The 57,671-nt window shown below is 51.6% G+C and carries 52 protein-coding genes (1 of these 52 running past the window's edge); 34 read left to right on the forward strand and 18 right to left on the reverse strand.

Annotated elements, in window-relative coordinates; all coding sequences use genetic code 11:
• The coding region (locus A3849_RS22925) for a transposase (RefSeq protein WP_178382585.1) at positions 1-291 on the forward strand (291 nt) is incomplete at its 5' end.
• A 180-nt stretch (positions 292-471) separates the two neighbouring features.
• Here the strand turns inward: A3849_RS22925 and A3849_RS22930 are convergent.
• The 6 genes from A3849_RS22930 to A3849_RS22955 form a co-directional block, all read right to left on the reverse strand.
• Positions 472-1,335, reverse strand: a complete 864-nt coding sequence (locus A3849_RS22930; protein WP_074113470.1) for a metallophosphoesterase family protein — start codon at positions 1,333-1,335, stop codon at positions 472-474.
• A 91-nt stretch (positions 1,336-1,426) separates the two neighbouring features.
• Positions 1,427-1,768 carry a DMT family transporter gene (locus A3849_RS22935; protein ID WP_074113471.1) on the reverse strand — a complete coding sequence of 114 codons (342 nt, stop codon included), beginning with the start codon at positions 1,766-1,768 and terminating at the stop codon, positions 1,427-1,429.
• Entirely contained in the window at positions 1,765-2,589 is an 825-nt protein-coding gene (locus tag A3849_RS22940; RefSeq protein ID WP_074113472.1) for an HAD family hydrolase, read from the reverse strand. Before A3849_RS22940 ends, A3849_RS22935 begins: the two co-directional genes overlap by 4 nt.
• Before the next feature lie 54 nt (positions 2,590-2,643).
• Positions 2,644-3,990: an ABC transporter substrate-binding protein gene (locus tag A3849_RS22945; RefSeq protein WP_074113473.1), complete on the reverse strand. Its 1,347-nt coding sequence runs from the start codon at positions 3,988-3,990 to the stop codon at positions 2,644-2,646.
• A 34-nt stretch (positions 3,991-4,024) separates the two neighbouring features.
• Positions 4,025-4,861: a carbohydrate ABC transporter permease gene (locus tag A3849_RS22950; RefSeq protein ID WP_083613635.1), complete on the reverse strand. Its 837-nt coding sequence runs from the start codon at positions 4,859-4,861 to the stop codon at positions 4,025-4,027.
• 37 nt (positions 4,862-4,898) lie between these two features.
• Positions 4,899-5,780 carry a carbohydrate ABC transporter permease gene (locus tag A3849_RS22955; RefSeq protein ID WP_074113511.1) on the reverse strand — a complete coding sequence of 294 codons (882 nt, stop codon included), beginning with the start codon at positions 5,778-5,780 and terminating at the stop codon, positions 4,899-4,901.
• Between the two features lie 221 nt (positions 5,781-6,001).
• On the opposite strand from A3849_RS22955, the gene A3849_RS22960 reads away from it, so the two are divergent.
• The 4 genes from A3849_RS22960 (at position 6,002) to A3849_RS22975 (ending at position 8,892) form a co-directional block, all read left to right on the forward strand.
• On the forward strand, positions 6,002-6,562 hold the full coding sequence (locus tag A3849_RS22960) for a GbsR/MarR family transcriptional regulator (protein ID WP_074113475.1): 561 nt from the start codon (positions 6,002-6,004) through the stop codon (positions 6,560-6,562).
• Between the two features lie 297 nt (positions 6,563-6,859).
• Entirely contained in the window at positions 6,860-7,312 is a 453-nt protein-coding gene (locus tag A3849_RS22965; protein WP_074113476.1) for an Lrp/AsnC family transcriptional regulator, read from the forward strand.
• 52 nt (positions 7,313-7,364) lie between these two features.
• On the forward strand, positions 7,365-8,336 hold the full coding sequence (locus A3849_RS22970; protein ID WP_256700889.1) for an EamA family transporter: 972 nt from the start codon (positions 7,365-7,367) through the stop codon (positions 8,334-8,336).
• 37 nt (positions 8,337-8,373) lie between these two features.
• Positions 8,374-8,892: a helix-turn-helix domain-containing protein gene (locus tag A3849_RS22975; RefSeq protein WP_143191885.1), complete on the forward strand. Its 519-nt coding sequence runs from the start codon at positions 8,374-8,376 to the stop codon at positions 8,890-8,892.
• A gap of 148 nt (positions 8,893-9,040) precedes the next feature.
• On the opposite strand, the gene A3849_RS22980 is transcribed toward A3849_RS22975, so the two are convergent.
• The 5 genes from A3849_RS22980 to A3849_RS23000 all read right to left on the reverse strand — a co-directional run bounded on the left by A3849_RS22980 (position 9,041) and on the right by A3849_RS23000 (position 16,553).
• Entirely contained in the window at positions 9,041-11,233 is a 2,193-nt protein-coding gene (locus A3849_RS22980; RefSeq protein WP_074113478.1) for an alpha-galactosidase, read from the reverse strand.
• A 282-nt stretch (positions 11,234-11,515) separates the two neighbouring features.
• A complete protein-coding gene (locus A3849_RS22985; protein WP_074113479.1) occupies positions 11,516-14,044 on the reverse strand; it encodes an FtsX-like permease family protein in 2,529 nt (842 codons plus the stop codon).
• Positions 14,041-14,742: an ABC transporter ATP-binding protein gene (locus A3849_RS22990; protein ID WP_074113480.1), complete on the reverse strand. Its 702-nt coding sequence runs from the start codon at positions 14,740-14,742 to the stop codon at positions 14,041-14,043. The genes A3849_RS22985 and A3849_RS22990 overlap by 4 nt, the downstream gene beginning before the upstream one ends.
• A gap of 93 nt (positions 14,743-14,835) precedes the next feature.
• Positions 14,836-15,870 carry a sensor histidine kinase gene (locus A3849_RS22995; protein ID WP_074113481.1) on the reverse strand — a complete coding sequence of 345 codons (1,035 nt, stop codon included), beginning with the start codon at positions 15,868-15,870 and terminating at the stop codon, positions 14,836-14,838.
• Positions 15,867-16,553 carry a response regulator transcription factor gene (locus tag A3849_RS23000; RefSeq protein WP_074113482.1) on the reverse strand — a complete coding sequence of 229 codons (687 nt, stop codon included), beginning with the start codon at positions 16,551-16,553 and terminating at the stop codon, positions 15,867-15,869. Before A3849_RS23000 ends, A3849_RS22995 begins: the two co-directional genes overlap by 4 nt.
• Positions 16,554-16,837: 284 nt before the next feature.
• Between A3849_RS23000 and A3849_RS23005 the strand changes: the two genes are divergently transcribed.
• From A3849_RS23005 to A3849_RS23050, 10 genes are all read left to right on the forward strand, one after another.
• Positions 16,838-17,140: a hypothetical protein gene (locus A3849_RS23005; RefSeq protein WP_074113483.1), complete on the forward strand. Its 303-nt coding sequence runs from the start codon at positions 16,838-16,840 to the stop codon at positions 17,138-17,140.
• Between the two features lie 46 nt (positions 17,141-17,186).
• Positions 17,187-17,864 carry a PspA/IM30 family protein gene (locus A3849_RS23010; RefSeq protein WP_074113484.1) on the forward strand — a complete coding sequence of 226 codons (678 nt, stop codon included), beginning with the start codon at positions 17,187-17,189 and terminating at the stop codon, positions 17,862-17,864.
• A gap of 4 nt (positions 17,865-17,868) precedes the next feature.
• Positions 17,869-18,354 carry a PspC domain-containing protein gene (locus A3849_RS23015; protein WP_074113485.1) on the forward strand — a complete coding sequence of 162 codons (486 nt, stop codon included), beginning with the start codon at positions 17,869-17,871 and terminating at the stop codon, positions 18,352-18,354.
• A 3-nt stretch (positions 18,355-18,357) separates the two neighbouring features.
• Positions 18,358-19,065, forward strand: a complete 708-nt coding sequence (locus tag A3849_RS23020; protein ID WP_074106958.1) for a PspA/IM30 family protein — start codon at positions 18,358-18,360, stop codon at positions 19,063-19,065.
• Positions 19,066-19,265: 200 nt separating this feature from the next.
• Positions 19,266-19,913: a cell wall-active antibiotics response protein LiaF gene (gene liaF / locus A3849_RS23025; protein ID WP_074113486.1), complete on the forward strand. Its 648-nt coding sequence runs from the start codon at positions 19,266-19,268 to the stop codon at positions 19,911-19,913.
• Positions 19,914-19,951: 38 nt separating this feature from the next.
• The gene (locus A3849_RS23030) at positions 19,952-20,986 is read left to right on the forward strand and encodes a sensor histidine kinase (RefSeq protein WP_074113487.1); all 1,035 of its coding nucleotides are present in this window, start codon (positions 19,952-19,954) and stop codon (positions 20,984-20,986) included.
• Positions 20,987-21,006: 20 nt separating this feature from the next.
• Complete coding sequence (locus tag A3849_RS23035) at positions 21,007-21,663, forward strand: response regulator (RefSeq protein WP_074083863.1); 657 nt, start codon at positions 21,007-21,009, stop codon at positions 21,661-21,663.
• A gap of 75 nt (positions 21,664-21,738) precedes the next feature.
• Entirely contained in the window at positions 21,739-22,671 is a 933-nt protein-coding gene (locus A3849_RS23040) for a YwmB family TATA-box binding protein (RefSeq protein ID WP_074113488.1), read from the forward strand.
• A gap of 386 nt (positions 22,672-23,057) precedes the next feature.
• Positions 23,058-24,608: a glucose-6-phosphate dehydrogenase gene (gene zwf, locus A3849_RS23045; protein ID WP_074113489.1), complete on the forward strand. Its 1,551-nt coding sequence runs from the start codon at positions 23,058-23,060 to the stop codon at positions 24,606-24,608.
• A 347-nt stretch (positions 24,609-24,955) separates the two neighbouring features.
• Positions 24,956-26,536, forward strand: a complete 1,581-nt coding sequence (locus tag A3849_RS23050) for a peptide chain release factor 3 (RefSeq protein ID WP_074083864.1) — start codon at positions 24,956-24,958, stop codon at positions 26,534-26,536.
• Positions 26,537-26,654: 118 nt separating this feature from the next.
• Here the strand turns inward: A3849_RS23050 and A3849_RS23055 are convergent, their stop codons facing one another.
• Positions 26,655-26,897, reverse strand: coding sequence for a small acid-soluble spore protein SspI (locus A3849_RS23055; RefSeq protein WP_074113490.1), 243 nt, complete (start codon positions 26,895-26,897; stop codon positions 26,655-26,657).
• Between the two features lie 124 nt (positions 26,898-27,021).
• Here A3849_RS23055 and A3849_RS23060 point away from each other — a divergent pair, with 124 nt between their 5' ends.
• Both A3849_RS23060 and A3849_RS23065 read left to right on the forward strand, forming a co-directional pair.
• Entirely contained in the window at positions 27,022-27,711 is a 690-nt protein-coding gene (locus tag A3849_RS23060) for a potassium channel family protein (protein WP_074083759.1), read from the forward strand.
• A 30-nt stretch (positions 27,712-27,741) separates the two neighbouring features.
• Positions 27,742-28,536: a TrmH family RNA methyltransferase gene (locus tag A3849_RS23065; RefSeq protein WP_074113491.1), complete on the forward strand. Its 795-nt coding sequence runs from the start codon at positions 27,742-27,744 to the stop codon at positions 28,534-28,536.
• 440 nt (positions 28,537-28,976) lie between these two features.
• On the opposite strand, the gene A3849_RS23070 is transcribed toward A3849_RS23065, so the two are convergent.
• Positions 28,977-29,987: a GDP-mannose 4,6-dehydratase gene (locus tag A3849_RS23070; protein ID WP_074113492.1), complete on the reverse strand. Its 1,011-nt coding sequence runs from the start codon at positions 29,985-29,987 to the stop codon at positions 28,977-28,979.
• A 464-nt stretch (positions 29,988-30,451) separates the two neighbouring features.
• Here A3849_RS23070 and A3849_RS23075 point away from each other — a divergent pair, with 464 nt between their 5' ends.
• Both A3849_RS23075 and A3849_RS23080 read left to right on the forward strand, forming a co-directional pair.
• Positions 30,452-31,489, forward strand: coding sequence for an ABC transporter substrate-binding protein (locus A3849_RS23075; RefSeq protein ID WP_074113493.1), 1,038 nt, complete (start codon positions 30,452-30,454; stop codon positions 31,487-31,489).
• 8 nt (positions 31,490-31,497) lie between these two features.
• Positions 31,498-33,552 carry an iron ABC transporter permease gene (locus A3849_RS23080; protein WP_074113494.1) on the forward strand — a complete coding sequence of 685 codons (2,055 nt, stop codon included), beginning with the start codon at positions 31,498-31,500 and terminating at the stop codon, positions 33,550-33,552.
• Positions 33,553-33,579: 27 nt separating this feature from the next.
• On the opposite strand, the gene A3849_RS23085 is transcribed toward A3849_RS23080, so the two are convergent.
• The 4 genes from A3849_RS23085 to A3849_RS34025 all read right to left on the reverse strand — a co-directional run bounded on the left by A3849_RS23085 (position 33,580) and on the right by A3849_RS34025 (position 37,378).
• A complete protein-coding gene (locus tag A3849_RS23085; protein ID WP_372237789.1) occupies positions 33,580-34,977 on the reverse strand; it encodes a sensor histidine kinase in 1,398 nt (465 codons plus the stop codon).
• Positions 34,971-35,666, reverse strand: coding sequence for a response regulator transcription factor (locus A3849_RS23090; RefSeq protein ID WP_074113495.1), 696 nt, complete (start codon positions 35,664-35,666; stop codon positions 34,971-34,973). The genes A3849_RS23085 and A3849_RS23090 overlap by 7 nt, the downstream gene beginning before the upstream one ends.
• Positions 35,667-35,680: 14 nt before the next feature.
• On the reverse strand, positions 35,681-37,150 hold the full coding sequence (locus A3849_RS23095; protein WP_074113496.1) for an FG-GAP repeat domain-containing protein: 1,470 nt from the start codon (positions 37,148-37,150) through the stop codon (positions 35,681-35,683).
• A gap of 81 nt (positions 37,151-37,231) precedes the next feature.
• Positions 37,232-37,378, reverse strand: coding sequence for an AraC family transcriptional regulator (locus tag A3849_RS34025; protein ID WP_083613632.1), 147 nt, complete (start codon positions 37,376-37,378; stop codon positions 37,232-37,234).
• Positions 37,379-37,432: 54 nt separating this feature from the next.
• On the opposite strand from A3849_RS34025, the gene A3849_RS23105 reads away from it, so the two are divergent.
• The 15 genes from A3849_RS23105 to A3849_RS23175 all read left to right on the forward strand — a co-directional run bounded on the left by A3849_RS23105 (position 37,433) and on the right by A3849_RS23175 (position 55,976).
• The gene (locus tag A3849_RS23105) at positions 37,433-37,885 is read left to right on the forward strand and encodes a hypothetical protein (protein ID WP_074113497.1); all 453 of its coding nucleotides are present in this window, start codon (positions 37,433-37,435) and stop codon (positions 37,883-37,885) included.
• A 230-nt stretch (positions 37,886-38,115) separates the two neighbouring features.
• A complete protein-coding gene (locus tag A3849_RS23110) occupies positions 38,116-38,319 on the forward strand; it encodes a sporulation protein Cse60 (protein ID WP_074113498.1) in 204 nt (67 codons plus the stop codon).
• 188 nt (positions 38,320-38,507) lie between these two features.
• Complete coding sequence (locus tag A3849_RS23115) at positions 38,508-38,936, forward strand: MarR family winged helix-turn-helix transcriptional regulator (protein ID WP_074113499.1); 429 nt, start codon at positions 38,508-38,510, stop codon at positions 38,934-38,936.
• 102 nt (positions 38,937-39,038) lie between these two features.
• Complete coding sequence (locus A3849_RS23120; protein WP_372237790.1) at positions 39,039-40,529, forward strand: MDR family MFS transporter; 1,491 nt, start codon at positions 39,039-39,041, stop codon at positions 40,527-40,529.
• 225 nt (positions 40,530-40,754) lie between these two features.
• Positions 40,755-42,584 carry an APC family permease gene (locus A3849_RS23125; RefSeq protein ID WP_074113501.1) on the forward strand — a complete coding sequence of 610 codons (1,830 nt, stop codon included), beginning with the start codon at positions 40,755-40,757 and terminating at the stop codon, positions 42,582-42,584.
• A 228-nt stretch (positions 42,585-42,812) separates the two neighbouring features.
• The gene (locus A3849_RS23130) at positions 42,813-44,141 is read left to right on the forward strand and encodes an ABC transporter substrate-binding protein (RefSeq protein WP_074113502.1); all 1,329 of its coding nucleotides are present in this window, start codon (positions 42,813-42,815) and stop codon (positions 44,139-44,141) included.
• 158 nt (positions 44,142-44,299) lie between these two features.
• Positions 44,300-46,081, forward strand: a complete 1,782-nt coding sequence (locus tag A3849_RS23135) for a cache domain-containing sensor histidine kinase (protein ID WP_256700890.1) — start codon at positions 44,300-44,302, stop codon at positions 46,079-46,081.
• Positions 46,082-46,086: 5 nt separating this feature from the next.
• On the forward strand, positions 46,087-47,712 hold the full coding sequence (locus A3849_RS23140) for a response regulator (protein WP_074113503.1): 1,626 nt from the start codon (positions 46,087-46,089) through the stop codon (positions 47,710-47,712).
• 560 nt (positions 47,713-48,272) lie between these two features.
• Positions 48,273-48,404 (forward strand): hypothetical protein, encoded by a 132-nt coding sequence (locus tag A3849_RS33675; protein WP_256700891.1) that lies wholly within the window; start codon positions 48,273-48,275, stop codon positions 48,402-48,404.
• Between the two features lie 124 nt (positions 48,405-48,528).
• Positions 48,529-50,031 (forward strand): glycoside hydrolase family 32 protein, encoded by a 1,503-nt coding sequence (locus tag A3849_RS23150; protein WP_074113505.1) that lies wholly within the window; start codon positions 48,529-48,531, stop codon positions 50,029-50,031.
• A 12-nt stretch (positions 50,032-50,043) separates the two neighbouring features.
• On the forward strand, positions 50,044-51,924 hold the full coding sequence (locus tag A3849_RS23155; RefSeq protein WP_074113506.1) for a GH32 C-terminal domain-containing protein: 1,881 nt from the start codon (positions 50,044-50,046) through the stop codon (positions 51,922-51,924).
• Positions 51,925-51,941: 17 nt separating this feature from the next.
• Complete coding sequence (locus tag A3849_RS23160; RefSeq protein WP_083613633.1) at positions 51,942-52,877, forward strand: carbohydrate ABC transporter permease; 936 nt, start codon at positions 51,942-51,944, stop codon at positions 52,875-52,877.
• 82 nt (positions 52,878-52,959) lie between these two features.
• Complete coding sequence (locus A3849_RS23165) at positions 52,960-53,799, forward strand: carbohydrate ABC transporter permease (protein WP_074113507.1); 840 nt, start codon at positions 52,960-52,962, stop codon at positions 53,797-53,799.
• A 50-nt stretch (positions 53,800-53,849) separates the two neighbouring features.
• Positions 53,850-54,833, forward strand: coding sequence for a carbohydrate kinase family protein (locus A3849_RS23170; protein ID WP_074113508.1), 984 nt, complete (start codon positions 53,850-53,852; stop codon positions 54,831-54,833).
• Positions 54,834-55,376: 543 nt separating this feature from the next.
• Positions 55,377-55,976, forward strand: a complete 600-nt coding sequence (locus A3849_RS23175) for a hypothetical protein (RefSeq protein WP_143191884.1) — start codon at positions 55,377-55,379, stop codon at positions 55,974-55,976.
• Positions 55,977-56,087: 111 nt separating this feature from the next.
• Here A3849_RS23175 and A3849_RS23180 read toward each other — a convergent pair whose 3' ends face one another.
• Positions 56,088-57,671, reverse strand: the 3' portion of a protein-coding gene (locus tag A3849_RS23180; RefSeq protein ID WP_074113516.1) for an AraC family transcriptional regulator. Its footprint extends 756 nt past the window's final position; only the last 1,584 of its 2,340 coding nucleotides appear in the window; the start codon falls outside the window, past its right edge; its stop codon occupies positions 56,088-56,090.

The following is a 57,671-nucleotide window of genomic DNA, read 5'->3' on the forward strand; positions in this document are numbered from 1 at the left end:
TGCACGAAGGCAGCCGGAGATCGGGAAGTGGTTGTTAGTTTGGAACGACTGCGTTACCAAAAGCAGGCTCGGGAGATCTTGCGAAGTGAGGAAGGTTACGGCCTGGCCGTACGCCGAATGACGGAACCGGAAAGTGAATTTGGACAACTGAAAAATAACCGGGGCTTCCGGCGCTTTCTGCTTCGCGGCATGGAAAAAGTGACGCTTGAGGTCGGTTGGCTTTGCCTTGCCCACAATCTCTTGAAGCAAGCTGCAAATGACCAAAAACAAAGAGCAACATTTCTCCAGTGACGGGAGAATCGTTGCTCTTTTGACCTTTTTACGGTTTTGAAAATGAGAAGGGTTTATCTCTACTCGTAGAAAACTACTTTTGGGACAGCCCCTTTTGTTATAGCGGTTTGAGAATGCAGCAGGCTGTTCCAGGACATGAACATAGATGTCTGAATAAGCAAGCCTAGATCAACAAAGATGTCAGCCTAATACTTTACCGGATGTAACAACCTCATACTGCGCCGATTCGATCCAGCTGCCCGTGGTGAAATCCCGTCCCTTTACAAGTACTTTGTCAGGGTAGACTTCCACATAGAAACCTTGACTGCCGTTCTTGTGCTCATCCGCATTCGTCCAGAGGTAGGCCACAGAAGCGTTATTGAACATGGTAGCCGTCTCCCCGTTGCCGGGATACATGGTATTGTCTACTTCCAGCTCCCAGTGGGTATGTCCTGTAAAGAGCAGGGTCTGCGGATATTTGGACAGGATGGAGCGCAGCTCCTTGTCCTGTGTGACGCCATACCATTCCTGAGACTCCAAAGACCCGGCCACAGTATCCTTGAGCGGCTGATGCAGGAAGAGAAAAACAGGCTGATCCAGCTTTTCCCCGAGCTTCCGGTCCAGCCAGCGGAGCTGTTCGTCCGATAGATTGCAGAACGTTGGGAGGCCTTCCTCCGTCCCCATGAAAATAAAATGATAACCGCCGATCCAGTGGTCGTGGTAGGGGCCGGGCATTCCCATACGGGAGGTGTACATCGCCAGGCGCGATTCCCAGTGGCCGAGGCCGACGTCATGGTTCCCCAATGTGTAGCGGATCTCCGGGAGTGCTGCCTGGTGCAGCTTCAGGATACGGTGCACTTCATCGTACTCTTCCCCGAAGCCGTGATCTGTAATGTCCCCGATATGCATAATCCCGCTGCTGCCCTGAGCATGGTCCGCCAGATCTTGCAGCGCGCGCCCGAAATTCTGATTGTACTCATGGGAGGGATCGGCAGTAACATGGGTATCCGTGATGATCTGGAAAGTAAGCAGTGGCTGTTGCCCGCCCGGCAGGTTTGTACTCATATACAAGAGCGCCTCCTTGGATGTTGTATGGCTGCAAGCTGATTCTGATGTTAAGAATGGCATACCTTCAATTCTATCGCGGGCGGCCTCCCTAGTGCCCTTTAGTGCTGATGTTCAAGCCCACAATTCCGGCTACAATAACGGTCACCCACAACAGGGAGGACAGGGTCAGCCGCTCTTCAAAATACACCGCCCCCACCACGGAAATCAGGATAATTCCTGCACCTGACCACACCGCATAAGCAACTCCGACCTTAATAGAGGTGAGCGCCACATTGAGCGAGGTGAAGCTGATCCCGTAGAAAAGGAACATCAGCACAGAGGGCCAGGGCCGGGTGAAGCCATGGGATATCTTCATGGAGATGGTTCCGGAGAGCTCGAACAGAATCGCCATCGTGAGAAAAAACCATGCCCACGCCCCTTCGGCCCTCACCTTGCGTTCCTTCTAATACTGAGTTCTGCATAGGACTGCACTATGATATCGGCATCCGGCAAAATAACGCCCACGTCTGCACCGCCATCCATGTCTGCATCGCTATCCACGCCTGCTGCGTCCGCCTCGCGGGTAATCCCGATGGCTACGGCCGCGCCTGCTGCCTTGGCCATTCTCATATCTCCATTCGTATCGCCTATGACGGCGGCTGAGGCAGGCTGAACCCCAAGCCGTGTGCAGGCGAGCTGCACCATATCAGGGAACGGCTTGCCCCGTTCGGCCTGATCGGTACCGATCACAACGGAGAAATAATCGCGGATACCGAGCCAGCGGAGGTGGTTCTCCGCCGCTGCTGTTTCATCGGCGGTCACTACGGCCAGAAGAAGGCCGCTGGCTGCGCAATCATCAAGGAACCGCAGCAGGCCGGGGAGCGGGAGCACGGGGCGGCTGCGCTCCAGCATGGCATCTGCTTCCCTGCGGCAGTAATCCACAAGTTCCATGGATTCAGCCCAAGACAAGCCAAGCAGATAGCCTTGCCAGCACAGTATGGCATACAGGTCGCTCATCGTTCCCATAGCCAGGGGGCCATTGCGGTCATAATCAGTAATTTTGCCTTCTGCATCGTGAATTGTCCCCAGCAGGGACGGCAGGTGCTGTGCCGGGAATTCAAGATCGCGTTGTTGCAACTGAAGGGTGAACTGTCCCAGGAAACATTCGCCCCAGCTTCCCCAGAGAGAGACAAACTGCAGAAGGGTGCCATCCTTGTCGAACAGGATCGCCGATATGGATTGATTCCCTTGCGGAGTGATGAGCTCAGGCATGCTGCCGCCCCCTTAGATTAAATAATTCATGTTTTTGAATACGATAGTTGCCGCTTATTTTACTTTATCCAGCGCTGCCTGGGCGGTTTGCTGTGCCTCTTTGAGAGCCTCTGCCGCCGGAATATTCTCAATCTGCACCTTGTCCGCAGCGATGGTCAGCGCATCGTTGATTTTGCCGCCGGTAGGGTCCTGGAAGGGAGCGGAGGCGTGCGAGGCCTGCATCAATGGAATTTTGATCTGCGGATGGGTCTTGCTGAACGAGATGAATGCCGGATCTTTGAGCGCAGACTGGCGGACAGAAATATATCCGGTGTTAATCGACCAGAAGGCAGTATTCTCGGAGTTCGTGAAGTAGCTCAGCCATTTCATCGCTGCTTGTTTTTCGGCAGCTCCGGCCTTGGCGGGGATTCCGGCCATAATCGCCTGTGCCACCGGCTTGCCTTCGCCAGTTCCTGCCCAGCCCGGCTGCTCCATGGCCGAGACGATGCTGAAATCGAGATCGCCCTGGTCGCCGCTGGAGCCAATGTATCCGGCTGCTTGGCCTTTCATTACATCGTCAATGGTCTTGTACCAGTACTCCCAGCCTTGGCCGCCAGAGTGAATACGCATGGTCTTGTCCTCATGAATCCATTTGCGGAACAGATCCCAGGTTTCGATCCACTCAGGCGAGTCGATGGTTACTTTAGTGCCGTCTCCGCTAAGGATGCTGCCGCCTTTACTGAGTGCGGCATCGATCATATTGCCCGAGCCCCACATCGGCTCCCAGCCGAAGAAGGTGGTTTTACCGCCTTCTTTGACGGTCATTTTCTCAGCGGCTGCGGCCAGATCTTCCCAGGTTTTCAGCTGGCTGGCGTCGATGCCGCTTTTCTCGAAGGCATCCTTGCGGTAGTACATAATCTGGGTCGTTCCATACATGGGGAGGAAATATTGCTTGCCGTCAACCTGGCCCTGGTTCAGGAAGGTCTGGACAAAATCCTCTTTATTGAAATCTGGCTCCTGGGCGATCAGCTCATCCATTGGTGCGAAGTAACCTTTGCGGGCCCAATCTATATTGGAGGAGAGCACAGCCGCAGGGACCTGACCGGTGGCAATAGCCGCCTGGAGCTTCTGCTCGGTTTCAGTGTAGTCTGCCTGCACAATACCTTTGACAATGACCTCCTGCTGCGAGGCGTTGAATTTCTGAATGAGCGATTCCATATTTTCACCGAGCTTGCCGCCGAGTCCATACCAGAATTCAATGGTTACCGGTTTGCTTTGGGCTGGAGGGGCTTCTACGGCAGGGGCTGCGGATGCTCCGCTTGCCTCCGTAACCTTATCTGAAGCAGTATTTCCGCTGCAAGCCGTGAGTAATGAGAAACCGGCAATCATGGATATCCAAGGCAACCTTTTTAATACGTTCATCATCATTCTCCTCTTTGTTTGGAAATGTAAGATTTCAGCCTTTACTTGCGCCTGCGGTCATATTGACACTTTGCATAATCGTTTTTTGCGCCAGCAGGAAGACAAGCAGCAGCGGGGCGATGGTGAAGGCGCTGGCGGCCATGATTAGCGGCCATTGTAATCCGTATGCACCCCCTTCCACGAAAAAGCTGCGCAGACCGGCCGAGACCAACTGGAGGTCAGGGTCTTTGGTAATCAGCATCGGCCAGAAATAATTGTTATATTGTTCAATGAAGGTAATCAGTGCCAGCACGGCAAAGGAAGATCTCGTAACCGGCACAAGCACCGTCCACAGAATCCGCATATGCGAGGCGCCATCCACTTCACCAGCCTCCACCAGCTCATGGGATACCTGAAGGAAAGCCTGTCTAATCAGAAAGATCGAGAAGATACTTACACAATTGGAGAGAATCAGACCGGCATACGAATTCAGCAGATGCAGCTCGGACAGCACCAGGTAGCCGGGCAGGTATACTGCTGTAGCCGGCACCATATATCCGAACAGAATTATGCCGGCAAAAAGCCCCTTTAAGCGGAATTTCATATGCGTCAGCGCGTAAGCCATCATACCGGAATTAATGATCTGCAGAATGACGATGGAAGTGGCGACAACGATGCTGTTGCCCATGTACCTTGCAAACGGCGCTTCATTCCATGCTGCGGCAAAATTGCCCCAGAGCGGCACTTCGGGCCAGAGCGTAGGCGGGGTGCGCCAGATTTCATCATTTGTTTTCAGCGCGCTGGTAGCCATCCAGTAGAACGGGAACGCCATCAGCAAGGCAAGCGCGGCAAAAAAAAGATGGCGGGCCGTTCCGCTCAGCCGTGTGAGCATACGCAAGGGTGTGGCCTCCTTTTCGGGTACATTTGGATTATTGATAATGCGTAGTCCGCTTACTGATGCCAAAAGAAAATACGGACAGCAGCATGCAGATGACGACAAGAACGACAGCTACAGAGGAAGCCTCTCCGATCTGGAAGGATTCGAAGGCGGACTGATAATACAGATACAGCAGCGTGCGGGTGGAGCCGGAAGGGCCGCCCTGGGTGAGGACATTGATCTGATCGTAGGCCTGAAGCGCCTGGATCAGCTGCACCACGAATAGAAACAGGGTAGTTGGGGAGATCAGCGGCAGCGTGATGCGGAAGAACTTTTGCGCCGCGCTTGCGCCATCAAGCTCCCCGGCTTCGAGCAGGTCTGAAGGCACATTTCTTAGCGCCACCAGATAAAAAATCATTGCCCAGCCTACCGATTTCCAGATGGTTACAAGCAGCACGCCGATCAGCGCCCATTTGGGGTCCTGCAGCCAGCCTATTCGTTCTAGTCCGAGGAAATCCAGCACCGTATTGGCAAGTCCGACCTCAGGTTCATAGATCCACGACCACACAATAGATACAGCAACAGTCGGCGTGACCCATGGGGAGAACAGCAGCACTTGATAGAGCGAGGAGCCCTTCAGCTTGCGGTTCATCAGCAGCGCAAGACCAAGCCCCAGGAGGATGATCGGCAACACACTGCCAGCACAGAACAGCACGGTAACTCTCAGCGCTTTGTAAAAGGCCGGGTTGCTAAAGAGATCAAGGTAATTTTGCAGTCCGACGAAGGTTTTCTCCGGGCTCATAAAGTCCCATTCCGTGAAGCTGAGATACAGCACATACAACAGCGGCGCGAGCCAGAATAGAACGAAGGGTACCATCGCCGGCAGCGTGAACAGTACGGGCTTCAACCCGTTAATAACCTTTGAACGTGTCATTTTCGTTCCAATACCCCATTCCATCACTTATGTTTTGCGGTATAATGCAGAGGAAAGCTCCTCTGTTCAAAAAAAATTGTACACTCAGAAGCGAAGCTTGTGGTCAAGCGAAAGTAAAGATCGTTCTGAAATTGTGTAAAATTTGCAGAAAGCCTGCCGTGAAGCTTCAGTTTTGTGTAATGTAGAGAGAACAATTCTAATAAGAGTGAAGGTGCAGCGAGATGAAACAGGCCGCATTTGGCGAGGATAACCCGCATTTATCCCCACGGGAGCAATTGTTGCGCGGGGTGATTGATGCGATCGCACAAACGATGGATTTGTATGGAGCGAATTATTCTTTCGGACAGCTCTACGGGATTATGTTCTTTGAGGACAAGCCGATGACGCTGGAGGAAATGAAGCAGGTCATGAATATGAGCAAAAGCAATATGAGCTACGGCGTCCGCTCCCTGATCGCTTCACGGATGGTGACTAAGCTGGACGAGAAACGCGAGCGGAAGGATCTCTATGCCGCCGAGACAGATTTCTTTCAGGCTTTCAAAAACTTCTTCACCCTGAAGCTTCAACGGGAGATCGATGTGATGCAGCAGGCGATGGAGACAGCGATGCCTGAGCTCCAGGCGCTGATTGATGCAGCGGACACTCCTGAAGAAGAGCGGGAGGCCTGTCTGCGGGATCTCGACAAGCTACGTCATGCAGTAGAGTATTATGTCTGGCTGCAGCGGTTTGTAAATGGTCTGGAGGAAGGAACGGTGTTCGGCGGGCTTCCCGGCAAGGAATAGGGGGGACAGTGGCACCTGAGTTACCCATATAGCCATCTTCTACGGTGCGTCACAGCAGCATGGATGGCTTATTAGGGTTATTTGCCCCTAAACAGGGTACCCTGCTTTAGGGGATTTTGCGTACCCCGAAACAGCCTTACGATTCGTTATTTTCAAGGGGGATTTTAGTTGTGTTTATTACGATTGGGAAATGAATTATCCCTTCAAGATATGTTTCGTTTGAATTTACATCAGAACTTTAACGATTAGTTATAACCGGAACAAAACATGCTATAATTTTGCCCAGGAGGCGGTCTAATGGATGAATTGGATATCAAAATTCTGAAGCTGCTGGAAGAGAGCGGGAGAATGTCCCATGAGGAAATCAGCAAGCTGCTGCATATCTCGCGGCCCTCGGTGCATCAAAGGGTAGGCAAACTGGAAAAGAGCGGTGTGATCAAAGGGTACAGGGGAATTGTGGATTGGAGCAAGCTGGATCAGAAGATTAAGGTCATGATCTCAGTGAAGGTAGTCAGTCAAAGCTTTCGGGAAGCGGCCGGCCAAATCATCAGCATTCAAATCCCGGGAGTGAGCATTATAGAATGCCAGCGGATGGCGGGAGAGTGGTGCATGCTGCTGAAAGTAAGAGTGACTTCACCGGAGCAGCTTACCCTGTTGCTTGATGAAATCCTTCGAATCCCCGACATTAAGGAAACTTCGACAACTTTTATTCTATCTACTATATATGAGGACGGAATCAAGGGCGTCTAGCAGACGTTGGAGTTTAGCTGCTGTACATATTTTGAAGAGAGGATGGTGGAGTGTGAAGCAGAAACCTGGTGTGAATTCGGGGTATATGATCGGCGTTGCGTTGTTGTCTGTTTATTTATTTTGGGGAGGCACTTATGTCGGGATGAAGGTTGCGATTGAGACAATGCCACCCTTTCTGATGGCGGGAATACGTTTCTTTACAGCTGGAGCTGTGCTATATGTAATCTCCAGATTAAGCGGTGTCAAACGTCCGGTGGGACGCGAGTGGAGGTCTTCGGCAATCGTTGGCGCACTGCTGCTGCTTGGAGGCAATGGACTAGTGGCGTGGTCGGAGCAAAGAGTCTCTTCATCCATTGCTTCACTGATCATTGCGGCTGTTCCTGTCTGGATGATGCTTTTCGGGTGGTTTGGCCGCAGCGGCAAACGTCCGAACACCGGCGTCATTGCCGGGATTGTGCTCGGACTGCTGGGCATCGCGGTGCTGGTATTCCAGCCGGGGCAGGGGGATACGGGCACCGCTACTGATCTGACGGGTATCATTACTTTGCTCATAGCTTCCCTGAGCTGGGCGGCAGGCTCCATGTACTCACGGAGCGCCCGGATACCCGATTCCCCGCTGATGTCGACAGCGGCGCAGATGCTGACAGGGGGCGTGCTCCTGATCGCATTTTCCTATGTTACCGGCGACTGGTCCAAGCTGGAAGTCTCGACGATCTCCCTTCGTTCTTATGCCGCCTTTGGTTATCTGGTTGCATTTGGCTCAATTATCGGCTACACGGCCTATATCTGGCTGCTAAAGAATGCCGACGCGTCCCTGGCATCCACCTACGCCTTTGTCAATCCGGTAGTCGCTGTCATCTTGGGCTGGGCTATGGTGGGTGAACAGCTTACCGCGAACACGTTGGCTGCTGCTGTTATCATTATCGCTGCCGTAGTTTTGGTGACTCTATTCCGCAGCAGGCCGCAAAAGACAGGAACTCAAGCAGCGCTTGATATACAAAATCAGCAGCAGTCGATACACTGAGGACATTATAGCCGAAGAGGTGGTAGCATTGTTCGATATGCTAAAGGCAGGCAGGAATATCGTTAGATTAAGAGGGGCCGCAGGGCTTACGCAAATGGGGCTCGCGGATAAGCTGGGGATCAGCTATCAGGCGGTCAGCAATTGGGAGAGAGGTACAAGCAGGCCTGATATCTCCAAGCTCCCGGAGCTGGCGGAAATCTTCAATGTCGGCATCGACGAGATTCTGGGTAAAGGGAAGGGAACCCGGTTCATCGGGAGTGTGCTGGACAACACAACGGAGGATTATTTCCAGCAGAATGCCATATCCGCCGAAGAGCTTTCGGAGATTGCGCCGTTACTTCAATTAGCGCAGATCAGTGAGGCTTTTGAGCATGTAAAAGAGAGTGCGGCTGTCAGCGATCTCCTCGCACTCGCTCCTTTTCTCAGTGAGGAATTACTAGATGAATGTGCGAAGCAGGCTTTTGAAAAAGAAGGCGCAGGAGTGCTGCCGCCGCTCGCTCCGTTTATCAGCGAGGGGATACTCAGCGAATGGGGCGCCCGGGCATATGCCAAATGACCGTTGTCTGCTGCTGTGCTGGGGGTGCCCGATATCGCCTCCGCATCGTCAAACAGCCCCAAGCCAAAACCGGCTATGCTGTCCCGATAAGGACGGCATAGCCGGTTTTGGCTTGGGTTTCACCCCATAATATACTTTTCTATACCTGCTATTCTTCCACAGCCACAAAGTGGAACAGCTTACTCTGGAAGTCGCCGTGCAGCTCCGGCAGGAGCAGTCCGGCATACATCAGCCGGTCGCCGCCATATACCGTTCCGGTTTCCTTGAGGACATAGTCCTTCTCAGGGTCTAGCCCCTGAAGACGGAGACGCGGGCGGTTTGTGTTCGGACTGGCCAGTACGCGGAAGTAGCCCGCCAGTGCCTCGGTCCGGCCTTCATTTACGAACATCCAGGCCGTTTCATTGCCTTCAAACGGCGATAGGAGCCGGTACATGTCGCCCTGCTGGACAAGGGAACGGATTTCCTTATAAAAGGCCACCTGGGCAGCTGCTTCCGCCTGTTCCTCTGGTGTGAATCGGGTCAGGTCCAGTTCATAGCCGAAGTTGCCGGACATGGCTACATCGCCGCGCATCGCAAGCGAGGTGTTACGGTGCACCTGATGGTTCGGTACGGCCGAGATATGCGAGCCCATGCTGCTTGCAGGGTAGACGATGCTGGTACCGTACTGGATTTTGAGGCGTTCCACGGCATCGGTGTCATCGCTGGTCCAGGTCTGCGGCATGTAGTGAAGAATGCCGGGATCAAATCTGCCACCGCCGCCGGAGCAGCTCTCGAACAATACATGCGGGAATTTGGAGGTGATCTCCTCCATTACCCGGTACAGCCCCAGCATATAGCGGTGGGCCGTTTCTCCCTGGCGCTCAGGCGGCAGGGAAGCGGAGCCGATCTCGGTCATATGCCGGTTCATATCCCATTTGACATAGGTGATCGGGGCTGATGCCAGCACAGTGCTGACCGAATCGACAATATAATCGCATACCTCCTGGCGCGACAGATCCAGGATCAGCTGATTTCGGGCCTGACTGCGTCTGCGGTCTTGCACATGCAGGCACCAGTCCGGGTGAGCACGGTACAGATCGCTGTCCGGCGATACCATCTCCGGCTCGAACCAGAGGCCGAACTGCATCCCGAGCCGGCGGACCCGTTCTACCAGATCGGGCAGACCCTGCGGAAGCTTATGGGTATCCACGAACCAGTCGCCCAGTGATGTAGTGTCGTCATTGCGGCGGCCGAACCAGCCGTCATCCAGCACGAACAGCTCAATGCCCAGCGCCTTGCCGGCACGGGCGATATCTTCGATTTTGTCGGCATCGAAGTCAAAATAAGTAGCTTCCCAGTTGTTAATCAGCACTGGACGGGGCTCGTCGCGGTACAGTCCCCGCGCCAGGCGGGTCCGGTACAACCGATGGTAGGTCCGGGACATGCCGCCGATGCCCTGATCGGAATAGACCAGCACCGCTTCCGGTGACTGGAAGCTCTCGCCGGGCGCAAGCAGCCAGTTGAAACCGAACGGGTTGATGCCCATCGTTACGCGTGTAGTTCCGTATTGATCCACATCGGCATTCGCGCTGAAGCTGCCGCTGTAGACCAGGCTGAAGCCGTAAGCCTCTCCGCTGTCCTCCACAGTCTGCGGGGACAGCAGGGCCAGGAACGGATTCTGCTGATGACTGCTGGCGCCGCGTTTGCTGTCAATGCCTTGCCGTCCATTGTGCAGAGGAGTGCGAACGAGATGGCGTTCGCGGGCCCAGGACCCGGACAGCTGGATCAGCTCGTAATTGTCATGCGGGAAATCGAGCGCTACCGATAAGGCGCGGTTCAGCTTCAGCGGTCCGCTGCCGGTATTTGTGAGCTGTGCAGAGCGGATGATGGTGTCGAAGCCCTTCAGTATGCTATAGGACAGCACCGCACGCACGCCTGCTGCAGTATCCTCCAGCACAAGCTGCAGCGTTTCGGCTTCATCGCCGTTTTCGGCATATACGGCTGGCAACCCCTCCAGTGCAGGTTTACCCTTGAGAATGCTATGGGATACATAGGTAAGTTCCGTTACAGTCGTGCCGTTCAGCAGCTCTGCCTGATATGCAGGCTCCCGGAAGTCCCCCGAGCCATACCCGGGATATTCCTGGGGGAGCGTGTCCAGTGAGAAAGCTGGCTCCTTGGGATCAACTGTACTGCTGAAGCCCATGGCTCCGGGACCGTACAAATCGGATAGGGCAGCGCCACGGATTTTTCGGCCCCAGTGCAGATGCACGGGATAGGCGCCGCGGACAAGGCCGAATACATAGCTGGTATTTGCAGTTTGCAGATGAAAGACTTGATGCTCGGCATCGTAAATGATGGACAAGGTAACAACCTCCTGGGATGTCTGCAGATTTAGAGTGGCGGATGCAGGGACGCATGATATACGGATCATAATACAGATCATAATGTAAGCATGCCCACTGTCCGTCATAAGCCGCCATTGCTGCACGCGGACAGTGGAGAGTCAGCCTCAGTATAAGTCTGTTCTGCACCTAAATCTATGGAGAAAAGCAGAGTCCATATGGACGAATGTCGTTTGTTTATAAAAGAATACTACCTCGTCTTGAGAGCACTGAGGCCGTGTTTACTCAAAAGAAGCTGCCTGCTAGGCCGTTTGCCGCAGTCGTTCCACAACCGTAGCCTTGCTCAGCATTCTGTAGGAGGATAAGGTAACGGTATACGCAATCGCAGCCAGGACCGGAACAACCAGAACAAAAGGCAGCCAGCCCATATGGAAGACAGTGAACGCCATGTTATCCGTTATGTTTTTGGAAATACGGTAAGTCAGAAATACGCCTAAGGTCGAGGTGACCGACACGGTTAATAGGACATTGAACAGCCCTTCATACAACAGAACTTTTTTCAGTTGCCGCTTGGTCATGCCGATGCTCTCCAGTAGTGCGAATTCATTCTTTCGTGCAATGACTCCGGTAATCACCGTGTTGATATAATTAAGTACGCCAATCAGGGCAATGACGAAGCTGAGGCCGTAGCCGACCGTCTGGAAAATACGGATAAACCCGCCAAGCTCTTGCCGATAATCCTCTCTTGATTTGTAGGCCAGTTCATCGCTTGATGCTGCAAGAGATTTGGCGGTCTGCATAGCACTTTCGAGCTTGGCCGGGTCGATGTGGAGCGTTGCCGACAGAGCCATAGGCGGATCGCTTCCCGCAGGCAGCTCCCTGGTCAATTCTGAGGAAGGAAAAAAAGCATTATAGCCACAGGCTGTGAAGGATTGGGTAGTTGCGGCATAAAGAGCATCATTATGTAGAACGGCCATGACCTCATAGCTTTTGCCCAGACCCTCATACTTCACTAAGTCACCGGGATGGTAATACGACTTGTAAGTATCCTCACCCATGATGGCTTCGGTCACCAGCACATAGTTTCCGGAGGCGAATTTCTGCGGATCAAAGCTGCCTTCAATGACATCCTTCTGCACAAGATCATACCAGCCGGCATCCATGCCGTAGAGATTGAGCTGAATGAAGTTATTCTTAAGAACCGCTGCAAGAGCTGGGTCTGATGGAGCAGTCTCTGCCAAAGGCTTCAGCGCTCTAAGTATAGTGTCATCCATAGTATAGTTCTCAACTTTGAAATAGACACTGTCCACATGTTCAACTCCGTCAATTTTCCCTAATGCGTCAATGAACGGCTCCGAAAGCTTATAGGGATCACCGGGCCGCTCGCCCGCGCTCTGCACGATAGCTCTGTTGCGGATAACGGCGTCCCCGTTAATAAATGTGCTGAGGTACTTATTGACATCCAGCGATGAGATGACGGTAAAAATAATGCTGAACAAGATCATGCTTAAGGAGAGCGAGGTCAGCATGAGGAACAGCTTCTTTTTGTTGCGGAACAGGTTGGCGAAAGCCATGGCGTACAGCTGTGCCCCGCGTTTCGAACGTTTATGCATCTTGCGCTTGGCGTTTACGCCAGCGAACCGTACAGCTTCTACAGGGGCAATCCGCGCGGCCATCCGGCCAGGCTTGCTTGCCGCGATCCATACCGTCAGGTAGGCGAATACGGCAGCCCCGACAAAGATCCACGGACTGGACGAATAAGCCGTTTCGGTGGGTTCGTCTGAAAAGGTGCCCAGCAGCGGAGACAACAACCGGCCAATCCCGTATCCAGAAGCGAGCCCGAAGGGCAGGCCGATCAGATACAGCACTTGGGACTGGATCGTAATGATTCTCTTGAGCTGTCGCGGCGTAGTTCCGATCGCCTTCAGCAGGCCGTAAAACTTGACATCCCGTACAACCGATATGTAAAAGATATTATAAATCAGCAAATATCCGCTCAGCATGATGATCAGGATGACCGCCAGATAAGGGACCAGATTGATGATATTTTCCGAGAGTGATGAAGCAGTGTAAGCCCAATTGATCCCGATCGGCACATCCAGACCGGTATCCGCGAGCACTTTGTTCAGGTTTTTTTCGATATCTACGGCATTGCTGAACATAACGCTCAGCTCTTCGGTGTTCACATAGGAACCGCTTGCCTTTGATTTTACTGGATCAATAAAGGCCAGATTCTTCTGGACCCAAGCATCAGAGACGAATGCCAGTCCTGCGATCGACAAATTTTTGTCCGCCCCGTAATATCCCGATACGATAAAATCCTGATGAATCACGCGCTCCCCGATATTAATATCCAGAGTCACCTGCTGGCCCAGCGCATGCTTGATGCCGAGCTTATCCATCACCCAGGTATTCAGTACAACTTCATTCTCAGCGGCAGGCAGGCCGCCTTCGATAAAGTTAATAAATCCGTGCCTGGCGTAAGCCTCGTCGATCCGCTTAACCTCAACCGGGCTATCCTTGAAAACCCCATCCTCCAGATCCCCTGCATTCAGGGAAACACCGTATTCCCGTATAGAGGGATGCTTCTTCAGGATCTCCACCTGGGCCGGGGTAAGATATTTGAAGCCACCGTGAAAATCAGAGCCAACGGTCTTCATCTGGGTCAATTCCATGGATTTGTTAATGCTCAGGACCATGGTGAAAATGGAGGTGATAAGCAATGTCGTCAGGAGGACAGCGAGGATCACAGCCAGATTGCGCATCGGACTGGCTTTAAGGCTCTTCAGGGAGAGGCGGGTTACAATTTTACGGTTGTTTGTGCTGATCATAGCAAACCTGCTCCGCTGGAGGCAGTATGGCCTGAAACGATACGTCCGTCTTCAATGCGGATAATGCGGTCTGCGGTCTGGGCGATAGATTCGTTATGGGTAATCATGACAATGGTCTGATTGAATTTTTCACTCATCTGCTTCAGCAGAATCAGCACCTCCTGGCTGGTTTTGCTGTCGAGATTGCCTGTAGGCTCGTCCGCCAGTATGATCGAAGGCTTGGTAGCCAGAGCTCTGGCAATAGCCACCCGCTGCTGCTGGCCGCCGGAAAGATTGGAGGGCAGATTGTGGATTTTCTCCTGCAGGCCCAAAGCCCGGATCACTTCGTCCAGATAGGTCTGATCGATGCTGCCGCCGTCGAGTTCTATAGGAAGTAAAATATTTTCGAGTACATTCAGGATCGGTACCAGGTTGTAGCTCTGAAAGACGAATCCGACCGACCGGCGTCTAAAAATCGTCAATTTCTCGTCGCTCATCGCAAAAATATCGTTCCCGTCCACAAAAACCTTGCCTGCCGTAGCCCGGTCGAGGCCGCCCAGCATATGCAGCAGCGTGCTTTTCCCGCTCCCGCTGGTGCCGACAATCGCCAGAAACTCACCTTTCTCCACGGACAATGACACATCATCCAGCGCTTTTACAGTGGTCTGCGGATCTTTTCCATAATATTTCTTCAGATGTTCGATTCTCAAAATAGGCATGAGTAGGTCATTCCTCCATCATCTTAGGTTATTCCTTAAGATATCAGACCAATCTAACCGGGCAGTGTCTGAAATCTGTCAGGATTGACACCATTAGACCTGGGGGAGGAAGATCGAGAGCTTCGTACCTGTGCCGACCCCGGATGCCGCTGTAATAAAACCTCCCTGGAGGCTTATAATTTTCTGCGTTAAATAGAGCCCGATTCCGATGCCTTCGTATTCCCTGGCGCTGTGTCCCCGGTAGAACCGTTTGAAGATATGCTCAAGCTCATTCCCCGGAATCCCCATGCCTGTATCAGAGATATCAATACGAGTGAACATTTCATTGCCTTCGGCCGCAATCCGGATACTGCCGCCTGCTTCAGAGTACTTCACCGCATTCTCCAGCAGGTTGAACAGTGCTTCGCTGGTCCAATTATGATCGTGGCGTGCTGTTGTCAGCGGATCACATGCAATCTGGATACGGATCTCCTTATTTTCCGCACGGGTATAGATGTGGGATACAGCGCTGGTAATCGTCGCAATAACAGGGGTGACCTCGCTGTGCAGGGTTATCATACCCGTTTCCAGTCTGGATAATTTGACCAGTGAGGTGATCAGCCATTCGAGCTTTTCCGATTGCGACTCGATCTGGTTCAGCAGAAGCCGTGTATCATCCCCAAGTTCAGGCGTTTCCGCAAGCAGCTGGCTGTAGAGCAGGATATTGGAGAGAGGGGTCTTGGTCTGATGGGAGATATCCGAGATGAGCTCCTTAATGGTGTTTTTTTCAGTTTCCAGATTCTGTTCATTCGCTTGGTTAATCTCAATGTAGCGCAACAATTTATGCTCCAGGGAAGAGAGGCTGGTCTCGTCAAAATGGGTTAGCTTTTCCCGTCCATGAATCGCCCGGTCCACCATTTTATCTACTGAATTCATAAAGGCTGTAACCTGCCGCCGCAGCATCCAGTTCCATAAGGCTCCCAGGATCAGCATACAGGACACGAAGAGGACCGTCAGTTCCGTGAGTGCCGGCTGCTCCCCTTCCAGAAACATGACCCTTCCGGCGTAACCCAATACCAGAAGCACTAAGATTGCCGAAAAAATGAGGTTCCCCCGTTTGGAGCTCCGTACATCATTGCGGCTGGTCATAGATTCGGTCTTTCCGCCCACATATACCCCAGGCCATAGACGGTTTTGATGTATTTCGGAGCCGAAGGCTCGTCCTCGATCTTGGCGCGCAGCCTTTTGACAGCTACCGTCAGTGCGTTCTCATCCACAAACTCGGCCTCCTGCGACCAGATCTTGTCGATTAACTGCTCTCTGCCCAGAATCATGCCGGGGTTCGCGACCAGTATTTTCAGCAGCTTCAGTTCGGTTTTGCTAAGGATTAAGGGTTCAGAATTCTTATAGAATTCCAGCCGTCCAAAATCAAAGCTCAAGGGGCCGAGTATGAATGTATCCCCGCCGCGGGAGGAAGCCCGTTTGAGAACGGCCATGACCCTGGCCCGCAGGATCATCAGGCTGAAAGGCTTGGTAATATAGTCATCGCCTCCAAGCTCAAATCCAGTAACGATATCCGGCTCCAGGTCATTTGCGGTCAAAAAGATAATCGGCACCTGAGAGGTTCTACGGATTTTCTCACAGTAGTCTAATCCGCATCCGTCAGGGAGGTTGATGTCCAGAATGATCAGATCTATCTTAATAGAAGAAACGATTTGCTCCGCTGAGGCAATATCGTAGGCTTGCTGTATCGCGAAATCATTCTGGGCAAGGGTTAAGGCGATCCCTTTGTTCAGGCTTCGGTCATCTTCAACGATGAGTAGTGTCTTCATGGGTTATGCTCCTTTGCTGTGCCGCTTGCAAACAGTAGCCAGATAAGGATAATTTCAAGCTCCAGGCTGTTTACTTCCATATTATGTACAACGCTGCAGGATTACGCAAACCGAAGTTGACTGTGCCGGAGAGTACGCTGTCACCAACCAGGCATCCTGCAGTCGCATAGCCTCCCCGACTAAGGTCCAGTACACAAAACCGTCCACGGTCTGTTTTGAAAGTCTGCGGTTTGCCCTAGAATAAGGCTATAAGGTTCAAGGTTAACGAAAGGCGGTGAGAAAAAATGCAAAGAAGACAAGGTAACGGACTTGCGATTGTCCTGATCGTACTTGGAGCGATTATGCTGATGGGGATTGCCCTTCCGCTGATCCATGGAATGTTCAGACTTCTGTTCCCGGTATTGCTGGTTGTTCTCGGGTACTACGGAATTAAAAGCGGACGCAAAGTTATCGGCTGGGTGGTGCTGTTCATCGGTGTCATGTCCCTGATCGCGAAGCTTTCCTGGATCATCGGACCGCTGCTCGGTATCGCGCTGGTGGTTTGGGGCATATCAGTGCTGAAGGGTAGAAGAAACGGAACATACTAAGCTTTCCGAGGTTACTTAATAAGAAGCAGGGAGGGAGCCGAGAATCATGAGTGTTTTTCGCCGCATGAGGGACATTACCGTAGCTAACTTGAATGAACGACTGGAACAGAGTCAGGATCCGGTGAAGCTGATCGATCAATTTCTACATTCAACCCGTGAGGAAATCGCCGAAGCCGAGAGGCTGTACCAGCAATATGCAGCCCATACGAAGCAGCTGCAGCAGCAGGTAAACCAGGCGACGGCCATGAGGAACAAACGTGAAGAGCAGGCGCTGCTGGCGCTCAAGGCTGGCGAGGATAACCTGGCTAAGCTGGCGCTTCAGGAAAAGATTATCCACGAGGAAAAGCTGGAGCAGTACAGCGGTCTGCTGGAGCAGAGCCAGCAATCACTTTTTGAGCTTGAAGGCCAGCTGAACGAGCTGAAAATGGAGTATCAGACGGTATACAGCAAACGCCAGTATTATGCAGCACGGATGGAGTCGCTGCGTTTGCAGCAGCGTATGAACCAAAGAGCCACGGCCTATGGCAATGGCAGCGATGTTCCCAAAATGTTCGGTCGGCTGGAAGACCGGATGAGCGATTGGGAGCTGGAAGCGAAGAGTCTGCGCGATCTGCGCCGCATGGGCCAGGAATACGCCATTCAGGCAGGAGAAACCGTGGCGACTGTACTCGAAAGAGAGATGGCCCGCCTGAAGGAGAAACTGAACAATGATGGAAAGGAGTAGTTCTATGACGCGATTGTATCGTTCAACCCGTGACAAGGTGATGACAGGGCTGGCAGGTGGATTGTCCGAAACGCTCGGCATCGACTCCACCCTGTTCCGGATTCTGCTGGTGGTTAGTATTCCTTTTACCGGCGGAGCTACCATTCTTGCTTATTTTGTCGCAGCGCTTATTATACCCAAAGAGCCGACCCAGTATAATCCTTTCGGACCTGGACCCGGCGCGCCGGGTGGCCCTTATGGAGGCCCTTACTCAGGAAGACCTGAGCATGGACGCGGACCGCAAGGACCCCAGGGTCCTCACGGACAGGGCGGATACGGCCCTTACGGCAGCCGGCCGGGCTACAACCCCGGTTATGATAAAGCGGGTGCCTACTCGGCACAAGACTCTGGTATTGATGCCATGATGAAGGATATTGAGAAGAAAGCCCTGCAAAAAGAAGTCGAAGAACTCAAACAAAAACTTGCCAAATACGAGAAGGGAGAAGTGTAAATTATGGGAGTATTTCAACGGATTAAGGATATGACAAAGGCGTCGGTAAATGACTTGCTGGATAAGGTAGAGGACCCAATCGTAATGCTGAATCAATATCTGCGCGATATGGAGGCTGAAATTCACGAAGCTGAGGTAACTGTAGCGAAGCAGATGGCCAATGAGCGCCGCATGAAGCAGCGTGTTGAGGAAGCCGCCAAGGTATCCGGACAACGTGCAGCCCAGGCTGAACTGGCACTGAAGAATGGCCAGGAGGAAGTTACCCGCAAGCTGCTGGAAGAAAAAATCTACTTCGACCAGAAGCAAGCCGAATACAGCGAGCTTCACGCTCAGGCAGAAGTGCAGGCCAAGGAATTGGTACAGCAGCTCCATGATATGAAGGACGAATTCTACAAGCTGCGCAACAAACGCAATGAGCTGGTATCCCGTGCACAAATGGCCAAGGCCAAGAAGCAAATGTCGCAAATCAGCAGCGTTCATGCCATCGAGAGCGGCAGCGCATCCCTGGGCTTCCACCGGATGGAAGAAAAAATCATGCAGCTTGAAGCAGAAGCTGATGTCATGCGTGCCCCTTACAGCCCTTCGGCAACAGCATACAGCAAACCGGTTGATGCCGAAAAACAGCTGAAAGTGGAAGAACAGCTCGCTGCATTGAAGAGCAAGCTGAACACCTCACCATCATCCCCTTCTTTGGATAAAAAAGAAGAATAAAGCCTGTTCCTAAATCATAGGCGGATATGATATGCTGATCAAGGTAAAGCCATACGGTATGGATCTTCCATACCGGTATGGCTTTTGTAGCGGGATGCGGGAAACTTAAGGATACTGCTTACAATAGAGTTGCTCCGCAAAACTTAAGGCATATGCTTACGAAGAGAGTTTTGCTCCGCAAAACTTATAGGAGGTGCGAAATGGATAAACGGAACCGTATGATTGCCATAGGACTGATCGGCGTCGGCTGCTTGATGATATTTGGCAGATGGCTCGGCTTTTTTTCCATTGTCGCGCTTCTGTTCCTGCTGCTCGGGATTTACCGGACAACGTCGGGCAAAGTCAAGCAAGGCTATAAGCTATTGGGGGTTGGCGCAGTACTGCTGCTGCTGGATCACCTGCTGCTGGTGCTCGGGATTTGCCTGATCTCTCTGGGGATGTTTTTTGTCAAATCCAGACGGATACAGCGCAGGGGCGGGTTTATGCAGAAGCAAAGCTTCTCCTCCAGATTTGACTGGGATCTGTCACCTTGGGTGATGCGCAGCCTGAGCGCCTGGCATGTGCTGGGTGAGGCGGATATTGACCTGTCGCTGGCGATGGCAGAAGACCGGGAGACCGTGATGCTGTTCCAGGGGATCTTTGGTGATACGGACATACATCTGTCCGAGGATTATGGCGTGGAGATCGAGGCATTTGTGCTGTTCGGCTCCATTGAATTCGGCAGCCACCGGGACGCGGGCATGCTAAACCGGCTGAACTGGAAGTCAGCTAACTACGATAGCTGTGAGCAGAAAGTGAAGTTTAATATTTCTTATATTATGGGTGATCTGGATGTGCGGGCAGATTGAGTGGTCTGACACGGAACCATGGAGGAGGGCTTCCCGGCATGGGCAAAAAAAGCAGTAATATGGTTACGCGCAGCATGGGGGAGGGAGCTCTTTTCTCTTTGGTCATGCTGCTCGTTTTCCTGTACATCATGTATACATATGGATATCTGCAGCCGTTTGAGAATTGGGAAATCGGTGTCCGGACAGCGGTATCACTAATATTGCTGCCGGTGGTGTTTGGTATCGTTTTCGGCTTTTACCAGGGATTCCGGACCAAGCGGAAGTTAGAGCTCCTGCGGGCGACACTGGTAGCTTGGGAGAAAGGAAATCTGACTCCGGCCATGCCAGAGCTGGGCAATGATGAGCTGGGCAGGCTCAGTGAGCAGCTTAGCCGGATCAGCGGCAAATGGGAGAACCAGGTGAATACGCTGCAGCGGCTCTCGACGAACAACGCCAAGCTGGCCGAGCAGGCCCGCGTCACAGCGATTATGGAAGAACGGCAGCGGCTCGCCCGGGAATTGCACGACGCCGTGTCACAGCAGCTGTTCGCGATCTCCATGACGGCTACGGCAGTAGGGCGGACGCTGGAAAAAGACTTTGACAAGGCGCAGCGGCAAATTGCGCTGATTGAGGAAATGTCTGCCGTCGCCCAGTCCGAGATGAGGGCACTGCTGCTGCATTTGCGTCCGGTCTACCTGGAAGGCAAAGGGCTGCGGCAGGGGCTGCAGGAGCTGATTAAGGAGCTGGAGATCAAGGTCCCTATCGACATTGTGTTCGAGATGGACCCGGATGTTCAACTGATGAAGGGCATTGAGAATCACTTGTTCCGGATCGTACAGGAAGCCATTTCCAACACCCTGCGGCACGCCAAGGCGGAGAAGATGGAGATCCGTCTGCACCGCCGGGGCGACACGGTCCGCCTGACGCTGCGCGACGACGGAATCGGGTTCGAGATGGATGAGAGTAAGCAGACATCCTACGGCTTGTCGAACATGCAGGAGCGGATTATTGAGACCGGAGGCTCGATCCAGTTCATTACCGCTCCGGGCAAAGGTATGCGGATTGAGATTACCGTACCATTAGTCAATGAATAGGAGGCAAGGGTACCATGGAGATGGAAGAAGCGCAGGCGATTAAAGTACTGCTTGTAGACGATCACGAAATGGTCCGGATTGGACTTGCTGCGGTGCTCGGCACCGAGGATGGGATCGAAGTGGTGGGTGAGGCAGGAAGTGGAGAAGAAGGCATACGGCTAGCCCAAGAATACAATCCTGAGGTGGTCCTGATGGACCTGGTTATGGATGGCATGGATGGGATTGAAACGACGAGACAGCTTCTGAAGCTGTACCCCGATTGCAAAGTGATTGTGCTCACCAGCTATCTGGATGATGAAAAGATGTATCCGGTGATTGAAGCGGGCGCGTTCAGCTATTTGCTAAAAACCTCGCGGGCCAGCGAAGTGGCGGATGCCATCCGGGCTGCTGCAAGAGGCCAATCGGTGCTGGAGTCGCAGGTTGCCTCCAAGATGATGAACCGGTTCCGCTCCAATGCCAAAGGCGGAGAAGCGCCGGCCTATAAGGAGCTTACCGAACGCGAGATGGAAGTACTGAAGCTGCTGGCTCAGGGCAAATCCAACCAGGATATCGCGGACCAGCTCATTATCGGGATTAAGACCGTGAAATTCCACGTGACGAATATACTGGCCAAGCTGGGTGTAGAGGACCGTACCCAGGCGGCCATTTATGCTTATAAGAACGGACTTGCGGAATAACCGTAGGTATATAATCTCTCTTCCTGGATATCCTGTTTAGTAGATTACTAGACCGGATAGAGAGGGAGATTGACAATGGGGAACAAAGGGATAAGAAGAGGTGCTGGCAAAGGGACACTGCTGCTGACCGGATTATGCTTGGCGGCTGTACTGCTGGCCGGATTCCGCAGTGCAGGAGTTGCCGGAGATGCGGGCTCAGCCGGGGTGACGACATCGGCTGAAGGCACCGTGTCATCCCATCGATTTGCTCCTGCGGCAGCTGTGCATACGCCCTCACAAACTGCCTATTCCATCACCCCGGTCCAGACAACATCTCAGGCCAGGGCCGACAAGGGTACTGGCAGTCTTGCGGATTCCCTCGAACGTATAACCAGCCTTGGCGGTATAGCCACTCTGCCGGACTCACCGCTCCGGCTTGTCCTGAAGTGGCAAGGTGATTACAGTACCGGTACATCCGGCGTATCTGCCGCTGAGGCTGCACAGAGCCTAGCTGCGAAGCTTGGGCTTGGAGCTGTCAGCCGGTCTGACGAAGACGGGCATATGACCTCCCGTGCGGGTGCCGCTCTGGACGGTGCGCAGGTCACGCTGTTCTGGAGCGAGCTGGGAGGCGCACGCAGCTATGTCATCGTGACCTTTGAGACAGCGGATCTGCGGAAGGCGCCGGAGCTTCCGGCTGCTGCGGACTCAGCCGGACAGCAGATGCTTCAGGCGGGCATTGCTGCTGAATGGAATGCTTCGCTGCAAGGAACCGCTAAGGCTCAGAGCGGGCCGGAAGCCGCACTATTTTCAATAGAACAATCGCTCCAAGAACAACTCCCGGGAATGAACCCGGAAGAGAGCTACGAAGACGACACTACATACAGCCGCTCCTACAGTGTGCCGGGCCTTGAGCGCGCGGTCAGCAGCGGCAGCCATTCCATTGCGCTACAGCTGGCGGTTCATAAGAACGGCAACAACAACACCAACCGGGTGACGCTCGGATTGCCTTTAATTACTATTGAATACTGAGCAGGTGATTTCTATACGAACTCCTTGCTAAACTATATTTTCCAGAAAAGCCGTTACACGGATATTATATCCTGAAGCCGGCTTTTTGTGATGCTTGAAGGCTCGCGTCCACAAACTCCGCAAACAGGTCTGCGTTTGCGGAGCTTTTGGCATGAGGGTATAATATGTATGTGAATGCTGGACTGTACTGTCCTATAAGCGGGAGCGCATAATCGGATAAGAAAGAGTAATGGAAATTTGCGAAATCCCGAGAAAAACTGTCAGGAATGTGATAGCATCCTTTCCGCGGATATGATAAAATGACATCACGCCGTAGATGTATTTTATGAACTATCTGGCGCTGAGAATGATTGTCAACTATATTACATACAGAGAGATGAGGAGCCATGGCTGAAAATCAAACCCTTGATGCACTGCATACACCCGGTGCTGTATTCTTTATCTTTGGGGCAACCGGAGATCTAGCCCGCCGCAAGCTTTTCCCGGCGATTTACAGTTTGTACCGTGAAGGCAAGCTGACCCATGATTTCGCGGTCATTGGCGTGGCTCGGCGTCCCCGTACCCAAGAGGAATTCCGTGAAGATGTGAAGGAATCCATTTATGAATTTTGCCGCTACCAGGCGGAAGATGCAGCCGAATGGAATGAGTTCGTACAGCATTTTGAATACAAGTCTCTGGACATCAACAATATTGACGGCTTCCGTGAACTGAACGCACAGACCGAAGTGCTGGAAGAGAAGTTCCATATTCCGGGTAACCGGATGTTCTATCTCGCCCTCGCACCCGAGCTGTTCGGCAGTGTCTCGTTCAACCTCAAGGCTGGCGGCATGCTGCAGACCCGAGGCTGGAACCGTCTTGTGATCGAGAAGCCATTTGGCTACAATCTGGAATCTGCTGAACAGCTGAACGAGCAGATCCGCCAGGTGTTCAAGGAAGAAGAGATCTACCGGATCGACCATTACCTCGGTAAGGAAATGGTGCAGAACATTGAAGTGATCCGTTTTGCCAATGCCTTCTTCGAGCCGCTCTGGAACAACAAGCATATTGCCAACATCCAGATTACGCTCGGTGAAACCGTTGGGGTAGAGGAACGCGGCGGATACTATGACCATGCCGGTGCGCTGCGTGATATGGGCCAGAATCATATTCTGCAGCTGCTGACGATGATTGCAATGGAACCGCCAAGCCGTCTCCTGGCTGAAGATATCCGTGATGAGAAGGTTAAGGTGCTGCGCTCGCTGCGGCCTTACGCTTCCTCAGAGGAAGTACATGAGAATGTGGTGCGCGGACAGTATACGCAAGGACTCTACAAAGGCAAAACCCTTCCGGCTTACCGCCAGGAGGACAAGGTAGATCCGGAGTCGAATACTGAGACGTATTTTGCGGCCCGTGTATTTGTCGATAATTTCCGCTGGGCGGGTGTACCGTTCTATATCCGTACTGGTAAACGCCTCCCTGTGAAGACAACGGAAGTGGTTGTGGAGTTCAAGGGCATGCCCACCAACGTCTATTTGGGTCAAAAGCATAAACTGGAGCCGAACCTCCTCGTCATCCGCGTCAATCCGATGGAAGGCATTTATGTGAAGATTAATGCCAAGAAGCCGGGCTCGGAATCGGAAATCCAGCCGCTCGCTATGGATTTCTGCCAGAGCTGCATGGTCGGCATCAACTCGCCTGAGGCGTACGAGCGTCTGCTGCATGATGCCGCGCGCGGCGATTCAACCTACTTCACCCGCTGGGATGAAGTGTCATCAGCTTGGTCCTTCGTAGACCGCATTGCAAAGGCCTGGAAGGAAGGCACTGGTGATCTGGCATCCTATCCGGCAGGTTCCTGGGGTCCGGTCGAAGCCGATCAGCTGCTGGCCCGTGAAGGCTTCCACTGGTGGCCGGTCAACGGACAGGATGAAGACAACGTGGTGTGGCAGACTAACAGCTAATTCATCGCGTAAATGATTTATGGTATGAAGCGATTCCCCCTGCAGTTGCCTTTGATGGCTGCAGGGGGATTTTTGCATAGTTACCGATTTGCACAGATAATCATTCCCCCGATAATTTACCAACAACTTTACCTTCTGCCGCTTATTATGTAGATAATCTCCACCGGATTTTGTTATACTGAGAAGGATGCTTTCACCAGAAGCGGAAATGTAACAATAACGGTATGTGACAACGGCAAAATCACCGTAAAGGGGTTTGTACCAATGAGCAGAGCACCGATTTGATGGGCACCCGGTAATTGAAGCAGAAGCATGAATTTATATATGAAGGGATACGTGCAAACCATATGGCACCGGATCAGAAGCTGCAAAAGGAAGTGGACAAACGCAGAACGTTTGCGATCATTTCCCACCCGGATGCGGGGAAAACAACATTAACGGAGAAGCTGCTGCTGTTCGGCGGCGCGATCCGATTGGCGGGTTCGGTTAAGGCCCGTAAAGCGAGTAAGCATGCGACAAGTGACTGGATGGAAATTGAGAAGCAGCGCGGAATCTCTGTTACTTCCTCCGTAATGCAATTTGACTATCTGGATCACCGGGTGAATATTTTGGATACCCCGGGTCACCAGGATTTCAGTGAGGACACCTATCGTACCTTAACGGCTGCGGACAGTGCAGTCATGTTGATTGACGTAGCCAAGGGTGTGGAAGCACAGACGATCAAACTGTTCCAGGTCTGCGCCAAACGGGGCATTCCGATTTTTACGTTCATTAACAAACTGGACCGTGAAGGTCAAAGTCCGTTCGAGCTGATGGAAGAGCTGGAGAATGTGCTGGGCATCCGCTCTGTACCGATGAACTGGCCGATCGGCGGAGGGCGCGAGCTCTGCGGCGTATATGACCGGATGAAGAACCAGGTGGAGCTGTTCCAGGGCGACGATCACTCTGTGATCAATGTGCAAAAGGTGGAAAGCTACCGTGACCCGATCATCCGCGAGATGGCCGGAGATTACCTGCATGACCAGCTGTGTCAGGATCTGGAGCTGCTTGACGTGGCAGGGGATGCTTTTGACTATGAAAAAGTACTGCGCGGTGAGCTGACACCGGTATTCTTCGGCAGTGCAATTAATAATTTCGGCGTGCAGACCTTCCTGGACAACTTCCTGGAGCTGGCACCGAAGCCGGAGCCGCGCCGCAGTACTGTCGGTTCCATAGAGCCGACGAACGAGAAATTCACCGGCTATGTTTTCAAAATCCAGGCGAACATGAACCCGGCCCATCGTGACCGGATCGCCTTCCTGCGGATCGTGTCCGGCAAGTTCGAGCGCGGTATGAGTGTGAAGCATGTTCGTGCGGGCAAGGACATTAAGCTGTCCCAGCCGCAGCAATTCCTGGCTCAGGACCGTGATATCGTTGAGGAAGCTTTTCCGGGGGATATTATCGGGCTGTTCGATCCGGGCATTTTCCGCATTGGAGATACGTTAAGCCAGGCCGGAGATATCGAATTCGACGAGCTGCCGACGTTCTCGCCGGAGATTTTCTCCAAGGTAAGTATCAAAAACGCCCTCAAATCAAAGCAGTTCCAGAAGGGGATTGACCAGCTGACCGAGGAGGGCATGATTCAGGTGTTCCGCACGGTCAACTTCGATGATATTCTGCTGGGTGTCGTTGGACAGCTGCAATTCGAGGTGTTCGAATACCGCATGAAAGGCGAGTATGGCGTAGATGTTCAGCTGCAGCGGATGAGCTATCAGTTCGCACGCTGGATTGTGGACGAGAACAAGCCGGACGCAAGCAAGTTCCGCATCAACTCCACGCTGGTCACGGACAAGAAAGGCAACTATGTTGTGCTCTTCGAGAACGAATACGCGATGCGTACGGCCATGGAAAAGAATCCGACTGCAAAGTTCCTGGAGACCGCTCCTTGAGTGATCGATCGGTGTAACGGGTCTTAGCACCAGAGAAATACTCTCTGTCAAAAAAACCTCCGCCTCCACATGCGCAGCTGCACTGTGGAACGCGGAGGTTTTTGTGCTGGAACTAGCGTCACTGCCCGGAGGTGATAGAACCTGGAGTGATCTTCTCCAAATGGTTGTGCAGCATCGAGACCAGTGCATCCTGCTTGGCGTGGTCCAGATCCTTCCACATCATTTCGAATACAGCACCTAATCCAGGCAGCGCCGTTTCGGGCCCGTCCACGGAGCCTTCGATCATCTGCCGCAGGTCGGCTTCGGACTGACCGTGCACTTTATGGATAATCGCCTGGCGCAAATCAATGGTAACCGGCATGAATAGAGCCTCCTTAGATATTTTGGGTTATTCCAAAGTTCAACTAATGTTTGCCTCGTTATAAGGTGCCCTGAAAGTGCGCTGGAAATTCAAGTTTGGGGCTCCTTATGCTATACTGTGTGAGATGCAAATTGCTACGGGAGGTACAGAAATGGCTGCAAAAAAACAATATGCCGTAATCGGTATGGGGCGTTTCGGTTCAAGTGTCGCCAAAGCGCTCAGCGGCATGGGATTCGATGTGTTGGCGATCGATGCTGACGAGCAGCGCACGCAAGAAATCTCAAGCATTGTAACCCATGCCGTATCCGCTGATTCCACAGATGAAGAGGCGCTGCGTGCGCTGGGCATCCGCAACTTTGATGTGGTGGTGGTGGCAATTGGTGAAGATATTCAGGCCAGCATTCTGACGACGCTGATTCTGAAGGACCTTGGCGTTCCGGCCATCCTGGTCAAGGCCAAAAGCGAGCTGCACGGCAAGGTACTAAGCAAGATTGGCGCAGACAAAGTGATTTATCCCGAACGGGATATGGGCATGCGGGTGGCACATCACCTGGCTTCGCCCAATATCCTTGACTATATCGAGCTGTCACCGGATTACAGTATCCTCGATATGAAGGTGTCCGGACCGATGCTGGGCAAAAACCTTCAGGAGCTGAACATCCGCGCCAAATACGGCTGCAATGTTATGGCTATCCGCCGGGGTGAGGAAATGAACATTTCCCCCAGAGCGGAAGACCGCCTGGTCGAAGGTGACGTACTTGTCATTGTTGGCCGGAAGGACAATCTGACGAAGCTGGAAATAGCCTATCAATAGGCGAAGCACGGAACAGAAAGGTAGGACCCTATGGAAATTATGTCTCCCCAAAATACGCGGGTGAAGGAATGGGCCAGTCTTCAGGAGAAGAAGCACCGTGACAAAACCGGCAAATATATTGTGGAAGGAATCCATCTGGTACAGGAGGCGTTGCTTGCTGAAGCCGAGGTGGAGTGCCTGGCCTTTGACCTGGATAAAGGCATGCCTGCTGAGCTAAAGTCTCTGCTCCAATCGGTGCAGGGTATGGAGGTCATCGGTGTATCAGCGGCGGTTATCGCCAAGTGCAGCAGCACCGGGACACCGCAGCCGGTATTTGCCATTGTGCGCAAGGAGCAACAGGGCCTGGAAGCCATCCTCGCGAAGCCGGACAGCTGGGTTATGGTGCTTGATGGCGTTCAGGACCCTGGCAACGTAGGGACGATCATCCGCAGTGCCGATGCCGCAGGTGCGGACGGCGTGATCCTCGGCAAAGGCTGCGCCGATCTCTACAATTCGAAGACCATCCGCTCCACGATGGGCTCGATGTTCCATCTCCCGGTTGTGGAGGGGGAACTGATCGTCATTCTGCCGCAGGCCCGGGAACGCGGTGCACTGCTGGTCAGCACTTCACTGACGGGAACGGACTCCTGCTACACCCATGATTTTCACGGCAGTCAGTGGCTGCTGATCGGCAGTGAAGGCCAGGGCATCTCGCCACAGACGGCCGCCCTTGTTGACAAAAGCATCATCATCCCGATGGCCGGCCGTGCCGAATCGCTGAATGCGGCGATGGCCGCGACGATCCTGCTGTTTGAGGGGATGCGGCAGCGGGTTTATAATCAATAAATAATTCCCGTCATTCCCCCAATAACTGTCCCTGAATAAAAATAACTGTCCACTAAACTCCAAAGACTGGATAATGCACGGGTCTTTTCCCAAGCATTTATCCAGTCTTTTTAATCCTCTGAGGTTAACCCATGCAGGGATTTCTCAATCTTTTCCCGAATCATTACTCCCCGTATACAGCTTGAGACCGATGTGGATAATACTCCGGCCAGTAGTTTATACTTGTCTGGATAGCAGATCAAGATATTCTGTTGTATGAAAAAATCCCCAATGTGAACTGCTCCCTGCTCCAAATCAATACAAACCATTGCCCGGAATGAGATATATTGAATGTAAACTCAGGACAATTCTTTATCTAGCGAGAAGGAACTGGTGGACCTCTATGGGGTCGCTAAATACAGACAACCCAGGCCTGAGATTACAACAGTTCTATTTATGGGTTAAACCACTCCCAACACAGCATTTTTGGGATCGGAATTCCAATGATCGTAATACCACTCCACCGTTTTTCTGATTCCTTCCTCCAAAGAAGTTTCTGCAGACCAATTGAGTATAGATTTTGCTTTTTCCGGTGAGAGGTGCTGGTGCAGGATTTCACTGTTTATTTGATGTTCATACAGCGGTTCGATATGTTCAAGATTCGTGGCACGCTGAATGATTTCAATAACTTTTTTAATGTCCCACAACGTACCTGTTCCAAAATTAAAAACGTCACCTTCTCCTTCTTTATCAACATAATCGTACATAGCCATATAAGCGGCAATCAAGTCTTGAATATACAAGAAATCTCTCATGTATATTCCGTTTGAAGGGATTCTAATAACTGGGGGTAGTTTTGCATATAGCCGTTGTACGGTGCCGGGAATTAACCGACGATAATTCAAGTCACCGCCTCCATAAATATTGCCGAAACGGCCTATTGCTATAGGCAAATTAAAGCTATGTCTATAACTTTGAGCAATAAGATCGGAACAAGACTTAGATACATCGTAGGGATTTCTGCCTTGGATAGGCAAATTTTCATCATAGGGGAGAATGGGACTGTCACCGTATACCTTGTCACTGGAAGCGACTATTATTTTCGAAATCTGGCATTGGTGAACACGGCAAACCTCTAGTAGATTATAGGTACCCTTTACATTGGTTTCAAAAGTTTGCCAGGGGATCTGGTAGGCTAAATCTTGAAGGGAAACGGCAGCGAGGTGAAAGACAGTGTTTATTTTTCCGTCTGTAATTGCACGTTCGATCAAATTGTAATCGGTAATAGAACCGTAATAGCAACGAATCTCCTTGTCCAATCCCAGTTTTGCAAACTGGTTTCGCGGGTTGAACTCGCTCAGGATAGTGGTTACTTCAGCACCTTGATCAACGAGATGCTGAGTTAGCCAGGCACCTACAAATCCAGAAGCTCCTGTGACTAAAGCTCTGCAATCCGATAAAGAGCGTTTCATTGATAAAACCTCCCAAGTGTTTTTGATAAGTCAAGAACGGTGGGCAGAATATCCATTTTTGTCGATAATATACCTCTTGCTAAGTAATTACAATATCTTTTTGAGCCTGCTATATATAGGGGAATATATATACAATAGCAACGAAATCAAATATGTCTATGATTGCCGTTGAGGGTCAGATCATTATTCTGAATGGAAAAATTACAAATGGAATTACAGTGGGTAATGTACGGAAATGGTTTGAACATGCAAGGAATCAAGTTGCTAACGGGAGTAATATAAATTGGAGATAAACAATGAAGGTGAAGCTGTTCCCCCTTGTATATTAAATTTTAACTTTGACTTTCAAAGTAATCCCATATATTATAACTAGTATAATTAAAAATGATAATCATTATCATTACAACGATAACGATTATCAGGGATGCAGCTTTGATTACTATACATACAGGGGGATTTACAAAGTGAACAAAAGGTTATTGAGCTTAGTTATGCTTATAGTTGTGGTACTGGTTGCAGCAGGTTGTGGATCTAACAACACGAATAAGTCAGCAACTGATGGAGGAACGGCAACCAATGCAACCGCTACAAATGCTGGAGCTACCCATGCGCCAAGTGAAGCCGCAGCCGGACCGATTGTAGTTAAGGATGCCAAAGGTGAGGTAACTCTGGACAAACCTGCGCAAAAAGTTGTTGTACTGGAATGGACATTCACGGAAGATGTGATTGCGCTCGGTGTACAGCCGGTGGGCAATGCGGACAACGAAAACTATAAACTGTATGTGACTTCTGAAGCACCACTCGATGCGAGTGTAACTGATGTGGGCACACGCGGAGAACCGAATCTGGAGACGATTGCTGCCTTGAAGCCGGATTTGATTATTGCCAATACCGATAGCCACGAGGCCATCTATGAGCAATTGAAGGGGATTGCGCCGACGCTGATTTTTGGTCTGTATCCGCCTGAAGGGAAAGGCGATCAATATACGCAGATGGAGGATATCTTCAAAAACATTGCAGCAGCTCTCGGCAAAACAGCGGAAGGCGATAAGGTGCTCGCAGATTTGGATGCACATTATACAGATGCAAAGACCAAGCTGGCCGCAGCAGGCAAGGAAGGGTTGAATTATGTACTGACCCAGGCCTACAGCTATCAGAATGCAGCGACGATGCGTCTTTTTACAGACAACTCCCTTGCTGTACAAACGTTGGACCGGATTGGCCTGAAGAACGATTGGAAATCCGAAAAATTCGAGGCTTACGGATTCAGCACATCAACAGTTGAAGCTTTGCCGGCGGTTCAGGATACGAATCTGCTCTATATCGTCCAGAAGGATGATGATATTTTCTCGAATGAGCTGAAGGACAATTCAGTCTGGAAAGGCCTCAATTTTGTAAAAGAAAAACGCACCTACGGATTAGATAGCACCACATGGGTCTTCGGTGGTCCGGTATCCTCGAAAGTCCTTGTGGATCAAGTTGTAAATACATTGACGAAATGAGCAATCTGATGAATACCACAACGGGCAAAAGAAACTCAACCGGGATGACCTGGCGGCTGATTGGAATATTTGGGGGCGGCTTTGCCGCCCTCTTCGTTGTATTTATGCTCAGCCTCTGCTTTGGGGAGGCCAAGATCCCGGCAGCTACCGTATGGGATGGCCTGCTGCACCGCCAAGATGTAATGGAGCATAATCTGCTCTGGGATATCCGGATGCCGCGTACTGTAATTGGTATTTTGGCCGGGGCCGCCCTTGCTGCGGCTGGCGCTTTGCTGCAGACGATAACGAAAAACCCGCTCGCCTCCTCAGATACACTGGGGATCAATGCCGGGGCTTACTTTATGGTTGTGCTGGGCATGGTTGCTTTTCCGGCAATGCAGCAACAATTTCCTTTATTGCTGGCGGCAGCGGGGGGAATGCTCGCGGCACTCGCTGCCTACGTGCTTAGCGGAGGACGTAAGGCCACACCTGTACGATTGGCTTTGTCAGGCATGATCGTCTCTATGGTGCTCGGAGCGTTCACATCGGCTCTTCATATTTTCTTCCAAACAGAAACACAAAATCTATTTTTGTGGGGTTCAGGCTCTTTAATTCAGCTGGACTGGGACGGGGTGCGGTATGCCTGGCCTTTTGTTATTATACTTCTAGGCATTTCGGTGCTTGCAGCAAGGCAGTTCGATGCGCTTGAACTGGATGAATCTACCGCCCGTTCACTCGGTCAGCGGGTAGGCTTAATCCGTGCGGCGGGCCTTGGCATAGCGGTACTTATGGCTGCGATTGTGGTCAGTGTGGTTGGACCCATTGGCTTCGTCGGACTGGTCGCCCCCCATCTGGTCCGGCTTAGCGGGATCCGCAAGCATCGTCTGCTCATTCCCGCAAGTGCACTCTGGGGAGCCCTGCTTATTACAACAGCGGATACTCTGGCCCGTATGGTGCGGAGCAATCTGGGGGAAATGCCTGTCGGTGCAGTGATGGCGATTATTGGAGCGCCGTGGCTCATTTGGCTTGTACTCACCAAGATGAAAAATATATCCGGTTCAGGCGCGGGTCAGGCATCGATGAATATAGGAGGGGCAGCGCTGCGTGTGCGTTTTGCACCTACTGCCATATTCATGGCCTCGCTGCTTATCCTGACCATCCTTGTGAGCCTGTCCCTTGGGGGAACCAGAATCCCGGTCTCTGATTTGCTGGAAAGTCTGGTGGGCGGAGGAGATCAGGCGTATTCCGTCCTGCTCCATTTACGGCTTCCCCGTACACTCGTGGCTGCTTGCGGCGGTATAGCATTGGCCATCAGCGGTGTTTTAATTCAAAGTGCTGTGCGAAATCCGCTCGCGGATGCCTCTATTATTGGGGTAACCTCTGGTGCAGGCTTTGGTGCGCTGGCCGTGCTGGTGGTGTGGCCGGGGCTCTCCATATTGGCCCTACCGGTTGCTGCTATAGCGGGTGGAGTTATCGCAGCAGCCTTTGTATTTACGCTGGCTTGGCGCAAATCCTTGAATCCTTCTGTTCTGATCCTGCTCGGAATCGCAGTTTCTGCCATCGGCTCAGCAGGAATACAAGCCATGATCGTCAAAGCAAGTCTGTGGAACAGTGCGGCTTTTATCTGGTTGACCGGTTCTACGTATGGCCGGAGCTGGCAGCAATTTTATAGTCTGTTTGTACTTTTGCTGGTACTTGTTCCTATTGCGTACTATTTGGGCAGGAAATTTGATTTGTTGGCCTTTGGTGATGAAAGTTCGACAGGCTTTGGCCTGCCGGTTCGCGGAACGAGGCTGTGGGCGATGATTATCGGTGTTTTACTTGCTGCAGGAGCTGTTGCAAGCGTAGGAACAATTGGTTTTCTCGGACTCATGGCGCCGCACGCGGTACGGATGATGATCGGGCATCACACCAGACGCTCCATTATTTTGTCAGGACTGCTTGGCGGCTTGCTGCTTGTCGTTGCTGATACGGTGGGGAGAACGGTCATCGCGCCGACAGAAATTCCGTCAGGACTGATCATTATGCTGATCGGAGCACCGTATTTCCTGTTTCTGATGTACCGGTCGCTTGTTCATAAGTAAAGAAAAGAGCTGTCCGCGCACCAGACCTTACTCTATCCGGTAACGCGGCAGCTCTACAATAACGGAAGTGCCTTTGGTGAACTCGCTCTCGATCCGTAACGTCCCGCCGTGCAGTTCGATAATTTCTTTGCAGATCGCAAGGCCGAGCCCACTTCCCGATTGGCGCGATTTTCCTTTGAAGAATTTGGTCCCCAGCTTCTCCAGGTCGTCTTCTTCAATGCCTTCTCCGTTATCCGCAACGGTAATGATAATATGTGCTTCATTAGCTATGGCAGAGAGCCGGATCTCCCCTTGAGCCGGAGTGAATTTGAAGGCGTTGTCCAGCAAATTGACAAAAACCTGCTTCAGGCGGTTGAAATCCCCGTCTACAGGCAACGGCTCATCCGGGATATCGGCATACAGGCGGATCTGTTTGGTAGACCCCCGGTATCTGAACTGCAGCAGCAAATCTTCCAGCAGCCCCCGCAGATCATAAGGTGTAAGCGTAAGCTTCATCTCACCAGCCTGAAACTTGGAGAAATCCAGCAGGTCCTCTACAAGTCCGATCAGGCGGTCCGTTTCACCGGTCATGACCTCAAGCCCCTGCAGCGTTTCTTCTGTTTCCGATAAATCCCCCACAAGCAGCGTTTCCCCCCAGCCCTTAATGGAAGTAAGAGGAGTGCGCAGCTCATGCGTGACGGAGGAGATGAAGTCGTATTTGATTTTTTCGCTTTTAACCATTTCCTCTGCCATGTAATTGAGAGTGACGGCCAGGGTGCCGACTTCATCGTCGTGCTGCTTGGTCGCTCTAACGGCAAAGTTGCCGGTAGCCATTTCTTTGGCGACAGTGGTCAACTGCTGAATCGGACCTACAATTCGTTTGGCGATAATGACACTCAGCAGGAAGCCGAAGGCAATGACCAGCAGTCCCACCCAGGCAGCGTTGATGAGAATTTTTACAATCACACTGTACAAAGGTTCTGCCGAGACGGAATAGCGCAGTACGCCAATATTTGCTCCGGATTCTTTCAAGGCAATGGATATGGCTAGAATCCGCTCTCCATTGCCCGGTGTCAGGCTCTGATAAGTCCCTTTGCCGCTGGCCAGAGCCGCTTTGACGTCAGGAGTGTCAATCCGCTCGGAGCTTGCGAAGCCGAAGGAGTTGATGATCACATTTCCTTCCGGACTCAGGACTTCAACCTTACTGCTCTCGTCAGGCGAGAGATTCTCCAGTATATATCTGGCCCGTTCATTGATGGAGTAACCCTCCAGATATTTATTGAAAAAGGTGGCAGAGGTTGTCGCCCGCGACGTTAGTGTCTCCATGGCGCTGCCCAGATAATAATAATGGACAGCCACAATAAATACCCCCTCCAGCAGGAGGACAATCAGGAGCAGAACAAGAGTGATGTAGACAATGAGCCGGGACCGGATACCCTTCAGCACGGTTGTACCCTCCATAAATAGCCGAATCCCCACACCGTTTCGAGGTATTGGGGTCCGGAAACTTCCTGCCCGATCTTCTGGCGGATCCGGCTGATATTAACGTCTACAATCTTAAGCTCACCCATGAAATACTGACCCCACACGGAGGTCAGTATTTCATCACGGTTGACCGCTTTGCCCGGCTGCTCCATGAGCAGCTTCACAATGGAGTATTCCGTAGGGGTGAGGGGGATATCGATTGAATTCTTCAGTAATTTGCGTTCATCCAGCAACAGTGTGAAGGGGGCCAGCTCAATATGGTTCTGTGGCAGGGGAGCCTCCTCCGGATACATGCGCCGGTACAGCGCCCGGACCCGTGCTGTGAGCTCAACGGGGCTGAACGGCTTCACAACATAATCGTCAGCGCCGGCTTCCAGTCCCATAACCTTGTCAACTTCCTGGCTTTTGGCGGTCAGCATGATGATGCCAAGCCGGGGAAACTGCCTGCGTAATTCATCACACACTTGGAAGCCGCTGATTCCGGGAAGCATCAGGTCCACAATGGCAATGTCAATATTCCTATGCTCTCCGGCAATCGTCAGAGCTTCTTCGCCCGTGGCGGCTTCAACAACATCCAAGCCTGCACGCTTCAAATTGATGCGCAGCAGATCGCGTATGGGCTTCTCATCTTCCAGTACGAGCACCTTCATGACTCCACTCCTTGTTATGGCCGGGGCTTCTGCGGCGTGCCGGCCAGCTGCTGTACTTCCTCCAGGGTCAGCTTCAGCTGCTCATACTCCTGGGATGCAGGTCCAGTCAGCTTACTGCCCGCATTCGGTGATGGCAGCACGGCAACGAGTACCGTAGGCTCTGTTTCATCACTTGTATCCTGCAATTCGTATAGCAGCTTGTAGGAAGCCTTTGCCCCAATCAGCTCTGCTTCTCCCTTCTGCCAATCTTTCCGTGTCAGCAGGCGCAGCTCCAGCAGCGGGGCCTTTTCCCCGGAATTTGCGTTCTTGTAGATAAAGTTTATATGCTCCCATGGAGCAGGAGATTCCCTCGTAGGATCCAGCAGGTATTTGCCGGTCCAGGACCCGGGAATATGGAAATTGAATCCCCACCGGTCGAATTGCTCCTGCACGAGCTTAAGTCCTGTTTGGCCGTCCCATTGATAATATTTGGTGATAAAAGGAGTAGCCAGCGGCGCGAAGTTCTCTGAACCGGCAGGAGGGACAAGGAAGCCGATTTCAACGATTCCGTCTCCGTTCACATCCTCGCTGTACAGCGGATAGTCTTTGATAGACAAGCTGCCTTCACCAAGTAAGCTGTCCGGTCCAGGAGCCCGGGGCTTCAGTACAAGGTTCTTGCTGCCCTCAAGTGCCGAATGCTGATAATCATCTGTTGCAAGTATATCAGTAAAAGCTCCATTCGCCCAAGTCAGAAGAGAGGTATAGGAAGCATGCGCGCCAACTGCAGCATCGATAATCAGTGCGTTTGCTGTAGGAGAGGCCTTGGCATACATCATTTGGATGACCGTTCCGCTAATCTTTTGGTCGGATAAGCTCTGCTGCTTGCCTCCGTGTAGCCGTAATAACTGGAGACGGGATAGCGGCTGGTTATCTGTATCGACTGTGGACTGGAGCAAAGCGATATCCGTCTCCCCTTGGTTTGTCATATCCCCAACTGCCAGATAGTCATAAGGCTGCTTCAGAATCTCTGATAACTGGCCGCCGCTAAGACTATAGACTGACAACTCTCTGCTTAGGCCTTGACCCCCACTGAATCCTAACAGTACATCCGGCGCTCCGTCCGCTGTGACATCCGCATACTTTACATAGTCCAGCTCGCTGCCGACTCCGGTAATGTTGGTCAGCTTTTTCCATTCACCACCCGTCTTGGAAAGGACCAGGGTATTGATTTCGTAGTCGGTTTTATCTGTTTTGTAGAAGGCCAGGATTTCATCCTGCCCATCCTTGTCGAGATCCTGTAACTGGATGGCGCTGCTCGATTCGGAATGAACAGGCACGGTCAAGTGAGAGCCTGCAGGCAGGAAAGGCTGGACAATGCTTGTTATCGTTCCGTCTGCGTTTCCCTGAGATGGAGCCTTAAGCAGGTCACTGGGAGTTTTCATTTCACTGCAGCCTGCCACCAGCACAGTGAATCCAAGAAGAGCGCTTAGCGCTGATTTATTCATAACGTATAATCTCCTTTGTTCGGTCTGAGGCTAGTATATCCCAGGCCCTTCGCAAAGTAGTATCAAAATGGTAAAGGCTGATTAACTCCCATTATACTCCCGCCGGTAACTCTGCGGTCCTTGTCCATAGTGTTTCTTAAAAGCCCTGCTGAAATAGCTTAAATCGATTGAGGACGTGGAGGCGCGAACGGTGATTGAAGCGGTCTTTAAGTATGGCAGCTCCAGCATATGCCAGGTCTATAAGCTGCCTAAGCAAGGAACGGAGATTGAGATCGGGCTCGGGTGTATTGGAACGAGAAGGATGCGGCGCAGAATCTCTCAGTTACTTGCATTAATAACGGAATCTACGGCGGAGATTTCCGGAAAGGTGAAATCCGCCTGTCGCTGCTGCGGAGTGCAGGCTATTGCGCACATCCGATTGGCGGCCGTTCAATCATGGCACAGGACCGCTTCCTGCCGCGCATGGACCAGGGAGAGCGGAGCTATACCTTCTGGTTGAATGCAGGTACGCTTGACGAGCGGAAAGCGCAGATAGACCGGGAAGCGCTGGGTCATAACGAACAGCTGTATGCCTTGTCCTTCTTTCCGTCAGGAGAAGGGGAACAGCCCGGCCCGTGTGTTTTCTGGAAGATGATAGCATTCAGCTCTGCGCGTTCAAGCAGGAGGAACGGGGTGACGGCTACATTCTGCGCTTGTTCGAACCGACTGGCGGCGGGGGGCGACGACGGTCAGTAATCCGGCACTCGGCATCTGCCAGGAGGTCAGTCTGAACGGATTTGAGTTCAAGACCTTCCGGGTGGATGCCACATCCCGCAGTCTGGAGGAGGTTCCGTTAGAGAGTAATGCAATACAGAATATTGAATTTAAATTAGAATGACGGGAAATTTCCTTATAATGAAAAAATAATAAAGTAAAAGAAGGAAAATACTTCCTTGTGTCGAAATTTGATAAGGGGAGGTGATTTCATGGCATATTATGCTGTTGAGGCATTCGAAGCTCAAAATATTACGGAACTTAGTGATATGATCGATGAATTCATATCGGCAATGGTACAGGGACAGCTTATTGATATCAAATATCAAGTAGTTCCTACTGCTGCAACAACACATTCTGAGCACGGTGTTGGCTCGGATAGCAAGTACACGGCTCTGGTCATCTTTACAAAATAATAGACCTTACTGTAAATAAGCCGCCTCAGTTATGAATATAACTGAGGCGGCTTATTTATATGGATCAGCGGAGAAGCTCCTTCGTCTAAGCAATCAAAGTGTGGGGCTGGTACAGACTATTTTGACGAAGCGGAACGGGCTGTTTATAATTAACCGATAGATCAGCGCAACGGACAAGGGGACCCAAAATGGATATACATAATGAAGAATTAGGTTACATGATGTGGAGATTGACGAATAATTGGCAAAAGCTGATGAAACAGAAGCTTCAGGAGGTGGACCTGACGCATGTTCAGTTTGCTTTGCTGCGCTCATGCCATTCAATTAACGAACGGGGCGGTTCGGCTGGTGCCACACAGGTTCAGATTGCCCACGATTCCTACATGGACCCCATGATGGCGTCAGAGGTACTGCGGACATTGGAGAAAAAAGGCTATGTCAACCGCGTGCCGCATCCCCAGGATACCCGTGCGAAGCTGATCCGGCTTACGGAGCCGGGTGAGAATGTGATGGAACGGGCGAACCAAATTGTGCTGGAAGCGGATAAGATATTTTTTTCGAAGCTGGGACCAGAGCTGGAAGGATTCATTAAACAATTGAGGCTGTTGATTGGATGATGTACAACCGGAAATGTCTTGACTCTAAATAATAAGTGAACATATAATAAGTGAACATATTAAAAAGAAGTTATATGGATAGGAAATTGGAAAGGAGCCTGTTTGTTCATGAATGAAGCAACACAAATTAAGGTTAAGTATAAGGTTATTCCCGTGCTTGTATCACTGCTGCTGGGAGGATTCATCGGTCTGCTTAGTGAGACTATGATGAATGTGGCACTGCCTGTACTAATGGGAAAATGGGGTCTTACGGCATCTACTGCACAGTGGATTACGACAGGATATATCCTGGTGGTCAGTATTATTATGCCGGTTTCGGCGCTGCTTCTCCAGTGGTTTACGACCCGCCAGCTCTTCGGAACGGCGATTACACTGTTCATTGCTGGTACGCTCGCTGCGGGCTTTGCGCCCGGATTTGAGATTCTGCTTGTGGGACGTCTCATTCAGGCGGCGGGAACCGCAATCCTGATGCCGGTCATTTTCAACACGGTACTAACGATTATTCCACCCGCCAAAAGAGGGGCAGCGATGGGGATGGTCGGACTTGTCATGATGGTTGCACCTGCGCTTGGGCCCACCGTATCGGGACTGATTATCGATAAACTAAGCTGGCAATGGATGTTCTGGGGACTTATTCCGTTCCTCATTATCGACCTGGTAATTGGACTGCTTAATATTGAGAATGTCGGCAAAATTACTCAACCGAAAATAGATATCTTATCGTTGGTCCTGTCGACAATTGCCTTTGGGGGAATCGTGTATGGACTCAGCAGTGCGGGTGAAGGTGAAGGCGGCTGGGGCAGCCCGGTAGTTATTGCGTCACTCGGAGCCGGAATGGTGGCGCTCGTCCTGTTCATCTGGCGTCAGCTGACGATGAAGCAGCCGGTTATGAATCTTCGTGCGTTCAAATATCCGATGTTCACGGCAGGTGCATTATTTATTGTTATCGGCTTCCTTACCATCTTCTCAACCTCGTATCTGCTGCCGATCTTTATGCAGGGTTCCCTGGCATTATCTGCTCTGTACGCCGGACTTCTGATGCTGCCTGCAGGGCTTATCAATGCAGTTCTGTCCCCAATCATTGGGCGCAGCTTTGACAAAGCGGGTCCAAGGGTACTTGTCATTCCCGGTGTGATTATCCTCTGCGCAGCGATGTGGATGTTCACAGGAATCAGCGTAGATACTCCGATCTACCAGATTGTGCTGCTGCATTGCTGTATGACCGTGGGAATCGCGCTTACCCTGATGCCAGCCCAGACGAATGGCCTGAACCAGCTGCCCCGCGAACTGCATCCGCATGGTACAGCCATTATGAATACCCTGCAGCAGCTTGCCAGTGCAGTCGGCACAGCTCTGATTGTCAGTGTGATGACTTCCGGGCAGAAGGATTATCTCCTTGCTCACACTGAAGCCACAGGACAGGAGCTTGCGGCTAGCAGTCTGGCGGCAGGCGTGCATAATGCATTTATTCTAGCGGCAGCTATTACTGTATTTGGGCTCATTGCCGGATTCTTTGTCCGGAGGAGTATAATTCCTGGCCACCATTACTCAGCAGAGGCGGTAGCCGGAACGAAGAAGAAAGCAGCGGTCTAAACCAGCTGCTTCAGTCTCAGCGTTATTGTTTAACTCTAACTTGGAGCTTCTATAGCTATATAAACATGCAGGGGCTGTCCCAAAAGTCAATCATTTGACGGGGCAGCCTCTTTATTGAGCGGAAAAGAAGTGAAACCGTCATTGACATAGAAGTGTATAATAAGGAACTGAGATTATTATTTATTTTCAAGGGTAATATAACTTAAAAAGTGATGGGTGAGGTTGATGATGTCTTCGGTAAAAAGATTTCTCATTGGACGGCCGCTGAAATCGGAACAGCTCGGCGAGCAGAAACTGAACAAAACCAAAGCGCTGGCGATTCTTTCTTCAGATGCTTTATCTTCGGTCGCTTACGGTCCTGAGCAAATTCTGCTGGTGCTGGTGACTCTCAGCGCTGCGGCATTCTGGTATTCAATCCCTATCGCGGCAGGGGTTCTCGTACTGCTGCTGGCCCTGATTTTATCTTACCGGCAGATTATTTTTGCTTATCCCCATGGCGGCGGAGCTTATGTAGTGTCTAAGGAAAACCTCGGGAAGTATCCGGGGCTTGTGGCCGGCGGCTCGCTGCTTGTGGACTACATATTGACGGTAGCTGTAAGCGTCTCGGCGGGAACGGATGCTATTACGTCGGCTTTTCCAAGCCTGCATCCCTACAATGTAGTGATTGCCATTGTTTTTGTACTGCTTATTACTACTCTGAATCTGCGCGGGGTTACGGAATCGGCATCCTTTCTGGCCTATCCGGTATACTTGTTCGTGCTTGCATTATTTATCCTGATCGGTTTGGGTGTGTTCCATATTTTGACCGGCGGCGTGCCTGCCAATCTGCACACGCCTCTCGGTACGCCGATAGCAGGGATCAGCCTGTTCCTGCTGCTGAAGGCTTTTTCATCAGGAAGCTCGGCACTCACCGGGGTGGAGGCCATTTCTAATGCCATTCCTAACTTCAAGGCGCCAGCCCCGAACAATGCAGCCAAAACGCTGGTCGCTATGGGCTCACTGCTCGCAGTGTTATTTACAGGGATCGTATTCTTGGCGTATTACTATGGGATTACTCCCCAAGAGGATGCGACGGTAGTCTCGATTATCGCTGAACAGGTTTTTGGACGGAACTTTATGTACTACTTTGTCCAGGGGACCACTGCTCTGATTCTGGTTCTGGCGGCTAATACCGGGTATTCCGCATTTCCGCTGCTGGCCGTGAATTTGGCCAAGGATAAGTTCATTCCCCGTATGTTCACGGTTCGCGGGGACCGGCTGGGCTATTCTAACGGCATTCTGATACTGGGATTGCTGTCGATTCTGCTGATCATTGCTTTTGAAGGCCGGACCGAGCACCTGATTCCGCTGTATGCGGTAGGTGTGTTCATTCCGTTCACCCTCTCCCAGAGCGGAATGATGGTTAAATGGATCAGACAGAAGCCTCCAGGCTGGATGACCAAGCTCATCATCAACACAACCGGCGCGTTGATCAGCTTCATTGTTACGATGATGTTCTTCCTGACCAAATTTGCGCAGGTCTGGCCCGTTCTGATCTTTTTGCCGCTGATTATTCTGCTGTTCTACCGGATTCACAAGCATTATGAGGCTGTAGCAGATCAGCTCCGGATCTCTACCTGTGAGGCGGAGCCGCTGGCGATTGAAGGGAATATCATCATCCTGCCGGTTGCCGGAATCACTCATGTGGTGGAGAACTCGCTCCGCTATGCCAAATCGCTGGGTGCCGAACAGATTATTGCGGTACATGTCCCGTTTGAACGGGAGGATGATACGATATTTGAAGAAAAGTGGAAGAAATTCCATCCTGAAGTCCGGCTGGTGACGCTGTATTCGCCGTACCGCAGCATCATTCACCCGCTGACCAAGTTCATCGACACGGTCCAGCGCAAGGCGAGCGAATCGAAATATCAGGTGACGGTAATCGTGCCCCAGTTCATTCCGAAGAAAGGCTGGCACAATATCCTTCATAACCAGTCCAGCCTGCTGCTCCGTGCGCATCTGCTGTACCGGCGGGATGTAATTATTACAACCGTGCCTTATCATTTAAAGAAGTAACAGTAGTTCTATAGTTCAGCTTATATAGCATATACAATGCCCCCTGCCACCGGAATCATAACCGGGGGCAGGGGGCATTGCTGTTGAAGTTCTTCAATTATAATTGCTTTAAATAGAAATACCGAACATTTTGAAAGTTTAGTGCAGAGGATAATGAATTTTATCATCGGGCATGTTTGATAATATTCAGTTGTAAGCGCAGACAGCAGATGAAAGGGGAGGGCATTATTGAACAGTAAGAGTAAAGTGGTACTAAGCGTGATGTTGGCATGCGGACTGCTCGCCGGATGTGGAAGCAAAGGGGATAACGCGCAGCCGGAGGCGGGAGCTTCGTCAGCACCCAAAGAAGAGAAGGTATCTCTCACGTTCTGGAGAAACTCGGGCAATGACAGCGAAAATTCAGCCTATGACAAGCTGGTGGCCTCGTTTAATGAAGCGCATCCGAATATCAAGGTTGAGATGAGTCCGATTCCTTATGCCGATTACGACACCAAGCTGAGAACATCCATTGCTTCGGGCAATCCGCCTGATATTATGGCCATCGACGGCCCGAATATGGCTTCTTACGCCCAGGCGGGTGCCTTACAGCCGCTGACCGCATATTTCAAGAAGGACGGTAACCTGGAGGATATTCCAGAATCGACCATTGCCACGTACACCTATAATAAAGAAATTTACATGGCTCCGCTCACCGAATCCTCTATTGCTCTTTTCTATAATAAAAAAATGTTTGAAGCGAAGGGAATTCCTCTTCCCTCCAAGAACCCGGAAGAGCCTTGGACTTGGGATCAGGTGCTGGATGCAGCTAAAAAGCTTAACGACCCGGCCAACGGCGTGTACGGCATTGATCCAGCGCAAGGCTTCGGTAATGCAGGAGCAACAGCATACTTTAAATATCCGATTATTTGGCAGTTTGGCGGTGAGATCATGAGCGCAGATGGAACAACCTCCAAAGGGTACCTGGATAAGCCAGAGACCAAAAAGGCGTTGCAATTCTTCTCCGACCTGTATAATAAAGATAAAGTGTCCTCTCTGGAATACCCGCCAGATCCGTTCCCGAACAACCAGCTTGCGATGACGGTTGACGGCTCCTGGTCACTGGGCAATTATGCCGACAAGTTCCCTAATTTCAAATTAGGCGAAGATTATGATATCGCACCACTTCCGAAGGAAACCCAGCAGGCTGTCGCGAACGGGAGCTGGTCGCTGGCCATTTCCTCGAAGAGTAAAAATGCCGAAGCTGCCTGGCAGTTTGTAAACTGGGTGACTGGTACTGACGGGGCTAAGACCTATTGCTCTATCACAAAAGATATTCCGGCCCGCTATTCAGTAGCCAAGGAGTTTCCTGAGCTAGGTCAGTATCCGAAGAATATCTTTGTCGTACAGAATCAGAAATTCGGCAGACCGCGTCCGATTACACCGATCTTCCCGCAAATGTCCGAAGCGGTAAACAAGATGATTGAGGAAGTGACCATCGCCGGACGCAACGTGGATGCAGCTGTTGCTGACGCCATTAAAAAGATTGACAAGGCGTATGCAGATCTGCCGCAAAAATAATAAAATTACCAAATAATGTAGAAACGGCAGCCGCCCTTTATAAAAAGGGCGGTAAAGCTGTTTCTTCTTTCAGCTTAAAGAAGCTTCAAGATTTAGCTCCACGTTGTGGGGTTATTTTGAATTTTTGGACCATAATGATAGCAAGGGGCGCGGTTGCCATGTTCTACTCGTTACGCAGCAGATTGATGTTGGCTTTTTCGATCCTGCTGATCCTTCCGATTACGGCGGTTGTCTTTATCCTCAGCAAGGAATCGGCGGAGCAAATCCGAAAATCTACCCAGACTTCCACTCTGCAAACCATAGACCAATTTGCCTCCCATGTCAGCACGCTGCTGACACAAATTGAGGATATGGGTAACCAGGTGCTGAGCAGCGACATCACACAGGATTGGATAACCGCCGACCTGAACGATGAGAGCACTATGGGTGAACAGTATCTGGCTAAGCAAAAGCTGCGTGAGCTATTATCCTCCTATGCGATCAATAATTCGAATGTGATTTCCATTTCCACCTTTGCGAAGGGAGAGGGCGGGTTATGGACACAGGACCTGAGCTATTTGAAGAGCCGCTGGTACAGTCAATTTAAGGAGCAGGACGTGCGCTGGACACAGGCTCACCAGGACAGGGATCAGGCCGACGATAGCATGCGTTCGCGCGAGATCAATAGCCTTGTGCTCCCTTTAGTGCAGCTCCAGTCCCTTAAGGATGTCGGAGTGATCAAAATCAATTATCCTACGGAACTGCTGCGCCAGGATATGGATAAAATCAGCTTCGGCAAAAGCGGCAAGGCCTTTTTACTGACGGCTGAAGGCCTCAGTGTACTCAATCAGGATCTGACAGGAGCTGAGCAGGTGCTTAGCGGCGGACTTGCTGCTTTGCAGAAACATAGTGGAGGTCAGACCAGCGGCATTTTTCCGCTTCGCCAAGGGGGGACCGACTATCTGTTCTTTTACCGCAGGCTGCCTGCACAGAACTGGCTGATCGTCGGCGAGGTGCCGGAGGCGGAGCTGTATGCCACCATCACAAAGCTCAAAGAAACGCTGCTCCTTGCCAGCTTTGTTCTACTGATTCTTGTGATTATTGTCGCGCTGTGGCTCTCCACCGACATAACGAAGCCACTAAGTGCCATGGCCCGGGCCATGCGGCATGTCAAAAACGGGCAGTTCGAGCTGGCGATGAAGGATATGCCAAAGGTTAGATCGCGGCAGAGCGAAGTGGACTATGTGGCCGGTGTATTTGAGCAGATGACCCATCAGCTGAAGTATCTGATCGAGACGGAATTCGAGACCAATCTACGCCGGAAAAACGCCGAATACAAAGCGCTCCTACTGCAGATCAATCCACATTTTTACAACAATACGCTGGAGATTATCAGCGGTCTGGCGGCGATGAAACGAGAGGATCTGGTCATGGATGCCACCGAAGCGCTGGGTAAAATGATGCGTTATTCGCTGAGTCTCGATACGGATCTGGTGCAAGTCAGCGAGGAAATTGGATATATCCGTGACTACCTATTCCTCCTAAAGCTTCGGTATGAGGATCATCTGATGGTGGCGATCCGGCAGGATTCGGCCGCAGATCAGTTGCTGATCGCCAAGTTTATTCTGCAGCCGCTGGTGGAGAATGCCGTGAAGTACAGCCTGGAAAAGGGTGGGATCGCCGAGGTGGCGATCACCTCCAGGGTGTGTGGAGAGCGCCTGCAATTGCAGATACAGGATAACGGTTCAGGAATGACACCGGAACTGATCGCCAGCATTCTTGCCGATACGGAGCTGAGGGATAGTGTGGGAATCTTAAATCATAAAGGGGACAGCATCGGATTGCGCAATGTGCTCTCCCGCTGCCGCCTGTATTACGGCGAGCAGTTCGAAGCCGTACTTGATTCGAAGCTAGATACAGGAACAACTATTACACTGAGGCTGCCGCTGATAGAGAGGTGATTATCATGTATGAGATTATGCTGGTGGACGATGAGAAGGGGGTTCGTAACAGTATCAAAGCCAAAATCGATTGGGAAGCCGCCGGCTTCCGGATTGTCTCGGAGGCTTCAAGCGGCAATGAAGCGCTGCAGCTGCTGGAGCAGGGACCGTTGCCGCAACTGGTCATCTCCGATATTCGTATGCCGCAGATGGACGGCATTGAATTTATCCGCATCTGCAAAAAGAAGTATCCGCTGCTGAGGACGGTTGTGCTGTCAGGATACTCCGACTTTGAATATCTGAAATCGGCAATACAGCTTGGAGTGAAGGATTATTTGCTGAAGCCGGTAGCCCGCGCAGAACTGAATGAGCTGCTTGGCAAGCTGGGTGAAGAAATTGAACAGGAGCAAAAAAACCTGCAGGCCTCTCGGCAGGATCTGCTGCGAAAGAATGAGCAGCTGCGGATGCTGCAGGAGAATTTTTTGCTGCAAATGGTCAAAGACGAGTGGTACAGCTTGGCGGCTATCAAGGAACGGCTGCAGCAGCTCCAGCTGACCCCGTTGACGGCGGATGATCTGAAGCTGCAGTTTGTCGCTGTGGAGATGAGAGTACCGGCGGGGCGGATGTCGGACCCGCAAGAGCGCCGGGATCTGCTCAATTTGGCTTTTCAGATGCTATGCCGGGAGACGGCTGCTAAGCGGAAAGGAATCTATCCATTCAGTGATGTCGCCAATTCAGCGATGATGTATTTTCTGGTTATTATGAAGTCGGGGCCGGAGCATGCGGGTCGAACGGACCGGTTCGTAGAAGAACTGAAACGAAACATCGCCAGTTACCTGAAGCTGGAATGTGTGACGGGGATTGGCGAGGAAGTGAAGGGACTCAAGCGGTTGAAGAACGGTTATGCTTCGTGCATGCTGTCCTGGAGCCAAAGCACCGTGTATAAAGATGGAGAGGGCGAACGGAGCCGGGTGATGGAGCTTACGCAGGCATTTACCCCGGAGATGGAGCGGAAGCTGGTGCAGGCGATTGAAAATTTGGACATGAGCACCTTCCGCCAGCAGCTTGACACCATTTTCAGCAGCGAAAGAGATACGCCTATGTTTGCTTTTACCTTTCTGGCCCTGCGGATGCTGCTGATGTTCAGCTCCATCGCCAAAAAGTTCGAGCTCGGCGGTTCCGCCCTGCAGAAGTATTTGTGGAACTGTCAGATGACCATTGCCGAGTACCAGTCGCGTGAAGGTGTGCGGGGGCAGATAGATGAACTGGCGCAGCTTGTCATGGACGAAGTGAAGAAGCTCCGCTTCTCCAGCGGACAGCATATGGTCGAAGCGGTTAGAAAATATGTGGAGGAGAATTTCTCCTACGAATTGACGCTTTCTTCCCTCGCCGAAATGTTTCATCTGAATGAGACCTATTTATCCGGGCTGTTCAAGCAGCATGTGGGCATTACGTTCAGCGACTATGTCACCAAGCTGAGAATGACCAAGGCGGAGCAGCTCTTGCAAGAGAATGAACTGAAGCTGACCGATATCGCCATGCTTGTCGGCTATTCCAGTTCCAGCTATTTCAGCACCTCATTCAAGAAAAACAGCGGCAAAAGCCCCAAAGATTACCGTGAATGGTATTTGAAGAATCACCCGCACGGCTAACTGGCTGTGGGGAGTATAACCGGCGCTATGCAAAGTCTATGGATGTTAAACAACGGCGGTAGTTTGTTACTGTAAGGCAAAACCCGGGACATGTAAACGACATGTTTTGGGTTTTGCCTTTTTTCTGTTACTCTACCAGTTTTTCAGTCTTCTGCAGCATTTCTCGTAAAACGTGAGCGACCCGGCTAATCTCACCAAACCTACTTGCGGACTCCAGAGCCGTTAATGCGTCAATAAAGTATACTTTAGCCTTCCGTGCGGACTCAGGTGACGTTATTTCAACGATACAGCGAGGAAATAGCCCACTTTTCTGAGAATAACTGCACTGGAGTCCGCAAAGGGAAAGAAAGTACCGCGTTTCCACATATAAGGGCTTTGGAGTCCGCTTAGTTTTTGTGATTGAGATTTTAGACTTATAGGTGTTCCCGCTTTATCTGTTAGCACTGTAAGCAGGCGATTTCTGGAGCCGACTCAGAAGACAAGAGGTGTGCCCCAGTGAAGCTGATGAGGAAGTTCAGCCGAGCCAGGAGGTTCCCCACTCTGGGGAATGGGATAAAAGAATGGAGTGGAATTTTGGAACTGGAGGAGCGGTAGCGACCGCCTTTGTCATCGGATTTCCACCGCGAACAGCAGGTTATATCAAGAAATCCGGGGACAACAGCGGCCGGAAGTCCAAAACTTCCGCGGAGTGACGCTGGTCCCATTCTCCCCCTCCCCCTGAAAACATCACAACTTCCCAACCGATCATATTGAAATGATTTCTCTAACCGTTCAGCTACAATAGTGTCAACTAAACAAGGAATAGGAGCATGCAGCATGAATGTTTCGGGAGAGAAGCAAGCACATAAAGAGAGCATACGGCTGGCGGAGGAGGCGGTGGCAGCACAGGCGGAGATTGCTGCACGTGATGACTACCGGCTGCAGTACCACGTGCTGCCACAGGCCGGCTGGATGAACGATCCGAATGGGCTGATCTATTTTAAAGAGGAATACCATCTGTTCTATCAGCATCACCCCTATAGTGATAAGTGGGGACCGATGCACTGGGGCCATGCTGTAAGCAAGGATCTGGTGCACTGGAAACACCTGCCCATAGCTTTAGCACCTACGGAGCCTTATGAGCTAGGGCAGGAGGGCGGTTACGGCTGCTGGTCCGGCAGTGCTGTGGAGAATGATGGCAGGCTTACCTTGATCTACACCGGGCATGTCGACGGGCGGGAACCGATGGAAGTGCAGTGCGCGGCGAGCAGCACAGACGGTGTTATTTTTGACAAACATTCCGGCAATCCTCTGATTCCGAGTTCGCCCGATACAGGGAATTTCGGCTTCCGTGATCCTAAGGTATGGCGTCATGAAGATTTGTGGTATATGGTGCTGGGTTCCGGGAAAGACGGCAAAGGGAAGGCGCTGCTCTACCAATCGGAAGATCTGGAGCGGTGGGAATACATGGGGACGGCTGCGGAGAGCGATGGTACCCAAGGGGACATGTGGGAATGCCCCGATTTGTTCCCGCTGGGAGATAAGCATGTGCTTGTGCTGTCACCGATGAATATGCAGGATGCCAAAAATTTATATATGACCGGAGAAATGGATTACACCAGCGGAAAGTTTACACCGGGGACTCAAGCGAAGCTTGATCATGGTCCTGATTTTTATGCCGCACAGACTTTGCTGGACGGCCAGGGTAGAAGAATTATGATCGCCTGGATGGATCACTGGGGTTCAGAGATGGCCCGCGAGGATCGCGGGTGGTATGGGGCAATGACATTGCCGCGGGAGTTAGTGCTCCTGCCGGAAGGCAAGCTGGCTTCGCGGCCGGTTCCCGAGCTTGAGCTCCTGCGGGAGGCTGGAATAACAGCTTCTGGGGTGAGCCTCTCTATGGGGACTGATGCAACATGGAGTGTTAGGGATGGACAGGGTTTTGAATGGATTGCTGAATTTGCTATGAATGATACACAAGCTGAGCGTCTGGAGATTACTCTGCTTGCGGCAGAGGGAAGCGGGGAATCGACGGTCATCCGCTATTTGCTCCGGGAAGAGAAGCTGATCCTGGATTGCAGCGCTTCCGGCCCTGGCGATGCATCGATAAGTGAAGTTTCAGTAAGCACGGAAGCACCAGATGCTAATGGAGGATCGCTTAAACTGCAGGTATTTATCGACCGTTCTTCAATTGAAGTGTTTGTAAATGATGGCCGCTATGTATTGACAAGCCGGGTGTATCCGTCTGCTCTAACCGGCGGAATAACGATGAGGGCTGAGGGTGGAAGTATAACGCTGGAGTCGCTGAATATGTGGAATCTCAAATCTATCTGGAGTTAGTCTGGAGGGGCTATGATCAAAACTACAAGCAAATTGGCAGGTGTGGCTGTAGTACTGCTTGTTATCGCAGGGTGCAATATTGGCGGTAACAGCAATCATACCAGCAATACTTCTGATTCTAAAACTCCGTCCAATGCCATCTCTAATACGGCACCTGCGGCCTTTCAGTTTTCTGCGATTCCCAATTACTACACGGAGCTGTACCGCCCGCAGTATCATCTGTCGCCGGAAAGCGGGAATATGAGCGATCCGAACGGAATGGTTTATTTTGAAGGTGAATATCACCAGTTCTACCAGAACAGCGGCCAGTGGGGTCACGCCGTCAGCACGGATCTGATCCATTGGCAGCACCTGCCGGTAGCGCTTCTGCGCGATTCGCTCGGGGAGATTTGGTCAGGCAGCGCCGTGGTGGACTGGAAGGATACGAGCGGTTTTTTTGGCGGAAAAGCGGGATTGGTTGCGATCTTCACCCATTTCAAAGGAGGAACGCAGTCGCAGAGCCTGGCTTACAGTTCTGATAAGGGACGCACCTGGACCAAATATGAGGGCAATCCCGTGATTCCGAATCCCGGACTCAAGGATTTTAGAGATCCCAAGGTGTTCTGGCATGAGCCCTCGCACGCTTGGGTGATGGTTGTCTCGGTGGACAACCGGGTGAGATTCTATACCTCACCGGACCTGAAGACCTGGCAGCTGGCCAGCGAATTCGGCGCCGACCAGGGTTCGCATGCCGCCGTCTGGGAATGTCCGGATTTGTTCGAGCTTCCCGTGGAGGGCAGCAAGGAGACCCGATGGGTCCTGGCGCTCAGTATCGGCAATAACCGCTCAACCCATGGCTCGACAGCGCAATATTTTATCGGCAGCTTTGACGGCAGGACGTTCAAGAATGAGAATGAGCCCTCCAAAGTGCTGTGGACCGATTATGGAAAAGACTTCTATGCTGCAGTGTCCTACTCGGATATTCCGCAGACGGACGGCCGCCGGATCTATGTCGGCTGGATGTCCAATTGGCGCTACCCGTTCTCTATGCCAAGCGATCCGTGGAAAGGGAATATGTCGCTGCCGCGGGAGCTGAAGCTGCGCGACATTCCCGGTGAGGGATTGCGCCTCGTCCAGCAGCCGGTGCAAGAGCTGGAGGCCTTGCGCGGCCAAGCGGTCAAGGTGGGGATCCAGCGGCTGGAGCCGGGTAAAAATCCCCTGGCCAGCCTGCGTGGCACTTCCTATGAACTCGATTCCGAGTTCACCGTGCAGGGAGAAGCGGAATTCGGCTTCAAACTGAGAAAGGGCGGAGAGCAGGAGACAATTGTATCTTATAACAACATGAATTCAACACTAACGGTGGATCGAACTAAATCCGGCGACAGTTCATTTGAAGCCGGGTTTGCCGAAACAGTTCAGGCTCCCTTAAGAGCGGTAAACGGTAAGATCAGGCTGCATATCTATGTGGATGAATCGACGCTGGAGGTGTTCGGCGCAGACGGCGAGACTGTGGTTTCCAGTATTCTTTTCCCGGGGGCTACCAGTAACGGGCTGGAGTTGTATGTGAAAAAGGGGAACGTGACGCTGGACCAGGCCGTCTTTTATCCGATGGCCAGTGTATGGCGGGATGAGGATCCGGACGGTTCGGAACCGCTTCGCGTCCTGCTTAGCCAATCCAGTGTAGATGTTCCGCTTGGCGGCACTGTGGCAGCGGCAGCGGCGGTCGTTCCGCTAACCGCTCCCCAGGATCTTACTTGGGTATCGGGTGATGAGGCCGTTGCACAGGTGGAGAGCCGCAACGGAACATCCGCTGTCGTAAAGGGGCTGAAGGAAGGCCAGACGGAGATTAAAGCCCTTGCTCCGGGTGGGCAAATTTATGCCGTAATGAACGTGTACGTCTATAAACCGGATTGAAATGGAGTGAAAAGATCATGACAAGCGTTACAGCGGCAGCTGAGTCTGCCTCCAAAACTACCCCCCCCGGCAAAAAGCCCCGCCAGTATCTGCGGGGAGAAGAAATGACCGCCTGGTGGTTCGTGCTCCCTTCTTTTGCTTTGCTGCTCATCTTTGTGTTCTATCCGATGCTGCAAGCCTTTGTGATCAGCTTTCAGAATTATAACCTGGTGGCATCGAGCCGCAGCTTTATCGGATTGGACAATTACAAGACTCTGGTGACGGACAGGGATTTCCTGGCCAGTCTCAGGCATTCGTTTCATTTTGCCATCATCGTTATTCCGATTCAGACCGGGATCTCGCTGGGATTGGCACTGTTAATCCAGAAAAAGTTCAAGCTCACCGGTCTGTTCCGCACACTCTATTTCATTCCGGTTGTCATTTCTACGGCAGTGGCCGCAACGGTGTTCAAACTGATCTACAACAAGGAATTCGGGATTCTGAACAATGTGCTGAAGACGTTTCATCTGCCCACTACCAATTTCCTGTCCAACCCGGATACGGCGATGAACGGCGTGATCATGCTGGGAATATGGAAAGGCGTAGGCTTTTTCATGATTATCTTCCTGGCCGGACTGAACAACATTCCGCAAGATTTGTACGAGGCGGCCCGGGTAGACGGTGCTACAAAAATACAGCAGTTCTTCCGTATTACGCTTCCTTTGCTGAACCGTACCATGGCCTTCGTTGTGATTATGACGACAATTGATGCCATTAAGCTGTCCGGCCTTGTTTTTGTATTGACCAGTGGAGGACCCAACGGGGCTACCGAAACCGCTGTCTATTATATTTATAAAATAGCCTTCCAGCAGATGCAGATGGGCTATGGCACCGCTGCCGCCTTTATTCTGTTCGCAATTGTTCTCGCCATCTCGCTCGTGCAAATGAGACTGTTCCGGAACGCGGAATATTAATGGAGACGCCTCTGTAGTCAATTTTGCTGCAGGGGAATCTTAAGGAAGCGGCTGTTTCGTAAAACTACTAGGAGGAATCCACATGAACCGCTTTGCAAGCATTGCCAAGTATACGGTTATGACCGTCCTGGCTGTCATTTCAATTATCCCGATCCTCTGGATGATCTCGGGTTCAATACGCCCTTATGAGGAATTGTTCAAGTACTCCACCAACCTGAATATTCATTTGTTCGTTCCTGTTAAGCCAACGCTGGCTAACTTCAAAGAGGTTATCTTCAGTGAGGGCAACCCATTTCTCCGCTATATCGCGAATACACTGTTTGTTGCAGGGATTGTAACCTTGCTGGTGCTGCTAGTGAATTCGATGTCGGCGTTTGCTTTTGCCAAGCTGCGTTTCCGTGGGAAAGCGGTTGTCTTCGCACTGTTCATGTCGGCGATGATTATTCCCGGTGAAGTAACGCTGGTCCCAAACTATCTGCTGATGAATTATTTCGGCTGGCTTAACTCCTATAAGGCGCTGGTGATTCCTTCGATGCTGTCTGTGTTCGGAATCTTTCTGCTGCGGCAGTTCTTCGCGGAGATTCCGGATGAGATTCTGGAGGCGGCCAAAATCGACGGAGCCTCGATGCCGCGAACCTTTTCCCGTATTGTCTTGCCTGCGGCTGTTCCACCAATGATCACCCTTGCGCTGATGACCTTTCTTGGTAACTGGGATTCATATCTGTGGCCACTGATCGTTATCAATGACGAAAAGAAACAGATGATCCAGGTAGCCATAGCCGCTTTTTCCTCGGTGGAAGGAACAGATTGGTCTAAGATTCTTGCCGCAAGCACCATTTCCACGGTTCCGATCCTGATCCTGTTTCTGTTCCTGCAGCGCTATTACATTCAGGGCATTACGATGTCCGGTGTAAAAGGGTAATGATACAGCTATTCTGCTGATCTGATTTTATAACAAAGGAGTAACAAACGATGAAATACGATACGGTGGCGCTCGGCGAGCTGTTGATAGATTTTACACCGGCGGGGCTGTCGCCCGCGGGTAACCCTTGCTTCGAACGCAATGCCGGTGGCGCTCCGGTGAATGTACTGGCCGCATTGTCGCGGCTCGGCAGGCAAACGGCTTTTATCGGAAAAGTTGGCGATGATCCGTTCGGTCAGTATCTGCGGGAAGCATTGGTGGCAGAAAAGATCGATGACATTGGGCTGGTCGAGACGAAAGAGGCCCATACGACGCTGGCGTTTGTGCATTTGGATGGTGACGGGGAGCGGAGCTTTCATTTCTGCCGACATCCAGGCGCGGATGCTGAGCTGACTTTCAACGAGGTGAACCGTGAACTGCTTAGCAGCACACGGATCTTTCATTTCGGGTCGATCTCCATGACCACCGAGCCTGCTTACAGCGCTACAGTTCAGGCTGTCCGGCTGGCCAAATCGCATGGGGCACTTATTACCTACGATCCTAACTGGCGGCCTGCGTTATGGAAGGGTGATACCCATAGCAGGGCTGCGATGGAAGAAGGGCTGCATCTGGCAGACATCGCAAAAGTATCTGAAGAAGAACTGGTCTTCCTGACGGGAAGTCAGGATTTGGCGGATGGAGCAGGGCAGCTCTTGAACAGCTATCCTATCGCGCTATTACTCGTCACGAGGGGAGCAGAAGGGACTTATTATGCCACCCGGACAGTGTCTGGCAGTGTGGGCTCCTATCCGGTAACCCCAGTAGATACCACAGCAGCGGGTGACGGCTTTATGGGCGCTTTTATTTACCGGCTGCTGGAGCTGGGTAAACCGGTGTCGGAGTGGGAAAGAATTGAACTGGAAGGGGCGGTGGCGTTCGCCAACGCGGCAGGTGCCATAGCGGCCACGCGGAAAGGGGCAATCGCCTCCCTGGCAGGATTGGATGAGATTGCTGCGCTGCAGCATCGTGGCGGAGGAAACGCAGATTCGATCTGATCAGGAGCTCGGATACTGCTGGTCGCCGGGGGCCTGTACCGGGGGCTGACCCCATAACGTGAGACAAATTAAGAACACCTTCAAGAGAACGGAACCCGGTCGTAAGATAGGGAGATAATCTTGGAGGTGTTTTTGCGTTGGCAGCCAGATTGAGCTACCCCGTAGAAATAAAGATAAAAGCTATAATTTTGGATCTGTACAACGGAGAGATTGTCGCTTACAGTAGAGCGGACAAGTATGTTGCTCCATAGCGACCAGGGCAGAGATCTACATAATATTCCGAATGAGATAACGTAAGTATATATAAAGGTGAGGTGCTTAAAGATGGGGGGATTGGTAGATAATTCTTTGAGTTTTACAAAGCAGTGTTTTGTGTATTTTCTTATTTGTTTGGTTGTATTCAATTTTAGAGTGTTTTCTTATCCAAATGAGCAGGTTAATATTGCTGGAGGCATAGGACCTGATCCAGTAAAGACAAACCATGACTTACAACTTCAACGCGCCTTTGGGACGGCACATGTCACGGTGAAGAAGGACGGAGGCATGGATATTGCATTCAGTTTTAAGCTGGATTCGCGTGCGGAGTCGCTGGCGGGCGGTACCATTGAGGATCTGCTTCGCAGCAGACTGCAGGCGGCGGGGATTGAACTGCACAAAACAAAAGTCGGCAAATCCACGGAATATCAATTTCTGAAATCCTATGCCTCCATACAGGATGTGAAGCTGAATGCGGGAAGCCCCGATATTGTGGACACGCAAGTAGACACCGAAAACAAGTGGCTGTACACCCGTTATGATGTGATGGCACAGCCTAAGCTGAGCGCGTATTCAGATAAGATTCTGGACGGACTTGGAACACTGAGTGTACCGAAGCCACTGGCCCGCCTGCTGCTGCGGAGCTTGGCGTTAGATTTCCAATTAACACTGCCCTATAATCTGTACGGCTCCAACAATGCAGCCGATCAGGACGGGAACACACTGACCTGGCATATCACAATGGCCGATTCTGAGCCAATGCGTCTAGTGGTATATGTGCCGGACATCAGGAATATTGGGCTTGCCGGAGGTGTGGTTATTGTGATGCTGGCGGCTGGAGTCCTTCTTTTCATCCGAAGAAGAAAATCGCGCAAGCCTAAAGCCTAAACATCCGCCAACGCCCAAAAGCCATGGTCCCAAGGAGCCTGCTCCTTCTGGGCCACGGCTTTTTGAGAATAGGTTGCCGGAATTCATAGCTTTACCCTTTACATTCTCCCGTCAATAATCATCCGGTGCCACCCGCTGTCTTGCGTTCGTATTCTCGCGGTATTGGCCGGGAGTCCTCCCTTCCTGCTTACGGAAGGAGCGGATGAAATTCTGCGAATTATTGTAGCGGAGCCGGGCAGCGATATCCTTGATCGGCATGTCGGTCTCCTCCAGCCATTTCTTCGCCATCTTGAACCGGTACATGGCGAGGTATTCGCTGAAGTAATACTGTGTTTCTTTGCGGAACACACTGCTGATATAGTTCGCATTATAGTGCAGCCGGGAAGCACATTCCTCCAGGGTAAGGTCCTTGTCATAATCATGCTGGACGATATCGATCAGCTTCTCCGAGATATTATGGTACTGGGCATTCTGCCTGCTCCCGAAGATGCGGATCATCGGCTGGATGACCACCGTCCAGAACCAGTCCTCAATCTCAGCGACAATATGGATATCCGTCAGCTCCTCGAATAATGAGCCGTTCACCGGATGAATCTGGCTCAGGCTGATCCCTGATTCCTGCATCATTATCAGGAGATTGTTCAAGAGGCGTGTCAGGGGAATCTGGCATTCCTGCGGGGACAGCCCCGGTGAGAAAATACAGCTGAACACCTTGTGCAGCAGGTCCATTGCCTTCTCGGTATCTGCCAGCTTAATGGCGTCCATCAGGTCATTTTCCTTATGGGTGGGATAGCTCAGATTGAGATAATGGTTGCCGGAGTTGATATTTTCGTATTGAATAATGATGCCTTTACCCAGTGTGATCCGGTGTTTCAAGGCTTCAAGGCCTTCCTTGTACGCAATCGACATTTTATCGAAGGCATGGAAGGGCAGGCTGAGTCCGATACTGGCTTCCAGCTTCAGATAGTTGTTGATCTTCTGCTGCAGAGATTCGGTCAGTGAATAGAGTGTTTTGTGGAAAGACTCCGCATCGCCATCATCACTCCCGATCAGCGTCACGACCGTATGGTCCATGATCACCGGCGCCAGCCGGTTGCTTGAGGGAACCAGCTCTTCGATCATATTATGCACGGCGAACAGCAGCAGGCTGAGGTCTTTTTTCTGATAGTTGTTCTCTTCGGAGAAGTCGATACTGGTCGTAATTACAGCCATGGTCTGCCATTCCTCCAGCTGGGTCTGGTAGCCGAATTGCTCCAGCTCCTCAAGCAGCTCCCGCTTCTTGATATTCCCCTGAAAGGCCTTGATCAGGACAAAGGTGCGCACCTGCTGGATATGCTGGGCAACCTCCTTCTCAAGCTGGGACTTGGACTGGAACAGATGATGAACCTGCTCACCGATGATCTGAAACTCATTCGTATGCCGTTTCCGGATATCCGGCCTGCGCTGGCCCATCTGGTTCAGCAGACGCTCTATGGGCGTGTACATTTTACGGGAGCCGAGCCAGGCCAGCAGAACGGAGAGCAGCAGCATGAGCGCACATACATATACGGTGTAGGTTCCGATTTTGTTAGACTCTTTGGTCAGACTGGCGATTGAAGTCACCGAAAGATAGATCCAGCCGTTTTGCTGGGAACGCGTATAGGTGATGGAATAATCCTTATTGTCCATTACGGTCTTGAACTGCCCCGATGGGCT

The organism is Paenibacillus sp. P46E, assembly GCF_001909095.1.
In the GTDB taxonomy this organism is placed as follows: domain Bacteria; phylum Bacillota; class Bacilli; order Paenibacillales; family Paenibacillaceae; genus Paenibacillus_AQ; species Paenibacillus_AQ helianthi.

Bases quoted from the DNA above. Each gene is read 5' to 3' on its own strand.
- A3849_RS22930 (WP_074113470.1), bottom strand. From the start codon at position 1,335: ATGAGTACAAACCTGCCGGGCGGGCAACAGCCACTGCTTACTTTCCAG.
- A3849_RS22940 (WP_074113472.1), bottom strand. From the start codon at position 2,589: ATGCCTGAGCTCATCACTCCGCAAGGGAATCAATCCATATCGGCGATC.
- A3849_RS22945 (WP_074113473.1), bottom strand. From the start codon at position 3,990: ATGAACGTATTAAAAAGGTTGCCTTGGATATCCATGATTGCCGGTTTC.
- A3849_RS22950 (WP_083613635.1), bottom strand. From the start codon at position 4,861: ATGCTCACACGGCTGAGCGGAACGGCCCGCCATCTTTTTTTTGCCGCG.
- A3849_RS22955 (WP_074113511.1), bottom strand. From the start codon at position 5,780: ATGACACGTTCAAAGGTTATTAACGGGTTGAAGCCCGTACTGTTCACG.
- A3849_RS22960 (WP_074113475.1), top strand. From the start codon at position 6,002: ATGAAACAGGCCGCATTTGGCGAGGATAACCCGCATTTATCCCCACGG.
- A3849_RS22965 (WP_074113476.1), top strand. From the start codon at position 6,860: ATGGATGAATTGGATATCAAAATTCTGAAGCTGCTGGAAGAGAGCGGG.
- A3849_RS22975 (WP_143191885.1), top strand. From the start codon at position 8,374: ATGCTAAAGGCAGGCAGGAATATCGTTAGATTAAGAGGGGCCGCAGGG.
- A3849_RS22985 (WP_074113479.1), bottom strand. From the start codon at position 14,044: ATGATCAGCACAAACAACCGTAAAATTGTAACCCGCCTCTCCCTGAAG.
- A3849_RS22990 (WP_074113480.1), bottom strand. From the start codon at position 14,742: ATGCCTATTTTGAGAATCGAACATCTGAAGAAATATTATGGAAAAGAT.
- A3849_RS22995 (WP_074113481.1), bottom strand. From the start codon at position 15,870: ATGACCAGCCGCAATGATGTACGGAGCTCCAAACGGGGGAACCTCATT.
- A3849_RS23000 (WP_074113482.1), bottom strand. From the start codon at position 16,553: ATGAAGACACTACTCATCGTTGAAGATGACCGAAGCCTGAACAAAGGG.
- A3849_RS23005 (WP_074113483.1), top strand. From the start codon at position 16,838: ATGCAAAGAAGACAAGGTAACGGACTTGCGATTGTCCTGATCGTACTT.
- A3849_RS23010 (WP_074113484.1), top strand. From the start codon at position 17,187: ATGAGTGTTTTTCGCCGCATGAGGGACATTACCGTAGCTAACTTGAAT.
- A3849_RS23015 (WP_074113485.1), top strand. From the start codon at position 17,869: ATGACGCGATTGTATCGTTCAACCCGTGACAAGGTGATGACAGGGCTG.
- A3849_RS23020 (WP_074106958.1), top strand. From the start codon at position 18,358: ATGGGAGTATTTCAACGGATTAAGGATATGACAAAGGCGTCGGTAAAT.
- liaF (WP_074113486.1), top strand. From the start codon at position 19,266: ATGGATAAACGGAACCGTATGATTGCCATAGGACTGATCGGCGTCGGC.
- A3849_RS23030 (WP_074113487.1), top strand. From the start codon at position 19,952: ATGGGCAAAAAAAGCAGTAATATGGTTACGCGCAGCATGGGGGAGGGA.
- A3849_RS23035 (WP_074083863.1), top strand. From the start codon at position 21,007: ATGGAAGAAGCGCAGGCGATTAAAGTACTGCTTGTAGACGATCACGAA.
- A3849_RS23040 (WP_074113488.1), top strand. From the start codon at position 21,739: ATGGGGAACAAAGGGATAAGAAGAGGTGCTGGCAAAGGGACACTGCTG.
- zwf (WP_074113489.1), top strand. From the start codon at position 23,058: ATGGCTGAAAATCAAACCCTTGATGCACTGCATACACCCGGTGCTGTA.
- A3849_RS23050 (WP_074083864.1), top strand. From the start codon at position 24,956: ATGGCACCGGATCAGAAGCTGCAAAAGGAAGTGGACAAACGCAGAACG.
- A3849_RS23055 (WP_074113490.1), bottom strand. From the start codon at position 26,897: ATGCCGGTTACCATTGATTTGCGCCAGGCGATTATCCATAAAGTGCAC.
- A3849_RS23060 (WP_074083759.1), top strand. From the start codon at position 27,022: ATGCAAATTGCTACGGGAGGTACAGAAATGGCTGCAAAAAAACAATAT.
- A3849_RS23065 (WP_074113491.1), top strand. From the start codon at position 27,742: ATGGAAATTATGTCTCCCCAAAATACGCGGGTGAAGGAATGGGCCAGT.
- A3849_RS23070 (WP_074113492.1), bottom strand. From the start codon at position 29,987: ATGAAACGCTCTTTATCGGATTGCAGAGCTTTAGTCACAGGAGCTTCT.
- A3849_RS23080 (WP_074113494.1), top strand. From the start codon at position 31,498: ATGAATACCACAACGGGCAAAAGAAACTCAACCGGGATGACCTGGCGG.
- A3849_RS23090 (WP_074113495.1), bottom strand. From the start codon at position 35,666: ATGAAGGTGCTCGTACTGGAAGATGAGAAGCCCATACGCGATCTGCTG.
- A3849_RS23095 (WP_074113496.1), bottom strand. From the start codon at position 37,150: ATGAATAAATCAGCGCTAAGCGCTCTTCTTGGATTCACTGTGCTGGTG.
- A3849_RS34025 (WP_083613632.1), bottom strand. From the start codon at position 37,378: ATGCTGGAGCTGCCATACTTAAAGACCGCTTCAATCACCGTTCGCGCC.
- A3849_RS23110 (WP_074113498.1), top strand. From the start codon at position 38,116: ATGGCATATTATGCTGTTGAGGCATTCGAAGCTCAAAATATTACGGAA.
- A3849_RS23115 (WP_074113499.1), top strand. From the start codon at position 38,508: ATGGATATACATAATGAAGAATTAGGTTACATGATGTGGAGATTGACG.
- A3849_RS23125 (WP_074113501.1), top strand. From the start codon at position 40,755: ATGATGTCTTCGGTAAAAAGATTTCTCATTGGACGGCCGCTGAAATCG.
- A3849_RS23135 (WP_256700890.1), top strand. From the start codon at position 44,300: ATGTTCTACTCGTTACGCAGCAGATTGATGTTGGCTTTTTCGATCCTG.
- A3849_RS23140 (WP_074113503.1), top strand. From the start codon at position 46,087: ATGTATGAGATTATGCTGGTGGACGATGAGAAGGGGGTTCGTAACAGT.
- A3849_RS33675 (WP_256700891.1), top strand. From the start codon at position 48,273: ATGGAGTGGAATTTTGGAACTGGAGGAGCGGTAGCGACCGCCTTTGTC.
- A3849_RS23150 (WP_074113505.1), top strand. From the start codon at position 48,529: ATGAATGTTTCGGGAGAGAAGCAAGCACATAAAGAGAGCATACGGCTG.
- A3849_RS23155 (WP_074113506.1), top strand. From the start codon at position 50,044: ATGATCAAAACTACAAGCAAATTGGCAGGTGTGGCTGTAGTACTGCTT.
- A3849_RS23160 (WP_083613633.1), top strand. From the start codon at position 51,942: ATGACAAGCGTTACAGCGGCAGCTGAGTCTGCCTCCAAAACTACCCCC.
- A3849_RS23165 (WP_074113507.1), top strand. From the start codon at position 52,960: ATGAACCGCTTTGCAAGCATTGCCAAGTATACGGTTATGACCGTCCTG.
- A3849_RS23170 (WP_074113508.1), top strand. From the start codon at position 53,850: ATGAAATACGATACGGTGGCGCTCGGCGAGCTGTTGATAGATTTTACA.
- A3849_RS23175 (WP_143191884.1), top strand. From the start codon at position 55,377: ATGGATATTGCATTCAGTTTTAAGCTGGATTCGCGTGCGGAGTCGCTG.